The following is a 57,536-nucleotide window of genomic DNA, read 5'->3' on the forward strand; positions in this document are numbered from 1 at the left end:
CTGGGCCGAGCGGGCACGTACCACCGACTTCTGGATCAACAACGGGTCCACGAGCGGTGGCAACGGCGCCCCGCAGGACTTCGCGGTGCTCAAGGTGCGTCCGGAGGAGAAGAGCAACACCCGGAGCCTTGAGGAGGCCGTCGGCGGCGCCGTCGAGGCGGACTTCGACACTCCCGGTGTGAAGAACATCCCGAGCCTGACCGCCCGTGGCTATCCCGCGGCTCCGCCGTACAGCGGCGAGACGATGTACGCCTGCAAGGACAAGCCGAGCCGACTCTCCCTGGACCCACAGCAGCCCACGATGTACCGCGTCGGCTGCACCATGACCGGTGGTTCCTCCGGTGGCCCGTGGCTGAGCGCGGACGGCGAGAAACTGCTGTCCGTCACCTCGATCGGCCCACTCGACCACACCTGGCTCGCGGGGCCCGCCCTGGACAAGAAGGCCAAGGCCGTCTTCGACGCCGTGAGCAACCAGGGCTGAACGGGGCACACTGAGAATGTCATTCACGACCAGGACGGGCCGCCAGCGCCCCGTACTCGCCGCGACGGCCCTCGTCGCCGCTCTCCTCGTCACCGCCACCGCCTGCACCGGAGGTGACGAGGAGAAGGACTCGGGCAAGTCCGACCCGAGCGCTTCCGAGCAGCCGGGCGCGAAGGAGGACTCCCTCGCGGAGCAGATCCCGGAAGAGCTGATCAAGGACCTCGACAAGTGGAAGCAGGGAGGCTGGAAGGACTGGGACAAGGACAAGTGGCTGCGTGAGGCCAAGGAGTTCGCCAACCCCTACCTTCCGGACCACTGGAAGTCGGACCGGATCGAGAAGGCGCAGGGCAACGACAACACGGTGCCGGCGAACATCGAGACGACCGCCGACGCCACCGACAAGGCGCCGAGCAAGGTGTCGGCCGAGCCCGTCGACACTCCGTACTCCGAGAACGCGGCACCCGCCGGCAAGATCTTCATGGAGACCCCGGACGGTCCCATGGTCTGTTCCGGAACCGTGGTGAAGGACCCGCGTAATCCGGGCAAGTCCAACCTGGTGGCCACCGCCGGACACTGCGTCCACGGCGGCAAGGGCAAGGGCTGGTTCCGCAACATCATGTTCGTGCCCGCCTACAACAACTCCGGGTTGTCCGCGGCGGACGTCAACGGTGCGGCACGGAGCGACGTCCATCCGTACAACGACTGGTGGGTGGAGTGGATTCAGACCACCAACTACTGGATGAACGAGGGCAGCGAGAACGGCGGTGGCGGCGCCCAGCAGGACTTCGCCGTGATGAAGGTCCGCTCGGACCCGAACACCGGCAAGTCCCTCGAGGAAACGGTGGGGACCGCCGTGAAGATCAACTTCAACGCCCCGTCCACCGACGGATTCGCCAGCATGAGTTCGTACGGCTACCCCGCTGAGTCGCCCTACAAGGGCGCACGGATGTTCCAGTGCGCCGACAAGCCGGGCCGCTTCACGCTGGACCCGTCGCAGCCCTCGATGTACCGCATCGGCTGCACGATGACCGGTGGCATGTCCGGGGGCGGCATGTTCGCCGCGGGACAGGACGGCAAGGCACAGCTGATCTCGGTCAACTCCCTCATCGACCGTCCGGATGTGAGTTACGCCGCGGGCCCACGACTGGGGAAGGCGGCCAAGGGCGTCTTCGAGGCGATCAGCGAGAAGTACGCGAGCAGCAACTGAGCGTTGCGCACCGTCCGCGGTCTACGCACGCGGAGGAGGGGTCCGTACTGCCGGTGTCACCGGGAGTACGGACCCCGCTCGCTGTTCGGGTGTCCCGCGGGCCCGCACCCCTCGGGTCGGCGGGCCCGGGGTGCGGTGTGCATCAGGGCTGTGCGGAGGGCGCGTACGTGCCCAACTCGGCGGCCAACTCCTCGTGCACCCGCGCCTTGAGCAGGGTGCCCTCCGCGGTGTGCTCCTCGGACAGCACCTCGCCCTCGGTGTACACACGGGAAACCAGCGCGCCCTGGGTGTAGGGCAGCAGGACCTCCGTCTCCACCGAAGGGCGCGGCAACTCCTCGTCCAACAGCGCCCGCAGCTCGGCCACCCCCTGGCCCGTACGGGCGGAGACGACGAGCGCGTGCTTCTCCTGTCGCAGCAGCCGCTGCAGGACGAGTGGATCGGCCGCGTCGGCCTTGTTGACCACCACGATCTCGGGCACCTCGGCGGCGCCCACGTCCCGGATCACCGCCCGCACCGAAGCCAGTTGCTCCTCGGGAGCCGGGTGTGATCCGTCCACCACGTGCAGGACCAGATCGGCGTCACCGACCTCCTCCATGGTCGAGCGGAACGCCTCGACGAGGTGGTGTGGGAGGTGGCGCACGAACCCCACCGTGTCCGCGAGCGTGTACGCCCGGCCACTCGGGGTCTCCGCCTTGCGCACCGTCGGGTCGAGGGTGGCGAACAGCGAGTTCTCCACCAGCACTCCAGCCCCGGTCAGCCGGTTGAGCAACGACGACTTGCCGGCGTTGGTGTAGCCGGCGATGGCTACCGACGGCACCTTGTGCCGTTTGCGGTCCTGTCGCTGGACATCGCGGCTGGTCTTCATCTCCGCGATCTGCCGGCGCATCTTCGCCATCTTCTCGCGGATACGCCTACGGTCGGTCTCGATCTTCGTCTCACCGGGACCACGGGTGGCCATCCCGCCTCCCGCGGAGCCGGAACCACCACCGCCCATCTGTCGGGAGAGCGACTGGCCCCAACCACGCAGCCTCGGCAGCATGTACTGCATCTGTGCCAGCGCGACCTGGGCCTTGCCCTCACGCGACTTGGCGTGCTGCGCGAAGATGTCGAGGATCAGCGCGGTCCGGTCGACAACCTTCACCTTGACGACGTCCTCAAGGTGAATCAGCTGGCCCGGGGTGAGTTCACCGTCGCAGACGACGGTGTCGGCACCGGCCTCCAGGACCAGGTCTCGGAGCTCCTCCGCCTTGCCGGAACCGATGTACGTGGCCGGGTCCGGCTTGTCCCGGCGCTGCACGACGCCTTCGAGCACCTGGGCACCCGCCGTCTCCGCGAGCGCCGCCAGCTCCGCCAGGGAGTTGTCGGCGTCCTCGGCCGTGCCTGAGGTCCAGACCCCGACGAGCACCACGCGCTCCAGCCGGAGCTGGCGATACTCGACCTCGGTGACATCCTCCAGCTCGGTGGACAGGCCGACCACCCGGCGAAGCGCCGCTCGGTCGGTGCGGTCGTGTTGTTCGCCGTCGCGCTGACCGTCGGTGTCGTCACCCCAAGCAACGTCCTCTTCCATCAGGGCGTCAGCTCGGCGGGTCGACCCGGCGATGCGCTGGCCGGCATGCGGAAGGGAAGAAGAGAAGGTCAATGGCTTCCTTACGTAGCGGGAGCGGGTGCGAGACCCCTATGCCAGCCGAAACGCTCACGGCACCCGGATGATTCCCCACGAAGGGCGGCAGCAGACGGGCCCGGCTTGCCCAAATCGTGACACGTCACATGCCGCACGTCACCGCATTTACGCCCCTGGCAGCGCCCGGCCATCTGCCAGGCCGCTGGGCCGCCCAGCCGTCCCCGGCGGCCGAGCGGCGGCTCAGCCACCCGCCGGAAGACGTCGACCGGCGCGGCTGACGTCGTACACCCCGGGCACCCGCCGCATCGCGCGCATCAGCGCGGGAAGCCGGGTCGCGTCCGGCAGCCGCAGGGTGTAGGTGTGGCGCACCCGCTGCTCGCGTGGCGGCTCCACGTCCGCCGACACGACCGCGGCGCCCTGCACCGCGATAGTCTCGGTGAGATCGGCGAGCAGTTGGGGGCGCCCGAACGCCTCCGCGAGCAGCGTGACCTGGCAGCCCGTGGCGTGCCGCAGCCAGCGCACGGACACGGTGGAACCGCCCGCGGCGGCCATGCTGCCGGCGGTGTGGCAACTGTCCCGGTGCACCGTGACCGTGCCGCCGTGCACCTCGAAGCCGGTGACCGCGTCGGGCGGCACGGGCGTGCAGCAGTTGGCCAACCGTACGGCCGTGTCCGGACTCCCGACGACCTCGGAGACTGCGGCGTCGGCCTCTGTGCCGGCCGGCTCGCCGGAGGGCTCGCCCGGCGCGGTGCTGTCCGCACCGAGAGCGGCTGGCTGTGCGCTAACCGTGACCAACTCCTCCGAGGCGTCCGGAGGATTCGGTGGACCCGTATCCTCCGGTGCGCCCGTACGGTCCGCCGCGCTGTCGGGGGCTCGTACCACGGCGGCCGCGGACCCGGGCCGGGCACCGGATGGAACGTCGGCGGCCCGGGTCTCCGGGTCGGACAGCGCGGTGGCCGCCACCGGCTCGGCATCGGAGGGCCCCGGGTGGGCGGCCAGCCACTGGCGGATCGCCAGCCGGGCCGCGGGCGTACGCGCGTGGTCAAGCCACTCCGGCGCTGGCGCGTACGTGGCGGCGGCGCTCGCCGGAGCCAAAAACAGCTGGACCGCGTCGGCGTCCCGCAACACGGTGTTCAGCGCCGTCAATCGTCCATTGACACGGACACCGATGCACCGGTGCGCGGCCGTACCGTGCCGGGCGTAGGCGGCGTCGACGCAGCTGGCCCCAGCCGGCAGCGACAGGACGCCGCTGGACTCCCGAGCGGCGTCCTCACCGCCGTCCGGGCAGTAGACGGTGATCTCCCGATCCTCCGCGAGTTCCTCCCGCAGCTCGCTCCAGAACGTGTCCGGGTCGGAGGCGTGGCTCTGCCACTCCAGCAATCGGGACAGCCAGCCCGGACGCGTGGAGTCCGCGACCGGCTCGTCGGTCCGTTCGCCCGTGCCGACACCCACGGCAGACCCGTCACCCGGCGGTCGCGGGGTCGCCGCGGGCTGGGTGGCGTCCGGGTCACCGAGGGCGATCACGCCTGCCTCGGCGATCCGGTGCATGCGTCCGGTACGGATCAGCACCTCGGCGACCTGGCCCGACGCGTCCGCGAAGGCGGTGTGCAGCGACTGGTACAGGTTGAACTTGGGAGCCGCCACGAAGTCCTTGAACTCCGACATCACCGGCACGAAGCAGGTGTGCAGCTCCCCCAGCGCCGCGTAACAGTCGGCGTCCTCGGAAACCAGGATCATCAGGCGGCCGTAGTCACACGGACCCAGCTCGCCCCGCTTGCGCAGAAGCCGGTGCACGGAGAGCACATGGCGCGGGCGGATGAGCACTTGGGCGTCGATCTGGGCCTCGCGCAGTATGGACCGCACGTGCGCTGCGACCTGGGTGAGCGGGTCCGCGCCCTGCCGGTGGGTGTCGACAAGCTCCTGGGCCCGTGCGTGCTCGGACGGCAACAGGATGCCGAAGACGAGGTCCTCCAGCTCCCGCTTCAGGGCCTGCACCCCGAGCCGTTCCGCGAGCGGGATGAGGACGTCGCTCGTCACCTTCGCGATCCGGACCTGTTTCTCCGGGCGCATCACGGAGAGAGTACGCATGTTGTGCAGTCGGTCCGCCAGCTTGATCGCCATGACCCGGACGTCGCTGCCGGTGGCCAGGAGCATCTTGCGAAAGGTCTCCGACTCGGCGGCCTCACCGTAGTCCACCTTCTCCAACTTCGTGACGCCGTCCACCAGGTGCGCCACCTCGGCCCCGAACTCCTCGCGCACCTGGGCCAACGTCACCTCGGTGTCCTCGACGGTGTCGTGCAACAGGGAAGCGGTGAGGGTGGTTTGCTCCGCGCCCAGTTGGGCCAGGATCAGGGTGACCGCCAGCGGATGCGTGATGTAGGGCTCGCCACTCTTGCGCCGTTGCCCACGGTGCGAGGACTCGGCGAGGAGGTATCCCCTGCGCAGCGCGTCCACGTCCGCTCCCGGATGATGGGCACGGTGCGCCTGTACGACATGCTCGATGGCGTCGGGGACCCCACTCCGTGGCGCGGGTCCGAGCAGAGCAACGCGACTGAGCCTGCGAAGGCTTCGCACCGCACCCATTGGCACCTCCCGCAACTGGACACCCCGGGGCCCGGATGCCGTTCCCGAGTCCGTGAATGCTACACAGCCCCGTATCGACTGCTCAGCCTGTGGCAGCCGAGGAGCGTCGGATCACCCAATCGAGCGACGCGGTAATCCGCCATCGCCGTCCGAAAGGCTGGCACCCGGCGCTTCCCGCCTGTCCTCAGAATCCGAACTGGCCTGCGTTCAGGCTACCTTCGGCCACGATGACGGCGGGACCCGTCATCACGATACGACCGTCCGCCTCCTCAGCGATAACCAGCCGGCCACCCGGCACATCGACCGTGTACGTGACTCCCGAACCATCCAGGGCTGGGTCAGCGCCGTCCCTACGAGCCGCGGCGACCATCGCCGCACAGGCCCCCGTGCCGCACGAACGCGTCTCTCCGGCACCCCGCTCGTGCACCCGCAGGGCGATGTGCCGTTCGCCCCGCCTGACGACGAACTCGACGTTCACGCCGTCAGGGAAGGTGGTGACCGGAGCGACCGCCGGGGCGGTACGCAGCGCGCCGGCGTCCGCGAGTTCGTCGACGAAGACGACGGCGTGCGGGTTCCCCAGGTCCAGCGCGTACGCCGGCCAGGAGCGATCCCCGACGGTGACCGTGACGGCACCGTCCAGCTGCTTCGCCCGCCCCATGTCCACCGTCACCGCGCCATCCGCCGCCCGCCCCGCGGCGTCGCCGCCGGACGCGCTGGCGCGCACGTGCCGCACTCCGGCCCGGGTCGCGACGGCGAGGTCACCGGCGGGGACGAGTCCGGAGCGGACCAGGTGGTACGCGAAGACCCGTAGGCCGTTCCCGCACATCTCGGCGAGACTGCCGTCGCCGTTGCGGTAGTCCATGAACCACTCGGCCTCGGACGCCATCTCCCGTGCCTCCGGATGGGCGGCGGAGCGTACGACGCGCAGCAGACCGTCACCCCCGACACCCGCCCGCCGATCGCAGAGCCGGGCCACCGTCTCCGTGGAGAGGCGGAGCTCGCCAGCGGGATCCGGGAGGATCACGAAGTCGTTCTCGGTGCCGTGTCCCTTGAGGAAGGCCACGGGATGCGTGCTGACCACGCCGTCGATCGTACGACAGTCCTGGTACGTCCGTGCCCGTCACCCGCGTCGCACCGCGGACCGCGAGCCACCCCGCGGGAGGCGGCCGCGGGTCGCACACGTCTCGGCTCAGTTGAGCCGCGCGACCCGCCACACCGCGAGCGCGGCGGTCGTACCGACGACGAGCGCGTAGAGCAGAGCGACCCGCCAGTCCGCTCGCTGTCCGGAGCCTGGCTCCGGCAGCCCGGGCCAGGTGTGCCCCACCCGCCGGGCGGCCATGACGCCCCAGCCGGCGGCGCAGCAGGAGATCAACAGTCCGAGCATCGCCACGACCGCGCCCGACCTACCGCCTGGCTCGAAGGCCAACGGAAAGGCGAACATCAGCGAGCCCAGCGCTCCCAGCGCGACGATCGGCGCCAGCTGCCACAGCCGCATCCGACGCTGCGGTCGGAGTTCCTGCGGTTCCTCGGCGGGCGGCTCCGCGACGGACTCGTCGCCGTCCTCCGCTCCTCGGCCGCCGCCGCGCGTCCCGGAGTCACCCGCGGACACCACGGCCTCGGACGGACCGCGCCCGTCACCATAAGCATCGGCACGCCTACTCTCCGGTACGGAGTCCACTCTGGACTCCTCGCTGTCACGAGGGCCGGCCTCCATCGCCACACGCCCTCCCAACTCCGGCTGCTTGGCTCGAACGATGGTTGATGATGGCACGTCCGAACTGCCCGGGCGGCCGCTCGGGGCGTCCCGATGCCATCACGTGATCAGGCTGTAACCGGTCGTTCGAGCAACGACAGCGCGCGGTCGGTGAGTTCCGTTCGGTCATCGGCCGACCCTGCGAGCCAGTGCACCCGCGGATCGCGCCGAAACCAGGAATCCTGCCGGCGCGCGAACCTCTTGGTGGCGCGAACGGTCTCCTGCCGCGCTTCCGCTTCGGTGCACTCGCCGGCGAGCGCCGCGAGTATCTGCTGGTACCCCAGGGCCCGGGACGCCGTACGGCCCTCACGCAGGCCCTCCGCCTCCAACTGCCGCACCTCGTGAACGAGCCCTTCCCGCCACATCCGGTCGACCCGCGCGGCGATCCTCTCGTCCAACTCCGGTCGCGCCACGTCAAGACCGATCTGCACCGTGTCGTAGACCGACTCGTGCCCGGGGAGGTTAGCGGTGAAGGGCCGCCCGGTGATCTCGATCACCTCCAGGGCCCGTACGATGCGGCGGCCGTTGCTGCGGAGGATCGCGCGCGCGGCCTCCGGGTCGGCCTCGGCCAGCCGAGCGTGCAGTGCGTCGGACCCCTGCTCCAGCAACTCCTGGTCCAGCCGCTCGCGTACGGCCGGATCGGTACCGGGAAAGTCCAGGGCGTCGACGGCACCGCGCAGGTACAGCCCCGAACCACCGACCAGCACAGGGACACGCCCCCGTGCCAACAGTCGGTCGATATGGGCCCTGGCCAGGCGCTGGTACTCGGCGACACTGGCGGTGACCGTCACGTCCCAGATGTCCAGCAGCTGATGTGGCACGCCTTGACGCTCCCGAGGCGTCAGCTTTGCCGTGCCGATGTCCATACCCCGGTAGAGCTGCATGGAGTCGGCGTTGATGACCTCGCCGCCGAGCCGCCGAGCGAGCTCGACGCCCAAGTCCGACTTGCCGGACGCGGTGGGGCCGACGACGGCGATGACGGGAGCGGCAGAGTCGAGGGAAGTCGGACTTTTCACGGAGACGATTCTCGCAAATACCGACCGCCCCAAGGGCGGCCGGTCAACGAACCGATTCGCCCCGCCACCCCGGGTGAGCCGGCCCTCGACCGCTCCGCACTGCGCATAATGCGCCCCACTCACGTATGGTTTGAAGGTGTACAGGCGTTTCCGCCATATATGACCTAATCGTCAGTTTCATCGGGATTTCCGCGGAGGCGCGGGAGACCACCTGGCGAACGGCGGCGGAGTCGGCCGAGGAGATGGTCCAGGTTCGGCGAGCCAGCCGAGCGGCCGGACCCCGAGCCCGCACCGAGAGCTGAGCCTCGGCACCGGCGGGCCGGGGGCGCCCCCACAGACGCCACAACGGAAGGTCACCGCCATGGGTTTCATGGACAAGGTCAAGGGCATGCTCGGCCAGCACAGCGAGAAGGTCGGCCAGGGCGTGGACAAGGGCGCAGAGACGCTCGACCGCAAGACCGGCGGCAAGTACTCGGACAAGATCCAGTCCGGCACCGACAAAACCAAGGACAAGGTGGACCGGATGGGCGACCAGAACCGTGGCGACCAGAACCGTGGCGGCGAAAGCCGCGGCGGCGAAGGTACCGGCGGCGAAAGCCGTGGCGGCGACGCAGCCTGAGGTGCTGCGCCCCGCCGCTCCCCGTCCCGTCGGCCGTGGCCGCGGACCTGGCGGTTCGCCGGCCCGGCCGGCGACCTCACCGTACGCAGCGAGTGAGCCCGGGTCAGGATCGCGGCCCGGTGACGGGTGTCAGGACCAGCTGGCGACCAGGTAACCGACGCCGTACGGCGCGTCCTCGTAGAGCATCCTGCCGGTGAGCCCGGCCCCCTCCGCCGCCCCCGCGAGCACCTGCCAGCTGGAGCGGCCGGCCGCGTGCAGGTCGTACGCCAACTCCTCGTCCAGTTCTCCGAGGAGGGCCGGGTCCGCGCTGCCCAATGCGCGGGCTGCCGCCGTGTCGAAGGCCAGCGCGCGTTCGTCGAAGTACCCGGGGGCCTTCAACGTACGACAGGCGCTGCCGTCCCCCAGGACGAGCAGGGCCACCCTGGAGGCGGACCCGGCGAGTTCACGCCCCGCCTCCAGGCAACGATCGCGACACAGCGCCTCGCCGACCCCCAGCCCCTCGACGGGGGCCGCTGTCCAGGCCGTACGCTCCAGCAACCAGCCACCCACCGCGAGAGCGGGTGGCAGCGGGCGCGCGCTGCCCAGGGTCTCGTCCGCGAGGCCCAGGGTCGCGTACGCCGGACCCAGTGTCACGTCCAGATCCACGCCGTACGGCCGGAAGGAACCGGGGGCTCCCTGCGGATGCCGGCCACGCTCCGCTTGGTCGGCCGGCCCGACGAGCACCAGCCGGTCGGGGCGCGCCGCCGCCAGCACGGCGATCGCGTCGTAGCAGGCGGTTCGCGCGTCGTCCATCTCCCCGGCCGCCCCCGCAGCGACCTGCGGTACGAGCAGAGGCGGGCACGGGCAGACAGCTGCGGCGACAAGCATGGCGCGCAGCTTAGCGCCGGAGACCGGCCCGGCCCACGGCCACCCCGCACGCCGCGCGGGAAGGCGTCATCCGCCGGCCGAAGCCGCCCGAACCCGACGTGCTCAGCAGGTTCCGCAACCTCCGCTCGCGGCGGGCTGCGGTTCCGGCGCGCCGATGGTCGGCAGCCCCAACAACACTCCGCCACCAGCGGATTCCGCCGTCGGCGCGGCGTTCCGCAACTCCCAGGCGTCCCCGGCGCGGGTGCGCCGCACCGAGTGGGCTGGCCCCTCCGCCAGCAGGTGGTGCGGAGCCGCGTAGGTGATCTCCACCGTGACCAGGTCCCCGGGGCGTACGGGGCGCTCCGTGGGCAGGCTCCGCGCCCCTTCGCTCTCCTCCCGCACGCTCGGCACGAAGTGCACCAGCCGGTTGTCCGGAGCTCGCCCGGACAGGCGCCCCGTGGAGCTGTCCTTACGCCCCTCCCCCTCAGCGACCATGACTTCCAGGACCCGCCCGGTCTGCTTCTGGTTCTCTTCCCAGGAGATCCGCTCCTGGAGCGCCACCAGCCGTTCGTACCGCTCCTGCACGACCGCCTTCGGAAGCTGTCCCGCCATCTCGGCCGCGGGGGTCCCGGGCCGCTTGCTGTACTGGAAGGTGAAGGCCTGCGCGAACCGGGCCTCCCGCACCACGTGCAGGGTCTCCTCGAAGTCCGCCTCGGTCTCACCGGGAAAGCCCACGATGATGTCGGTCGAGATCGCCGCGTCCGGCATCGCCGCCCGCACCTTCTCGATGATGCCGAGGTAGCGCTCCTGCCGGTACGAGCGGCGCATCGCCTTCAACACCCGTGAAGATCCCGACTGCAGGGGCATGTGGAGTTGCGGCATGACGTTCGGCGTCTCGGCCATCGCGGCGATCACGTCGTCGGTGAAGTCCCGCGGGTGGGGCGAGGTGAAGCGAACCCGCTCAAGCCCCTCGATCCGCCCGCAGGCACGCAGCAGCTTGCTGAACGCCTCCCGGTCGCCGATCTCGCTGCCGTAGGCGTTGACGTTCTGCCCGAGCAGGGTGATCTCGCTGACACCCTCGTCGACCAACGCCTCCACCTCGGCGAGGATGTCACCGGGGCGACGGTCCTTCTCCTTGCCGCGCAGCTGCGGGACGATGCAGAAGGTGCAGGTGTTGTTGCAGCCGACCGATACGGACACCCAGGCGGCGTACGGACTGTCCCGCCGTGCCGGCAGTGTGGAGGGGAACGCCTCCAGCGACTCGGCGATCTCGACCTGAGCCTCCCGCTCCACTCGCGCGCGCTCCAGCAGCACCGGCAGCTTGCCGACGTTGTGCGTGCCGAACACCACATCCACCCAGGGCGCCTTGCGCACGATGGTGTCGCGGTCCTTCTGGGCCAGGCAGCCGCCCACCGCGATCTGCATCCCGGGGTCGGCGGCCTTCCGTGGGGCGAGTTGGCCGAGGTTGCCGTACAACCGGTTGTCGGCGTTCTCCCGGACCGCGCAGGTGTTGAACACCACGACGTCGGCCGGCTCCGCGTCCTCCTCGGCCGCCCGCACGTAGCCCGCGTCCTCGAGCAGGCCGGCCATGCGTTCGCTGTCGTGCACGTTCATCTGGCAGCCGAACGTACGGATTTCGTAGCGTCGGCCGCGGTCGTCTCGATCAAGGGTGTCCCGCGCGGTCATGGCACCAGGGTAGAGGGTTCGCCGCCCTGCCCGCGGAAGTCGGCATCCTCCCACAACTCGTCACCGCGCGGCTGCCGGTGTCTGGTCTGCACCGGGAACGGCTTACCCGTTCCCGGTCACCGCTCGCCAAAGGTGCAGCTACACTCCCGCAGCATGCGTAACGCCACCCCCACAAGCAATGCGCAGAAATTGCACATTCGACGACCGGACACCGACGCGCGCGTCCCCCACGGAATATCGACGCGCTATGCGGCGGTTCTCGCTGATTCCCCGGAACTCGTCCTTGGCAATCGCCCTGCGACCGTCAACCGGCATCTCGTACGCCCGGTCGCCGGCCCGACGCGGTCCCCCCTCAGCAGCAGAGCTCCAGCGCCGATCCCGGGTCACTCGACCGCGGCGCCGAGGTGAGCGGGCGCCCGGCAAAGGGCCGTCACCGGCTGTCACGGAATCCGCGGGGACACTGGCTCCTGCTGGCCGTCGTCGTCCCCGTGATGTTCGCGGCGCTGCTCTTCGAGGGCTGGACCAAGCACGAGGTGGACGCCGCGACGAGTCCGCCGGACTGCACGGCTCCGGCCCCTCGGGAGGTACGGGACGGCGGCCCGGTGCTGCGTGACGACGGCGGAGGACTGACCACCGCCTCGATGCCGAAACGCACCGTCGCGCTCACCTACGACGGCGGCCCCGACCCCGAGTGGACCCCACGCCTGCTCGACCTGTTGGACCGGCACGACGCGCGAGCCACCTTCTTCCTGTCCGGCGCCCAGGCGGCCCGGCACCCGGAGTTGGTCCAGCGGATACGCGCGGAGGGGCACGAGATCGGGTCCCACACCTACACCGGTGGCGACCTGGCCTCGGCCTCCGAAATGCGTTCCCGGCTCGAACTGTCCCTGACGCGAACCGCGCTGGCCGGCACCGTGGGCGTACACACCAAATTGTTGCGAATGCCACAGACGACGACGCCCGACACGTTGTGCGGCGCCAAATGGAAAGCCGCACAACGTGTCCTCGATCAGGGCTATCTACTTGTCGCCGCCGACCCGCAGTCCCGGAAACCGGCGAAAGGCGCGATCCGGCAATACAGCCAGACGAGTCTCGCGTACAAGGAGACCAAACGGCTGTTGAACAACGAGAACATCAGCGAGTTCACCACTGTGACGGCGGGCATCGGCACGCCGTCCACCAACACCCCCACCTCGCACGTGGAACGCTGGAAGGGGACGGCCCTGCTGTGGGCCCAGAAGCTCGGTCACGCCTTCGCCGGAAGCATGATCTGGGTGCTGGCGCTCGCGGGCGCCCTGGGGCTGTCCCGACTGTTGTTCCTCGTGCTGTTCGCTCGCGCGCACGTACGGCGGCTGGAGCGCTTCCGTCCCGGTGCGCCCTGGCTGCGGGAGGTCAACCAGCCGATCACCGTCCTGATACCGGCCTTCAACGAGGAGGCCGGTATCGAGTCCACCATCCGCTCCCTGCTCGGCTCCCAGCACGTACGCCTACAGATCATCGTGATCGACGACGGCTCCACGGACCGGACCAGCCAACTCGCGGCTGCCGTACGGGACCCCCGGGTGACGGTCGTACGGCAGCCGAACTCCGGCAAGGCGGCGGCCCTCAACACCGGGTTGGCGCACGCCCAGCACGACCTGGTGGTCATGGTGGACGCGGACACCGTCTTCGATCCGGAGGCGATGTACCGACTCATCCAGCCGCTCGCGCACCCCGCCGTAGGCGCGGTGTCTGGCAACACGAAAGTCGGCAACCGCCGTCGGCTGCTGGGCAGGTGGCAGCACCTGGAGTACGTCTTCGGGTTCAACCTGGACCGGCGGATGTTCGAGGTCCTGGAGTGCATGCCCACGGTCCCGGGGGCCATCGGCGCCTTCCGCAGGGACGCGCTCATGGGCATCGGCGGCGTCAGCGAGGACACCCTCGCGGAGGACACCGACCTCACCATGGCGCTGTGGCGGGCGGGCTGGCGGGTGGTGTACGAGGAGTCCGCGATCGCCTGGACGGAGGTCCCTGGTTCGCTGCGGCAACTGTGGCGGCAACGCTACCGCTGGTGCTTCGGCACGCTCCAGGCGATGTGGAAACACCGGCGGGCCATGCTCGAGGTGGGGCCGGCCGGTCGCTTCGGCCGTCGCGGCCTCACGTATCTCGCGGTCTTCCAGGTGGCGCTGCCCCTGCTGGCCCCGATCATCGACCTGTTCGCCATCTACGGCACCCTCTTCCAGGACCCGATGCGCTCCCTGACCGTCTGGTTGGCCTTCCTGGCCGCCCAACTGGTCTGCGCCGGATACGCGTTGCGTCTGGACGGGGAACGGCTCCGTTCCCTGTGGGTCATGCCCGCCCAGCTGATCGTCTATCGGCAGCTGATGTATCTGGTGGTGATCCAGTCGATCGTCACCGCGCTGCTCGGCACTCGGTTGCGCTGGCACCGGATGCACAGGTCCGGCACGGCGGCCCAGGAGATCGGTCAGCCCGTGCCTCTGGCGGAGCTCAGCGAGACGGCACCACCCCCACCACCACCCCCACAGCACACCAATGTCCCCCCACCACTGATCGGCGGTCGGAGTGAACGGCAACAACTGGCACCCTGGCCCGACGGGGCCAGGAGCCATACCGGGGCATGACGGGCAGTACGGGTACCCGCCGGGCCCGGATTCCGGTTGGGCGCCGTACGGGCCCGGTTCGGAGCCGTACGGACCCGGCGGGGCGGCGTACCACCCCGAGCCCACGCCGTACGGACCCGGCGGGACGCCGTACCACCCCGAGCCCACGCCGTACGGACCCGGCGGGACGCCGTACCACCCCGAGCCCACGCCGTACGGACCCGGCGGGACGCCGTACCACCCCGAGCCCACGCCGTACGGACCCGGCGGGACGCCGTACCACCCCGAGCCCACGCCGTACGGACCCGGCGGGACGCCGTACCACCCCGAGCCCACGCCGTACGGACCCGGCGGGACGCCGTACCACCCCGAGCCCACGCCGTACGGACCCGGCGGGACGCCGTACCACCCCGAGCCCACGCCGTACGGACCCGGCGGGACGCCGTACCACCCCGAGCCCACGCCGTACGGACCCGGCGGGACGCCGTACCACCCCGAGCCCACGCCGTACGGACCCGGCGGGACGCCGTACCACCCCGAGCCCACGCCGTACGGACCCGGCGGGACGCCGTACCACCCCGAGCCCACGCCGTACGGACCCGGCGGGACGCCGTACCACCCCGAGCCCACGCCGTACGGACCCGGCGGGACGCCGTACCACCCCGAGCCCACGCCGTACGGACCCGCTGGGACGCCGTACCACCCCGAGCCCACGCCGTACGGACCCGGCGGGACGCCGTACCACCCCGAGCCCACTCCGTACGGACCCCCTCAGCCAGACCCCGTCGTCCCCACGGAGGCACGGCCCGTACCGAGGCAGGAACGCCTGCCGTCACGCGACGGCGACGGCGGTTACCGGCCGGCCGGCCGGCCGTTGCGGCCTCGGCCCAGCCGTCGCCGGCGGATCGCGCGCTGGCTGGCGTTCCTGACCTGTCTGCTGCTGCTCACTCCGGCCGGCACGTACGTCTGGGCGGACACCGAACTCGACCGGTCCGTCGATCTCGGTGGCCTCCCGGACCGCCCGCCACGCGGCGAGGGGCGCAACTTCCTCATCGTGGGCTCGGACAGCCGCACCGGGCTCTCCGAGGAGGAACAGGAGAACCTGCACACCGGCGGGGGCGAGGGCGGCCGGACGGACTCGATGATCCTGCTGCACACCGGAGCCAACGGTACGACGATGACGAGCCTGCCCCGGGACTCATGGGTGACCCTGCCCGAGTTCACCCGTCCGGAGACCGGCAGGCATCATCCGGCCGCGAAGAACAAGCTCAACGTGTCGTACTCCTGGGGTGGCCCGGAGATGCTGGTGCGCACCGTCGAACTCAACACCGGCCTCCGGATCGACAACTACGCGGAGATAGGCTTCGGCGGCTTCGTGGACGTCGTCAACTCCGTCGGCGGCGTGGAGATGTGCCTGAAACGGGACGTGCGGGACAGGAAGTCGGGCCTCGATCTCCCGAAGGGCTGCAGCCAACTGGACGGGGCCGAGGCTCTCGCGTTCGTCCGGCAGCGGCATCAGGAGGCCAACGGCGACCTCGGGCGGACGAGGAACCAGCAGAAGTTCCTCGCGGCCCTCGCCGAGAGGGCGGCCACTCCCGACGTCGCGCTCAACCCGCTCAAGGCGTATCCGACCGTGAACGCGGCGCTGGACACGCTTGTCGTGGACGAGGACATGAGTCTGGTGGACCTGACGGCGCTCTTCCGAGCCGTGCAGAGCGTCGCCTCGGGCGACGGGAAGCAGATCAACGTCCCCGTCTCGGACCCGTACCACCACACGCCCAAGGGCAGTACGGTGAAATGGGACCGGCGCAAGGCCCAGAAGTTGTTCACCCAGCTGCGCAACGACGAAAAGGTGACCTTCTCCGGAAACTGACCCACTGGCCGCTGACTCACTGACCCGCCGATACCGGTGGCCCCGATACCGGTGACCGGCCCGAGCCGTCCGACGAGCGGGTCGACCACACAGCTGACAGGATCGCACCGTGCTCCGCCCCGCGAAACCACGCCGGCTACCCGAGCTGCCGCGCAGACAGCTCCTGCGCGCTGCCGGGGTGGGCGGCGGTCTCGCGGTCGGGCTACCGCTGTACTGGCTGTGGCAGCGGGACAGTCCGACGCCCAGCGGTGACCTCACCTTCGCCACCGGGGTGACCAGCGGGGTGTACGCCCGGTACGGCACCCTGCTCCGTAGGCGGCTCGCCAGGGACGCACCGGAACTGGACATGCGGCTGGCCCCCAGTCAGGGCTCGGTGCACAACATCGACCTGCTGACGTCCGGTGACGCCGACTTCACCCTCGCGCAGTCGGACGCGGCGGCGGCGTACCTGAACGCCGACGGCCCGCACGCCGACCGGCTCTCGGCCTGTGCACGGCTCTACGACGACTACCTCCAACTGGTAGTCCCCGCCGACTCGTCCGTCCGCCGCCTGACGGACCTGGCCGGTCTGCGGGTGGGGATCGGCGAGCGGCGTTCCGGGGTGAGCCTCGTGGCGGGACGGTTGTTCAAGGCCGCCGGCATGGACCGGGATCGGGACATCCGGGCGCGGGACGTCGGCATCGATCGGATGCCGGACCAGCTGGCCCATGGCGAACTGGACGCGTTCCTGTGGGCCGGTGGGCTGCCCACCACCGCCATCGAACAACTCGCCACCCGCACCCCCATCCGGCTCGTCCAACTCGGCGACCTCGTGCCGGAGCTGCGGAAGATGCAGCCGGAGACCCGCCACTACCGGGCGGCGGTGATGCCCGCGGACGCGTACCCGGCCATCCAACAGGGCGAGCCGGTCAACACGCTCGCGGTGGCGAACCTGCTGGTCACCACGGATCGTACGGACCCGATGACGGCGGAGGCACTGACCCGCTCGCTGATCAACAGCCGGGACGAGATCGGGAACCAGGTGCACGCCGCGCAGAAGGTGGACCTGCGTACGGCCATCTACACCGATCCACTTCCCCTGCACGAGGGAGCTCGCCGCTACTACCGCGAGGTAAAGCCCTGAGCGTCCCCGCTCACGCTCCGGCTCTCCTGGCGGTTCCGGCCCCCGCCTGCGCTCCGGCCCCGCACCGAAGCCCAGGCGGCTACGTTCGTGGGGAAGACGCTCGGTCGACCCTGGTGATACGGATAACCAGTGAGGTTCACCGCCCCACCGAAGGAGCCGTCGAGATGCACGACGACCACCGCATCATCGAGGACCGGTTGCGCCGCGTGCTGGAGGAGCGGGTACGCCCCGCGGTCCACACCACGCCCGTCCCGCTGACCGTGGAACGCTGGGACGCGCCCGGGGAACCGGTGCCCGTCGCCGAGGGCCTCGAGGCTCCGTACGAACCGGCCTCCGGGAACGACGAGTGGGGGCCGGCCTGGCGGACGACGTGGTTCCGGGTCTCCGGCACCGTCCCCGCGGAATGGTCCGGTCGCACCGTGGAGGCGGTCCTCGACCTGGGCTTCGACCGCGACATGCCCGGCTTCCAGTGCGAGGGGCTGGTCTACCGGCGCGGTGGCACGGCGGTGAAGGCCCTCAACCCCCGCAACGACTGGATACGGGTGACCGACACCGCGTCCGGCGGCGAAGTGGTGGAGTTGTACGTCGAGGCCGCCGCCAACCCGATCGTCAACACTCCGCAGACCCCGACCTACGAGGGGGACGTGGTCACCGCCAGCGACCGTCCGCTCTACCGGCTGCGCCGGATGGACCTGGCCGTCTTCGAGACCCAGGTGTGGGAGCTGGTGCAGGACCTTGAGGTCGCGGACGGGCTGATGCGGGAACTCCCGTTGTCCGACGCCCGACGCTGGGAGCTGCTGCGCGCGATCGAACGGGCCCTGGACGCGCTCGACCTCGCGGACGTCCCCGGTACGGCCCAACACGCACGCGGCGCCCTGGCCGGCGTGCTCGCGGTGCCCGCCCGCCCCTCCGCGCACCGGATCAGTGCCGTGGGACACGCCCACATCGACTCCGCCTGGCTGTGGCCACTGCGCGAGACGGTGCGGAAGGTGGCGCGTACGACGGCCAACATGCTGGCGCTGATGGCGGAGCACCCGGAGTTCGTGTTCGCCATGTCGCAGGCACAGCAGCTCGCCTGGCTCAAGGACTACCACCCGGAACTCTGGGAGGGCGTGAAGAAGAAGGTCGCCGAGGGGCAGTTCGTGCCGGTCGGTGGCATGTGGGTGGAGTCGGACACGAACATGGTCGGTGGCGAGGCCATGGCCCGGCAGTTCCTGTACGGCAAGAAGTTCTTCCTGGACGAGTTCGGAATCGACACCAAGGAGGTGTGGCTGCCGGACTCGTTCGGCTACACCGCGGCCATGCCGCAGATCGTCGACCTGGCCGGGGCCGACTGGTTCCTGACCCAGAAGATCTCCTGGAGCCAGACCAACAAATTCCCGCACCACACCTTCTGGTGGGAGGGCATCGACGGCACGCGGGTCTTCACGCACTTCCCGCCCGTCGACACCTACAACTCCGAACTCAGCGGCGCGGAGATGGCCCACGCGGCCCGCAACTACCAGGAGAAGGGCGCCGCCTCCCGCTCCCTCGCGCCGTTCGGACACGGGGACGGTGGTGGTGGCGCCACCCGCGAGATGCTCGCCCGGGCGGCGCGGCTGAAGGACCTGGAGGGGTCACCCCGGGTCGCCGTCGAGAAGCCCGAGGCCTTCTTCGAGAAGGCGCACCGGGAGTACCCGCACGCCCCCGTATGGGCGGGAGAGCTGTATCTGGAACTGCACCGCGGCACCTACACCTCGCAGGCCAAGACGAAGCAGGGCAACCGGCACAGCGAGTCGCTGCTGCGGGAGGCGGAGCTGTGGGCGGCCACCGCGACGCTGCGAGGGACCGGCCAGCCGTATCCGTACGAGCGGTTGGAGGCGCTGTGGAAGACGGTACTGCTGCACCAGTTCCACGACATCCTGCCCGGCTCCTCCATCGCGTGGGTGCACCGGGAGGCCCGGGACACCTACGAGCGGGTACGCGCCGAACTGACCGGGATCATCGAACGATCCCAGCGTGCGCTGGCCGGCGAGGGGACGACCGAGGTCGTCTTCAACGGCGCGCCGCACGCCCGCGACGGCGTCCCGGCTGGGGGCGCGGCCGAGCGTACGGACGCGGGCACACCCGTGACCGTACGTGCACGTGACGGCGGTGGCTGGGTGCTGGACAACGGCCTGGTCGGCGTGGAGATCGACGGGCGCGGCCTGGTGGTCGCGGCCCGGGACGCCGACGGCCGGGACGCGGTGGCGCCGGGCCAGCCGGCGAACCTCCTACAGGTGCACCCCGACTTCCCCAACCACTGGGACGCCTGGGACGTCGACGCGTTCTACCGGAACAGCGTGACCGACCTGACGGAGGCGGACGACGTACGGCTCGAGGCCGCCGACCCGGGTGCGGTCACCGTGCGCGCCGCTCGGACCTTCGGCGCGTCGACGGTCGTCCAGTCGCTCACACTGCGCGCCGGCGCCCGCTGCCTGGAGCTCGAGACCGAGGTGGACTGGCGGGAGACGGAGAAGTTCCTCAAGGCGGCGTTCCCGCTGGACGTGAAGACGGACCGGTCCGCGGCGGAGACCCAGTTCGGGCACGTCTTCCGGCCCACCCACACCAACACCTCGTGGGACGCGGCGAAGTTCGAGATCTGCGCGCACCGCTGGCTGCACGTGGGCGAGCCGGACTGGGGCGTGGCCGTGGTCAACGACTCGACGTACGGCCACGACGTCACCCGTGACATCCGCGCGGAAGACGGCGGCCAGACCACCACGGTGCGGCTCTCCCTGCTGCGTGCTCCACGTTACCCGGACCCGGAAACCGACCAGGGTGCCCACCGTCTGCGGTACGCGCTGGTGCCGGGGGCCACCGTCGGTGACGCCGTACGCGCCGGCCACTGGATCAACCTGCCCGCGCGCGTCGTGCGGGGCAGCGGGGCACCGGTGGCGCCCCTGGTGACCACCGGCGGCGACCAGGTCGTGGTGGAGGCGGTCAAGCTGGCCGAGGACCGTGGCGGAGACCTGGTGGTGCGGCTGTACGAGTCGCACGGCAGCCGGGCGCGTACGACGGTGACGGCGGGGTTCCCGTTGTCCACGGCGGTGGTCACGGACCTTCTGGAGCGCCCCCTGGAACGGCCGGAGCGGTCGGCCGCGGTGCTGACGGGGCCGAGCGCGGAGGGCGTGCTGGAGGTGGCGCTGCGGCCGTTCCAGATCCTGACGCTGCGCCTCACGCCGACGGACGCCGGCGCCCGAGGGGACTGAGCCCACGCGGTGTGCCGCACGCAGGCTGCGGGAAGCGCCCCGCCCGCGCGGAGGCGTGCGGCACACTGACGAACGACCGATTACCGTTCCGTTGCCCGGCGCTGGGGCGCTGAGCGCTCGGGCGCTCAGTGGTCGTCACGGGAGGCCGGCAGGTCCGACTCGTCCCGGGGCAGCGTGATCAGCACGCGCAGCCCGCCGTCCGGCTCGTTGGGCGCGAAGTCCAGTGTCGCGTCACCCGCCGCGAGGAGCGCACGGGTGATGGACAGGCCGAGCCCGGAACCGGAGACGTTCTGGTGTCGGCTGCTGCGCCAGAAGCGGTCACCGACCCGGGCCAGTTCTTCCTGGTCCACGCCCGGCCCGTTGTCCGTGACCTCGAGCACCACGTGGCGACCGTGCACGCTGGCGGAGAGGGTGACGACCTTTCCCGAGGGGGAGAACTTGACCGCGTTGTCGACCACCGCGTCCAGCGCGCTCGACAGAGCCACGGGATCCGCCCAGCCGGTCACGGCCTTGGGGCCGGTGAGCACCAGCTCGACCCCGTCCCGACGGGCGACGGGATGCCAGGCCGCCACCCGCTCGGCGGCGAGTTCGGCGACATCGGTCAGCTGCGGGTCGGCCGGACTGTGCTCGGCGAGCGCGAGGGCCAGCAGGTCGTCCAGCACGCGTGCCAGGCGCTTGCCCTCCGCCCGTACCGACTCGAACTCCGCGTGCTCCTCCGGCAGCTCCAGACCCAGCAACTCGATCCGCAACAGCAGAGCGGAGAGTGGGTTGCGCAGCTGGTGCGAGGCGTCCGCGAGGAACGCGCGCTGCTGTTCCAGCACCTGCTCGACGTGGCCGGCCATGTGATTGAAGGAGGCGGCCAGGTGCCGGAGTTCCGGTGGCCCGCCCGAGGCCGCAACCCGGGAGGTGAACTCGCCGGTGGCGATCTCGTGCGCCGCCCGGTCCAGCGTGCCCACGGGCCGCAGCACCCAGCGGGTGAGCAGGTACGCCGCCCCCACCGCGACCAGCAGCGCCGCGGCCTCTCCCCCGACGATCGGCAGCCAGCCGTGCAGGACGCGGGAACGCAGCTGGCCGGTGGGCGAGTCGGTGTAGACCACGGCCGCCACGTCGCCGTCCCTGATCACGGGCGAGGCGACGGCGATCCGCCGTCGCTGCCAGGGCCACACCTGCTCCGGATCGTGGCTACGCCGCCCGGCCAGCGCCTCCTGGAACGCCGCCTTGCCCGCTCCCGTCTCCGGCACCCGCCATCCCTTCGGCGCGGTGGCCATGGCCTGGCCGTCCCGGTAGAACACCCCGGCGCGAATCCCGTACAGGTCGTGGTACCGGCGCAGCTCCCGGCGCAGCGTGGTCAATCGGTCACCCGGCTCGGCGCGCGCGGCCACGAACTGTGCCAGCGAGGCGAACCGGGCCGTGTCGTCGATCCGGTCCACCACGACGTCCTGCTGCTTGGCGGCAGCCTGGCTGGCCGCCAGCGGGAGCCCCAGCGCCACCAGCACCCCGGCGAAGAGCAGGATCAGCAGCGGCAGCAGACGAGCGCGCACGAGTACGTCCCGGCCGAATCACTCGGCGGGCACGACGAGCCGGTAGCCGACTCCCCGCACGGTCTCGATCAGGGCGGGTATGCCGAGCTTCGAGCGCAGCGAGGCGACATGCACCTCGAGCGTACGACCGGTGCCCGTCCAACTCGTGCGCCACACCTCGCTGATGATCTGCTCCCGGCGGAAGACCACACCGGGCCGCTGAGCGAGCATGGCGAGCAGATCGAACTCCTTACGCGTGAGGGCCACCTCCGTGCCGGCCACGGAGACCCGACGAGTGGGCAGCTCGATCCGTGCGGTGCCCAACCGCAGCACCGTACCGGAATCGGTGTCGCCGCCCGGCGCCGCGGTGTCCTCGGGCACGGTACGGCGGCTCACCGCGTGGATGCGAGCCAGCAGCTCCCCGGTGTCGTACGGCTTCACGACGTAGTCGTCCGCGCCCAGGTTCAGACCGTGGATGCGGGAGCGTACGTCGGCACGGGCGGTGACCATGATCACGGGAGTGCTGGTCAGCCCGCGGATCCGCCCGCATATCTCGAAGCCGTCCTGCCCCGGCAGGCCGAGGTCGAGCAGCACCACGCCGAACGCCGGGCAGTCACCCTCAGCGGGCAACAGCTGCCGTAGCGCGGCCTCGCCGTCGCGTACGTGCACGGTGTCGAAGCCGTGCCGACCCAGCACGGCGGAGAGTGCGGCGGCGACCCGCTCGTCGTCCTCGACCAGCAACAGTCTCACTCGCCCACACCTCCGGCTCTTCCTCAGCACTCGCACGTGTCCGTCTGTGCCCACTCCCCGTGACGTACCACTCGGTACGCCGATACGCCTGTCCGGCCGTCCGGCTGTCCGGCTGTCCCGGCGGCACTCGACAACGCTGAGCTGCATCCACCCGGATTCGCGCAGGTGGCGTCAAGGCTCCTCAGCCATCCTGCGGCTTCCGTTATTGAGCCGGTACGCCGCTGTGGCGCGGGGCGTGCGTGGAGCTACGTACCGTGCCGGACAGCGACCGTATCGTTATGCTCAATTTCCGCTCAGATGTAATGACGCTCACGGTGAACGCTCACTAAGGTCCTCGCAACCGACGAGGACGGAGCTACAGGCCGATGAGCAATGTATCGGTGACCAAGGACGCCGGAGGCCCCGAATCGGCACCGAGTGATCTGGTCGTCCTGAACAACGTCAACAAGCACTTCGGTGCGCTGCACGTGCTCCAGGACATCGACCTGACCATCGCGAGCGGCGAGGTGGTCGTGGTCATCGGGCCCTCCGGGTCCGGGAAGTCGACGCTGTGCCGCACCATCAACCGGCTGGAGACCATCGACTCCGGTCACATCGCGATCGACGAGAAGCCGTTGCCCGAGGAGGGCAAGGAGTTGGCGCAGCTGCGCGCGGACGTCGGCATGGTGTTCCAGTCCTTCAACCTCTTCGCGCACAAGACGGTTCTCGAGAACGTGATGCTGGGCCAGTTGAAGGTACGCCGCACCCCGAAGCAGGAGGCACAGGACAAGGCACAGGCACTACTGGATCGGGTCGGGGTCGCCAACCAGGCGCACAAGTACCCGGCGCAACTCTCCGGTGGCCAGCAGCAGCGCGTCGCCATCGCACGGGCGCTGGCGATGGACCCCAAGGTGATGCTGTTCGACGAGCCCACCTCCGCGCTGGACCCCGAGATGATCAACGAGGTGCTCGAGGTCATGCAGCAACTGGCGCGCGACGGGATGACGATGGTCGTCGTCACCCACGAGATGGGCTTCGCGCGCTCCGCTGCCAACCGGGTGGTCTTCATGTCCGACGGCCGGATCGTCGAGGAGGCCGCCCCGGAGCAGTTCTTCAACAACCCGCGCAGCGACCGCGCCAAGGACTTCCTCTCGAAGATCCTCCAGCACTGAGTCACACAGCGGTCTCCAGTTCACCGATCGTAGGGATACTCCTCATGAACAAGCGTCAGGCCGGTATCGCGGCCACCGCCCTCGCTCTCGCGCTGACCGCCACCGCGTGTGGCGGTGGCTCCGGAGACAGCGACGAACTGACCATCGGCATCAAGTTCGACCAGCCCGGCCTGGGACTCAAGACGCCGGACGGGAAGTACAAGGGCTTCGATGTCGACGTCGCCAAGTACGTCGCCAAGGAGTTGGGCTACAAGAACAAGGACATCACCTTCAAGGAAGCCCCGAGCGCCGACCGGGAGAACCTTCTGGTGAACGGCGACGTGGACTTCATCGCCGCCACGTACTCCATCACGCCGGAGCGTAAGGAGAAGGTCGACTTTGCGGGCCCGTACCTGATGGCGCATCAGGACCTGCTGGTGCGGAAGGGCGACAACTCCATCGACAGCGAGAAGGACCTGAACAAGAGCAGCCTGAAGCTCTGCTCGGTCACCGGATCGACGTCCGCGCAGAATGTCAAGAAGAAGTTCGCGTCGAAGGCGGACCTGCAGGAGTACGGCGGCTACTCGGAGTGCCTGACGGGCCTCCAGAACAAGGCCGTGGACGCCTTGACCACGGACGACTCGATCCTGGCCGGATTCGCCTCGCAGGAGGAGCACCAGGGCAAGTTCAAGCTCACCGGTCTCAACCTCAGTGACGAGCCGTACGGCATCGGCATCAAGAAGGGTGACACCGAACTCCAGGGAAAGATCAACAAGGCGCTGAAGAAGATGGTCAAGGACGGCTCCTGGGAGAAGTTCGCCGAGAAGCACTTCGGACCGTCCGGTTACGAGTACGGCGAGGCGCCGAAGATCACGGAAACCAGCTGACAGCTGACGGCCGGGTGGTGTGCCGTCGGAAATGACGGCACACCACGCCATCCAACGAAGCGAGAGCGCGGGAGAACGTGTTCGACTTTCTTGAAGACTACGACGTGTGGGAAGCGTTCTGGGTGACGATCCAGCTCACCCTCTATTCGGCGATAGGCTCCCTCATATGGGGCACCGTCCTGGCCGCGATGCGGGTCAGTCCGGTGCCGGTGATGCGCGCTTTCGGCACCCTCTACATCAACACCGTGCGGAACACTCCGCTCACGGTCATCATCGTGGCCACCTCGCTGGGCCTCTACCAGACGATGGGCATCGAACTAGGCGGCGGAGACTCCAAGGAGATCGGATTCCGGCTGGCAGTACTCGGACTCATCGCGTACCACGCCAGCTTCGTATGCGAGTCACTCCGCTCCGGAATCAACACCGTCCCGGTCGGCCAGGCCGAGGCCGCCCGAGCACTGGGCCTCAACTTCCTCCAAGTACTGACTCTCATCGTCCTGCCGCAGGCGTTTCGTTCGGTGGTCGCTCCACTCGCCAACGTACTGATCGCCCTCACCAAGAACACCACCGTGGCCTCGGCCATCGGGGTATCCGAGGCGGCACTTCTGATGAAGGAGATGATCGAGATCGAAAGTGACGTCATCTTCCTGGTGTTCGCCATCTTCGCCCTCGGGTTCGTTCTCCTCACTCTCCCCGTCGGCATGCTGCTCGGCTGGGTCAGCAAGCGCGTGGCGGTGAAACGATGAGTGACCTGACCGTTCTTTACGACGTCCCGGGGCCACGCGCGAGGATACGCAACTGGTTCTACACCGCACTGTTCCTCGCGCTGCTGCTCCTGCTCGGCTGGTGGGTGCTTTCCGCCATGGCCGAGAAGAACCAGCTCACCGAGGACAAATGGAGTCCGTTCATCACGGACTCCCGGGTGTGGACCACCTATCTCCTGCCCGGACTGCTCAACACCCTCAAGGCGGCTGGCCTTTCCATCGGCATCGCTCTGCCACTCGGCGCGGTACTGGGTATCGCCCGGCTCTCCGAGCACCGGTGGGTCAGCATTCCGGCCGGCACGGTGGTGGAGTTCTTCCGCGCCATTCCGGTGCTGCTGATGATGGTGTTCGCCAACACCCTGTACGCGCAGTTCACCACCATCGAGTCGGAGGTCCGGCCGCTGTACGCGGTGGTGACAGGCCTGGTGCTGTACAACAGCAGCGTTATCGCCGAGATCGTCCGCTCCGGCATCCTGTCCCTGCCCCTGGGCCAGACGGACGCGGCCAAGGCGATCGGCATGCGCAAGTGGCAGACGATGGTGTTCGTGCTGCTGCCGCAAGCCGTCACCGCCATGCTTCCCGCCCTGGTCAGCCAGCTCGTGGTGATCGTCAAAGACACCGCGCTCGGTGGTGCCATGCTCGGCTTCGGCGAACTCCTCAGTCAGGTCCGGGAGATCACGGCCAACTACGGTGCGAACACCATCGCCACCTTCACCGTGGTGGCGTTGCTCTTCGTCCTGCTGAACTTCGTGCTCACCAGTTTCGCCAACTGGTTGGAGGCACGCGTCCGGCGTGGCAAGAAGGCCACCGGAGCGGTGGTGCACGCGGGAGTGACCGACACCGTCGAAATCGAGGAAACTCCCAGCAAGAACTGACCGTTATTCGCTGGTATGCCCTGCCTGTCCTCCCGTCGCTTGACGAGGGGGCAGGCAGTGGGTTGCATACAAGCTGTGATCGTGCATCGGGCTCATTCCGCGCTACCCGCCAACTCTCCAGTGGACACAGCGAAGTGCGAGGTCCGCACGCCGTGGACCCGGTGATCGTGATCGGGGCGGGCCCGGTGGGCCTCGCCCTGGCGCTTGCCCTGGCCCGGTACGCCGTGCCGTCCGTGGTACTCGACTCCTCGGACGGTACGGTGCACCGACGGGCCGCCCGTACCTGCCTCCTGCGCCCGGACACGGCGGCGCTGTTGCCCCGACTCGGCGGTTCTTCCCTCCGCGGGTGGCGTACCGAGCGGCGGAGCCAGTGCGTGCGACGCGTTGAGCTGGCCGACGAGGCCGCCCCACTGCACGTCACGCAACACGACCTGATGGACGCGCTGCACGCGGCCCTGGACGCCGAGGGCCTGACCCGGGTAGTGCCGCACAGTCGGCTGCGGAGCCTGGAGCAGGACGCGGAGGGCGTCACGGCGCACCTGCGATACGCCGAGCCTTCTGGGCCCACTGGGGCCGCCGAGCCCCCTGGTACTGCGCCTCCTCCGGTCGCCGAGTGGCGTGGCAGCTACCTGGTGGGCTGTGACGGCGCCCGCTCCATGGTCCGCAAGTGTCTGGGCATACGTTTCACTGGCCGAACGTCCGTGGAGCGACATGCGGTGGCGACCGTACGCACACGCCTGCCCTGGTCCGAAGAGGCGCTCCTGCATCGCGAGCCGGGGGGCGTGACCGGTGAGGTGCGGGCGCTGCCCTTGCCCGGCCAGCGGTGGCGGCTGGACTGGCTGCTCCCGCCCCGAGGCGAACTCGTCACTCCGGAACGCCTGGTGAGCCTCACCCAGGAGACACTCTCGGCCTGGTGGCAAGGGGACGAATCCGCAACGCCACCCGCCTACGAGTTGCTGGATACGGGCGTGCACACCGCACATCAGCGGCTCGCCAGGCGCTGGCGGCACAAGCGGGCGTTTCTGGCCGGGGACGCGGCACACCTGGTGGGCGCGCTGGGCGTGCAGGGAACCGACGAGGGGCTGCGGGACGCCACCAACCTGGCGTGGAAGTTGGCCCTCGCCTGGCACCACCAGCACACCGAGAGCGCGGACACGCTGCTTGACAGCTACGAGTCGGAGCGACGCGCGGCGGTCGGCGCCCGCCTGCGGGCCGTGGACCAGACGCTGCCCCTCGTGCGCCGTGGGGACGGCGTCAGGTCCCTGCTGCCAGGCAAAGGAGCACGTACTCAACTCGGGCTCCTCCTGGACAGTCACCTGGGCCGTGGGCTGCTCGGCGCACCTCCGGGCTACGGCCGTTCCCCGCTGACCCCTCAACGCGCCATGCGCAGCGTCGTGCCGGTGGAGACTCCGCAGGGCGGTGTGGTCCAGGATGTCCCGGTAACCAACCTGCGAGGGGAAGGGTGTCGGCTGTGGCAGCACCTGGGGCGGCAGCGTGGCGCCCTTACCGCATTGCTCGTGGCTCCTGGCACCGGAGTCTGGGAGAGTCGCCACTGGCTCTCGGCCGGCTTGATGCCCGCTCTCGCGAGAGCCGTCAGCACCCTGCCGCTGCGCACCGAACTACTGGTCACGGAGAACTATCCCGGAGCCGCCGCGCACACCGTGTTGTTGATCCGCCCCGACGGCCATCTGGTGACTGCTCTCCCCGGGACCCAGGAGGCGGATCTACAGGCTTGCGTTGAGTTTCTGTGGCGTGGCGCCTCGGATCAGGGCCAAGACGCTTCGGAAGCACGTTCCCTTCCCTGACCCGTCACCACGGTCTGCGTCGCGAGGGCTTGGACTCGTCCGCCGGACTGCTTGGGAAGCAGTCCGCTTTCGCTACCTCAAGTCAGACGCCGTTCTCCGGCAGATGCCGCTCCAGCGCTTCGAGGTCATCCCCCTCCGCGGCCAACGCCTCCCGCACCACTCGCAAAGCGAGTCCTTCCGAGTAACCCTTGCGAGCGAGCGTCGCAACGAGTCGGCGTATCCGCTTGCTGCTCTCGACTCCGCGAGTGCCAGGCAACTTCCGCTCCACGAGAGTCCGGGCGGTGGACTCCTCCTGGTCGGAGTCCACCTGCTCGATAGCCCCTTCGATCAGCGTGCTGTCCACTCCACGACTTCGCAGCTCACGGCTCAGGGCAGGGCGAGCGAGCCCACGACTGTGATGCCGGGACTCGACCCAGGCGTATGCGAACGCCGCGTCGTCGATCAGTCCTGCCTCTTCGCACTCGCCCAGCACCTCCTCCGTCACCTCGTCCGGGATATCCCGCTTGCGCAGGGTTTCCGCAAGCTGACTGCGGGTGCGTGGAGCGCTGGTCAGAAGCCGCAGACAGAGCGCCCGTGCCCGCTCCACGGGATCTCGTGGCTGGCGCGGTGGCTCCGCCCCGGCCCTCGACGTGACGGAGCCACCGCTGTCTGCAAGGCCGTCTTCGGCCCGTTCCGTTACCTCCGGCCAATCACTACGCCGCGTCACGCGTCAGCTCTTGCTGGCAGCGGACTTGGTCGTCTTGGCCTTCGCCGCTGGCGTGGCAGGAGCAGCCTTGTCGTTGGGCGAAGCGGCCTCTTCAGGGCCGTTCGTAGCCGCCTTTTCCGCGCCGGACTGTCGCGCTGTGGAGTCCTCCTGGGCCGCTCCGATCCCCAGCTTCTCCTTGATCTTCTTCTCGATCTCATTGGCCAGGTCAGGGTTGTCCCGCAGGAAGTTTCGGGAGTTCTCCTTTCCTTGGCCCAGCTGATCGCCTCCGTAGGTGTACCAAGCACCGGACTTGCGGATGAAGCCGTGCTCCACGCCCATGTCGATGAGGCCACCCTCCCGGCTGATGCCCTGGCCATAGAGAATGTCGAACTCGGCCTGCTTGAAGGGCGGAGCGACCTTGTTTTTCACCACCTTCACCCTTGTTCGGTTGCCGACCGCCTCCGTGCCGTCCTTGAGCGTTTCGATACGGCGAATGTCCAAACGCACCGAGGAGTAGAACTTCAGTGCCTTCCCGCCGGTCGTGGTCTCCGGCGAGCCGAACATCACGCCGACCTTCTCGCGGAGCTGGTTGATGAAGATCGCGGTGGTCTTGGAGTGACTGAGCGCCCCGGTGATCTTCCGTAGTGCCTGGCTCATCAGTCGTGCCTGCAGGCCAACATGGGAGTCACCCATCTCGCCCTCGATCTCCGCGCGCGGCACAAGAGCGGCGACGGAGTCCACGACGATCACGTCTAGGGCCCCTGACCGGATCAACATGTCGGTGATCTCGAGCGCCTGCTCGCCGTTGTCCGGCTGGGAGAGAATCAGCGAGTCGACATCCACCCCGAGCTTCTTGGCGTACTCCGGGTCCAGTGCGTGCTCGGCGTCCACGAACGCCACCGTGCCGCCCTTCTTCTGCGCGTTCGCCACGGCGTGCAGTGTCAGCGTCGTCTTGCCGGAGGATTCCGGGCCGAACACCTCCACGACCCTGCCCCGCGGCAATCCGCCCACACCGAGTGCCACATCCAGCGCCGTCGAACCTGTGGACACCACCTCGATCGCTTCGTTCGGCCGCTCTCCCAGGCGCATGACCGCGCCCTTGCCGAATTGCCGTTCAATCTGTGCGAGCGCGGCGTCCAGCGCCTTCTCACGGTCGGTTCCTGCCATGGGTGCCACCCGGTTGCTTGCTTGAGTCGATCGCTTCACGTCCATGACGCTAGCGCCTGCCACTGACAATCAGCCCGAGCATGCTCTCCGTACGCCCGGCACCACCATATGAATGGATGTTCGATTTTTGTGTCAAGCGACCACCAGGGCCTGTGGATAACTGAGAAAACATCTGCTCACGCTGGGGGTCGGCGTTCTCGAAGCCACCCGCGCCGCTGGGATCGGGCTCCGGACGCCCTGGGGTCCGTCACCTCGTAGCGCTTCACGTACACCCCGAGGAAGCCCTGCAGCGTGGCCGTCGCGGGCACCGCGATGAGCGCGCCCACCGCGCCCATCAGGGCGATGCCAGCCACCACCGATCCGAAGGCGACAGCCGGGTGGATGTCGACGGTGACCGCGGTGATCCTCGGTTGCAGCAGATAGTTCTCGAACTGCTGGTAAAGCAGCACGAAAACGGTCAACCAGCACGCCGCCCACGGGTCCACCGTGCACGCGAGCAGTACGGGCAGCGCTCCCGCCAGGTACGTACCCACGGTGGGCACGAACTGCGACACCACCCCCACCCAGAGTGCGAGCACCGGAGCGTAGGGAACTCGGAGGAGTTCCAGGGCGACGTAGTGACACAGCCCGGAGACCAGCGCCATCAGACCGCGGGAGTACAGGTAACCGCCCGTCTTGGCCACCGCGATCTCCCAGGCTCGCAGTACCTCGGCCTGACGTGCGGGCGGCAGGACGGAGCAGAGCGCACGGCGCAGCCGCGGGCCGTCCGCGACGAAATAGAAGGCGAACAGCAGGACGGACAACAGCTGGAAGACGCCGCCCAGCAGGGCGACGGACATCCCCAGAACATTCCCCGCGGTGTCCTGTGCGTACTCCCGCAACCATTCCGAGCGGAGCATCTCCCGCTGTACGCCGGAAGCGCTCAGATCGGTGTGAAAGGTGGTGTTGGTCCAGCCCACGAGATCGTTAACGTAGGACGGCAACCGTCCCGCCAGGGTGGTGAGTTCGCCCGCCAGTACGGAACCGAGCGCGGCGACGAACCCGGCGAAGCCCGCCAGCGCTCCGAGGAAGACCAGGCCGGTGGCCAGTCCACGCCGCAGGCCACAACCCACCAGCCGGTCCACCGCAGGCTCCATGGCAAGCGCAAGGAAGAACGCGATCAGCACGCTCAGCGCCAGGCCCACGAGCCGGTCGAAGGCCCATCCGGCAAGCTGGAAACAGCCCAGCAGCGCCAAGGTCGTGACGACGGCCCTGGGCAGCCAGGAGGGCATTCCGCTGGCCTGGCCCGCGGGCCCTGCCAACGGCGGTGTGGAGTCCAGGGCCTCGTCCGTGAGGGCCCTGTTCGAGGCGGCTGACACGGACAGAGTGTCCCTTATATGAGCATAAGAGCCCAGGAGCGGCTCACCGCTTCTCCGCCGGAACCTCCATCGCCTCACACACCACGCGCCACACCTCCTTGGCCGACCAGCCCGCCGCGAGCGCCTCGTGCACCGTACGACCGCCGAGCGCCGACATCACGTGGTCCCTGGCGAACGAATCCGCGTACGCCTCGCCGAAGTGCCCTGCCATCCGTTGCCAGAAAACCGTCAACCGCATGCGTCTCAGTATCCCGCGCGCACCAGGTCGTCCGGACCAGGGTCCCAGGTCACAGCAAGGCCCGCGCACCCGCCGTCGCCAGCACGGCCACCGCCACCACCACCAGGAACGGCGCCCGCAGAAGCAAGGCGACCGCCGCCGCGGCGAGGCCCGCCGCACGCGCGTCCAGCACGATCCGGGTGCCCTCGCTGAGGGTCTGTTGCGCGGTGAGAGCCGCCAGCAGCGCGACCGGCAACAGCGCGGACAGCCGCCTCACCATCGGCCGCTCCAAGACCCCGGAGGGTACGGACAGCCCGAGCAGCTTGATCAGGTAGCACCCGACCGCGGTAGCCCCGATCGCTATCCACAGAGCCGTCGAACTCACCGCTCCTCCTCCCTCCCGCACGCCGCCCGGTCGGCCGCGTCGGCCGCGTCGGGTTCGACCGTCCACGGCCGGACGGCTGCCCCGTTGGCGCCCGACCCGGCCACCGGTGCCCCTCCGGTTCGGGCACGCTGGCACAGCAGCACCACCGGTGCCGCCAGCGCGGCGATCAGCACCGGGACGCCGCCCGGTAGCACCGGCACGAGTACGAGGCCCAACAGCACCGCGAGCACGGCCGTGGCACGCTCCTGCCCAGTCCGCAGCATCGGTGCCAGCAAGGCCAGGAACACGGCGGGGCCGGCCGCGTCGAGGCCCCACGCCGCCGTGTCACCCAGCGCGGACGCGCCCGCCACGCCGAGCAGCGTGCTGAGGTTCCACAGCACGTACAACGTGGCCCCGGTGACGAAGAAGCCGATCCGCGCCCTTCGCCGATCCCGCTGGGCGAACGTGACCACACTCGTCTCGTCGATCACCCACTGGGCGGCGAGCGGTCGCAGCGGGGCCGGCAGTTGCAGGAGCGACGACAGCCGCAGGCCGTAGAAGGCGTTTCGCACGCCGAGGAAGAGGGCCCCCGCGGCAGCGGCGAGCGGGGTGCCGCCCGCGGCCACCGCCCCAACCAACGCGAACTGCGACGCTCCCGTGAACACCAGCAGGCTCAGTGCGCAGCTCTGTAGCATGCTGAGCCCGGCACCGGCGGCGGTCACCCCGAAGGCGAAGCCGGACAGCCCGACCGCGACGCCCACCCCGAGAGCGTCACGTACGACCGCTCGGTCCGCTCTACGACGCTCCGTCACCGTCTCCTCCGGCCGGCCGGAAGGCAGCGGCACAGCCATATGCGCGGCCTCGCCGCCGCCGGCGAGGTTCGTATCTGCCATGCCGCCAAGACTACGAACGGCCACCCGTTCAGTTCTTGTACATTATTGCGCCCCTGTGGTCACCCCGTCCTCCCGTCCCGCCCGACGGTCGTCCCCGCCCTGTAGAACCCGCTCCCGCTGGTACGCCCCGGGCGGGACGCCGACGATCCTGCGGAAGTGCCGGCTCAGATGGGACTGGTCGGTGAAGCCCAGCGCTGGCGCGACCTCGCCGGGCGGCGTACCGGATTCCAGCAACCTTCTCGCGCGACGTACCCGCGCATCCGTCAACCAAGCGTGCGGCGGCATGCCGTAGCGCTCCCGAAAGGCTCGCAGCAGCGAGAAGGAGCTGGTGCCGAGGTCCGCCGCGAGTCCCCGCAGGGTGGGCGGGTCCGCCATCCGCTCCTCCAGCGTCGCGCGCACGTGTTCCGCGTTGCGCGCCCCCGCCGTACGCACCACGCGCCGTGGGAGTGGTCCGCCGTGCCGCCACAGCAGCCGGGCGACGGCCACCCGCAGCAGGCTGTCGGCGGCCAGGGCGTTACCCTCTTCGGCCGCCCGGTGGACGCCCGCGATGAGCCGGGCCGACTCGACGTCGTCGACCAGCGTCTCGGTGAAGCCGACAGTGCCGCGCAGCCCCACGGACTCCGCGGCGATCTCGGACACGGTCTCCGCTTCGGGGTAGAGCGTGGCGTAGGCCCAGCCTTCGGGGGTGCCGGCACGAGCGGTGTGCGGCACCTCCGGGTTGATCATCACCACCTGTCCCGCGACGGTCCGTTCCGTGCCGTGGGGGAGTCCGACCTCCTCCACTCCCGCCGTGACCGCTCCGAAGACGTAGCCGCTGTGGGTGTGTCGGGGAAACGTCTGGCTGACGTAGCGCGCACGCAGCAGATCGAGCCCGGGCAAGGGCTCGTACCGCCAGTGACGTGCCCATTCATCCTCGGCCATGGCTCCATTGTGCGCCGTTGTCAGTGGCGGGGTGCACGATGGGCGCATGTCCGAGAACCCCGGAGCCGGCACAGCGGTGCTGGATCTCTTCTCCCCCGCGACCCGCGGTTGGTTCACGGGTGCGTTCGCCGCGCCCACAGCCGCGCAGGAGGGCGCGTGGCGAGCCCTGGCCGAGGAATCGGACGCGTTGGTCGTCGCTCCCACCGGCTCCGGGAAGACGCTCGCGGCGTTCCTCGCTTCGCTGGACCGGCTGGCCGCCGTTCCTCCGCCGGCCGACCCGCTCAAGCGCTGCCGGGTGTTGTACGTCTCCCCGCTCAAGGCGCTCGCCGTGGATATCGAGCGGAATCTGCGCAGCCCCCTCACCGGCATCCGGCAGGAGTCCGTACGGTTGGGTCTGCCGGAGCCGGACATCCGGGTCGGCATCCGCTCCGGGGACACCACGGCCACGGAGCGCCGAGCCATCGCGCGACGCCCACCGGACATCCTGATCACCACCCCGGAATCGCTGTTCCTCATGCTGACCTCCGCCTCCCGGGAAGCGCTGTCCGGGGTCGAGACGGTGATCGTGGACGAGGTGCACGCCGTGGCGGGCACCAAGCGGGGCGCGCATCTGGCCCTGTCGCTGGAGCGGTTGGACGCGCTCCTCGCCGGCCCGGCTCGGCGGATCGGACTGTCCGCGACGGTCCGCCCGGTCGACGAGGTCGCCCGCTTCCTCTCCCCGCGACGCCAGGCGACCGTCGTGCAGCCACCCGCAGGCAAGGAGTTCGATCTCTCGGTGGTGGTGCCAGTGGAGGACATGGGCGAGTTGAGCGGCGCCCCCGCACCAGGCACGGACGCCGCCGGCGATCGCCCCTCCATCTGGCCGTCGGTGGAGGAGCGGATCACGGATCTCATCCAGGAGCACCGCTCCACGATCGTCTTCGCCAACTCCCGGCGACTGGCCGAACGGCTCTGCAACCGGCTGAACGAGATCGCCTACGAGCGGGCGACCGGCGAGCCGTTGCCCGAGCACCACTCGCCCGCCGAGCTGATGGCCGAGGCCGGAGCGGCGGCCGGCGCGCCCCCCGTTCTAGCCCGGGCGCACCATGGCTCGGTTGCCAAGGAGCAGCGAGCACAGGTCGAGGAGGACCTCAAGGCCGGGCGGCTGCCCTCCGTCGTGGCGACCTCCAGTCTGGAGTTGGGCATCGACATGGGCGCGGTCGACCTGGTCATCCAGGTCGAGTCGCCGCCTTCGGTGGCTTCCGGCCTTCAGCGGGTCGGCAGGGCCGGTCACCAGGTCGGGGCGCTGTCCGCGGGCGTGGTCTTCCCGAAGTACCGAGGCGACCTGGTGCAGGCGGCCGTGGTCACGGAACGGATGCGGGAAGGCGCGATCGAGGCGCTCCGCGTTCCCTCCAACCCACTGGACGTCCTCGCCCAGCAGCTGGTCGCCATGACAGCCATGGACACCTGGGACGTGGACGAGCTGCTGGGGCTCGTGCGCCGGGCCGCGCCGTTCTCCGCGCTCCCGGACTCGGCGTACACCTCGGTGTTGGACATGCTCGCGGGCCGTTATCCCTCGGACGCCTTCGCCGAGTTGCGTCCGCGGGTGGTGTGGGACCGGGTGGCGCACACGGTCAGCGCCCGGCCCGGCGCCCAACGGCTCGCGGTCACCTCCGGCGGCACGATCCCCGACCGCGGACTCTACGGCGTCTTCCTCGCCGGCGCCGATCCGCGGAAGGGCGGCGGGCGAGTCGGAGAGCTGGACGAGGAGATGGTGTACGAGTCCCGGGTCGGTGACGTGTTCACCCTGGGCACCACCTCCTGGCGGATCGAGGACATCACCAGGGACCGTGTCCTGGTGTCGCCCGCTCCCGGAGTGCCGGGCAAGCTGCCGTTCTGGAAGGGCGACCAACTGGGCCGACCCCTCGAGCTGGGCCGTGCGCTCGGCGGGTTCCTGCGCGAGATCGGCGGACTGGCGCCTGAGGAGGCGCAGGGCCGGCTCGCCGCCGCCGGCCTCGACGAGTCGGCCGCGCGTAACGTCCTGACCTACCTCGCGGAGCAGCGCGCGGCCTGCGGCCACGTTCCAGACGACCGCACGATCGTGGTGGAGCGTTTCCGCGACGAACTGGGCGACTGGCGCGTCGTCGTCCACTCCCCCTTCGGCGCGCAGGTGCACGCGCCGTGGGCACTGGCCGTCGGCGCCCGGTTGACCGAGCGGTACGGCCTGGACGCACAGATCATGCACGCGGACGACGGCCTGGTGTTGCGTCTGCCGGACTCCGACCTGTTGGGGCTGGATCTGCCCGAGGAGAGACCCGGTGGCGATCGGTCGTACGACGCCGACCAGGCCCCGGTGGGCGTCGCGGACGTGCTGCTGGACAAGGGCGAGGTCGACCAGGTCGTCACCGACCAGGTCGGCGGTTCCGCGCTGTTCGCCGCGCGCTTCCGGGAGTGCGCCGCCCGAGCCCTGCTGCTGCCACGCCGCGATCCGGGAAAGCGCACGCCGCTGTGGCAGCAGCGCCAGCGAGCCTCCCAGCTCCTGCAGGTGGCGAGCGAGTTCGGGTCGTTCCCGATCGTCCTGGAGGCCGTCCGGGAGTGTCTCCAGGACGTCTTCGACGTGCCAGGGCTGACCGAGCTGATGGCGGACGTCGAGGCCCGCCGGGTCCGCGTGCTCGAAGTGACCACGGCGGAGCCCTCCCCCTTCGCCCGGTCCCTGCTGTTCGGGTATGTGGCGCAGTATCTGTACGAGGGCGACTCGCCCCTCGCGGAACGCCGCGCCGCCGCGCTCTCCCTGGATTCCCGGCTGTTGGCCGAGCTCCTCGGGCAGGCGGAGTTGCGGGAGCTGCTGGACACGGACGTACTGACCTCCCTGGAGCGGGAGTTGCAGTGGCTCGGTAAGGAGCGCCGGATCAGAGGCGCCGAGGGCGTGGCGGACGTGCTGCGCCTGTTGGGACCACTGACGGACGAGGAGCTGACGGAGCGCGACGCCTCCCCGGAGTGGGCCGAGGAGCTGCGGAGGACGCGCCGTGCGATCCGGGTCCGGATCGCCGCTCGGGACCACTGGGCGGCGATCGAGGACGCCGGCCGGCTCCGGGACGCGCTGGGGGCCGCACTGCCGGTGGGGGTGCCGGAGGCCTTCACGGAACCGGTGCGGGACCCGCTCGGCGACCTGCTGGCTCGATTCGCCCGTACGCACGGCCCGTTCACCTCCGCGGAGGCCGCCGACCGCTTCGGTGTCGGCGAGGCGGTCGCGGACGGCGTCCTGCATCGGCTCGCCGCCGACGGCCACCTGGTGCAGGGGGAGTTCCACCCCGCTGGAGTCGGCCAGGAGTGGTGCGACGCCACCGTGCTGCGCCGTCTCCGACGTCGCTCGCTGGCCGCTCTCCGCGCCGAGCTGGAGCCGGCGCCACCGACCGCCTTGGCGGCCTTCCTGCCCTCCTGGCAGCACCTGGGCACGGGCAGTCTGCACGGCATCGACGGTCTGCTGCGCGCGATCGAGCAGCTCCAGGGAGCTCCCGTACCAGCCTCCGCGCTGGAGAAGCTCGTCCTGCCCGGGCGCGTGCGGGGGTACGCTCCCGCGCTCTTGGACGAGCTGACCGTGGCGGGCGAGGTCGTGTGGGCCGGAGCGGGCGCACTCTCCGGGAAGGACGGTTGGATCTCGCTGTATCCCGCCGACACGGCGCCCCTGCTGTTGCCGTCCCCTCTCCCGCTGGAGGTGTCTCCCCTGCACCAAGCGGTGCTGGACGCGCTGCACGGCGGGTACGGCCTGTTCTTCCGACAGATCGCCGACCAGGTTCGCGCGACTCACCCGGAGGTGACCGAAGCGCGACTCGTCGAGGTGATCTGGGAGTTGGCGTGGTCCGGCCAGCTCACGAACGACACGGTGGCGCCCCTGCGGGCGTTTCTTGGCTCCGGGCGCACCTCGGGCTCGACCGCGCATCGGGCCAAGCGTGCCGTGCCACGTGGCCGGTACGGCTCGCTGACGGGCAGCACCCGTCCCACCACCGCGCGGAACGGTCCTCCCACCGTGGCCGGCCGGTGGTCGCTGCTTCCCGCGCCGGCGCAGGACCCCACGCACCGCGCGCACGCACTCGCACGGACACTCCTGGACCGGCATGGTGTGGTCACCCGTGGCGCGGTGCAAGCCGAAGGAGTGGCGGGGGGATTCTCCGCGGCCTATCGGGTGTTGGCCGCGTTCGAGGAGAGTGGTCAGGCCCGACGGGGGTACGTCGTCGAGGGGCTCGGGGCCGCTCAGTTCGCCATGGACGGCGCCGTCGACAGGTTGCGTGCCACACGTCAGGCACGGGAGCGCGAGGCGTCGACCGTGCCCGGCCAGCACCATGACCCCTCCTCAGGCGTCCTGGTCATGGCTGCCGCTGATCCGGCGAACGCCTACGGTGCCGCGCTGCCCTGGCCCGAGCCACCCGTCGGCGCCGGGCACAAACCCGGGCGGAAGGCGGGTTCGTTGGTGGTCCTGCTGGACGGGCGGCTGGTGTTCTACCTGGAGCGTGGTGGTCGTACGTTGCTCGCGTGGTCCGGCTCCGCGGAGCCGGGTCAGGAGCAGGATGACGAGCGAGGCTTCCGCGCGGCGGCCGAAGGGTTGGTCCGCGCGGCGCAGGCCGGGACCCTCGACACCCTCACCATCGAACGGATCAACGGTGAACCGGCGCTCACGGCGTCACTCGCCGTGTTCCTGGAGGCGGCGGGCTTCCACGCCACACCACGAGGTTGGCGTGTCCGCGCTTGACCCCGACAGCGTCAGCCGACGCGTCGGCCCGGCCCGCGTGCAAATACCACGTCGGCCAACACGGTTGGGCGATCGCACCGGCGCCCCGCCGGCGCCGGGTGCAGGAGCGCACCACGGTTCCGCGAGCGCTGCCGCACCATGGGCCCATGCCTGAGGGAGACACTGTCTGGCGGACCGCACACGAACTCCACCGCGCGTTGTCCGGTGTAACACTCGTCCGCGCAGAACTGCGGGTGCCCGAGCTGGCCACCACGGAACTGACCGGTTGCCTCGTGCGGGAGGTCGTGCCACGCGGCAAGCACCTGCTGGCCCGATTGGACAACGACCGCACCCTGCACTCTCATCTCGGCATGGACGGCGCCTGGCGCGTGCGTGCCGTGGGCCAGCGGCCGGCGGGCGGCCCCGCTCATGAGCTACGGGCGATCCTGGGGACCCGTACCCGGACCGCGTACGGTTACCGGCTGCGGCGACTCGAACTGCTCCCCACCGCATGGGAGGACCGAGCCGTGGGCCATCTCGGACCGGATCTGCTGAGCACCTGCTTCGACGCTCATGAGGCCACCCGCCGGTTGTGCTCGGACCCCTCCAGAGCGCTCGGCGAGGCCCTCCTGGATCAGCGGAACGTAGCCGGTATCGGCAACGTGTACCGTTCGGAACTGTGCTTCCTCGCGCGCCTGCGGCCGGACGCCGCCGTCGGTGACCTCGCCGATCCGGCTTCGCTGCTCGCCCTCGCACGAAGGCTGTTGGCAAGCAATCGGAACCAACTCGCACGGTCCACCACCGGCGAGCGTCAACGTGGGCGCATGCTCTGGGTGTACGGCCGTGCGCACCGGCCCTGCCTCCGCTGCGGGACCCCCATCCAGACCGGCCAACTCGGCCCCGCGCCGGAGCGCCGTGTGGCCTACTGGTGCCCCCGATGCCAACCGAAGTCGTAATCTTGGCTGACCGGGGGCGGAACCATGCGCCAGCGCTCAGGCTGCGACGACATCCACTGCCTCGGCCGGCGCCTTGATGGTGACTCTCTCCTCCGGGACGCCGGTGACCGAGGTCACGGAGGTCATGTGCTCGATGGGATTGAGCACCGATCGCATCGGCGCCGGCACGGTGTCGCTGGCCGCGGACTCCGCGAGCTCGGCGAGCGCGAGTTCGTCCCCCACCTCACGCATGACTTCCGACATACGGACGTCCAATGCCTCACAAATCGATGACAACAGCTCGGAGGAGGCTTCCTTCTGGCCTCTTTCCACCTCGGACAGGTAACCAAGCGAAACCCGTGCGGACGAAGAGACTTCGCGTAGGGTCCGGCCCTGGCGTTGGCGCTGCCGACGCAGCACGTCACCCAACAGGCGACGGAGCAGAATCATCGGTGCTCCTCCCTCTAGTACGCGCGACGTCATCTGCGTGCCCCGAACTGCGCGGCCCCACACTGACTGATCATGCGGCTCACCAAGGGGCTGGGCCTAGGCCCGTCATCCTTCATACCCCACCGTACCCTCTCCCGCGCAGGCAGCGCGGGGAGCGATCTCGTGTTCACTCAGGGCTGCAAACATCCATCCTCCCCTTGGTGTTCCCGATCCTCCCCGCTCAGTTGTCGACCAATTCGTGCCACAAGAGTCGAAGACCCGCCAGTACCGTGTCCGCCCTGATCCGCTCGCGGCTCCCGGTCAACCGCAGCTCGCCCAACCCCTCCGTACCCCACGGGGCGGCGACGGCCACGAAGACCGTGCCCACCGGCTGGCCGTCCTGTGGCTCCGGGCCGGCCACCCCGGTGGTCGAGAGGCCCCAGTCAGCGCTCAGCGCGCGGCGCACGCCCCGTGCCATGGCGTGTGCCACCTCGGCATCCACCGCGCCACGCGCCTCCAGCAGGGTCTGCTCCACTCCCAGGACATCGTGCTTCAACTCGGTGGAGTAGGCCGTGACGGAGCCACGAAAGGCGCGGGACGCGCCTGGCACCTCCGTCATACGAGCCGCCACCAGCCCGCCCGTCAGCGACTCCGCGACCGCCACGGTCTGTCCACGCTCGACCAGCCGCCCCAGAATCCGCCCGGCGAGGTCCGCGTCCGCGCCGGCGGGTTCATCGCTCACGCGACTCCTCCAGAGCCGCTCGTCCGGATCGGCGCAGGGCGACCGCCTGACGTACGTAGTCCAGGCCGGTACCGACGGTCAGGAGCACCGCGAGCCCCATGACCCACCAGCGCAGGGAAGCCAGTGGCCCGGTCAGCGCGAGGACGTACATACCCACTGCCACGCCCTGCGCCAGGGTCTTGAGCTTCCCTCCCCGACTGGCCGGGATCACGCCGTGCTTGATCACCCAGAAGCGCATCGCCGTGATGCCCAACTCCCGCACCAGGATGACGGCGGTCACCCACCACGGAAGGTCGCCGAGCACCGACAGGCAGATGAGCGCCGCGCTCATGATCGCTTTGTCCGCGATCGGGTCGGCGAGCTTCCCGAAGTCGGTCACGAGGTCATAGCGTCGCGCAAGCTCACCGTCGAACAGGTCCGTGATCATCGCCACGGTGAAGGCCGCCCAGGCGAACGCGCGCCACACCGGGTCGTGCCCGCCACCCGCGAGCATCAAGAAGACGAAGGCCGGAACCAGCAGCAGTCGCGCCATGGTGAGGAGGTTGGCGACGTTCCACAGGCTGACATGGCGTGCGGTGGACGCTGCGTTCGGCCTGGGCACCGAACCACCACCAGTTGTGGAGGCCGGCACTCCGGTCATCTGCCCGCCTCCTCACTCTCGCTCGGGAGCGCCCGCGCGATCAGGTCCACGCCGTCGGTAGCCACCACCTTCGCCTCGAGAATACGTCCGACCACCGACATCTCAGGCGTCGCACCGTCCAGCAGCACCTGGCCGTCCGTCTCGGGCGCCTGGTGCACGGCACGGCCCGCGGGCAGGGCCGACTCGTCCGCTCCCCCAGGCTGTCCGTCGCCCGCCGACTCGACGAGGACCCGCACACTGTCGCCGATCCGTTCCTCGGCCCGCTGCGCGGTCAGTTCCTCGGCCAGCCGGGAAACCCTCTCGAGACGCTCGGCGACTTCCTCGGGAGCGTTCTTGTCCTCGTAGCCGCAGGCCTCCGTGCCGTCCTCGTCGGAATACCCGAACACGCCGATGGCGTCCAATCGTGCGGCTCCGAGGAAGCGCTCCAGCTCGGCGACATCCGCCCGGCTCTCCCCCGGGAAGCCGACGATGAAATTCGAGCGCACGCCCGCCTGCGGTGCCTTCGCCCGGATGTCCGCCAGCAGTTGCAGGAAGCTGTCCGTATCCCCGAAACGCCGCATGGCACGCAGCACCCCCGGAGCGGAATGCTGGAACGAGAGATCGAAGTAGGGCGCGACCTTGTCCGTACCGGTGAGCACGTCGATCAGGCCCGGGCGCAGCTCAGCCGGTTGAAGGTAACTGACCCGCACGCGTTCGATGCCCGTCACCGATGCCAGTTCCGGCAGCAGCGACTCCAGAAGTCGTACGTCTCCGAGGTCCTTGCCGTACGAGGTGTTGTTCTCGGAGACCAGCATGATCTCCCGGACCCCCTGATCGGCGAGCCACCGGGTCTCGTTCAGCACATCCGCCGGGCGGCGCGAGATGAACGAGCCGCGGAACGAGGGAATGGCGCAGAAGGAACACCGCCGGTCACAACCCGACGCGAGCTTCACCGACGCGACCGGACCGCCGTGGACACGCCGACGCAGGGGTGGCCGCGGCCCGGACGCGGGAGCAACGCCCACCGGCAGGTCGACCGGGCCAGCCGGCGCTTCGTACGCTTCGGCTCCCGTCCCGTTCGTGTCGCTCGCCATGTGCTCGCCGTGCCCGGGCAGCGCCACCGACGCGCCCGCGTCCTGTCGCGCGGCCGGGCTGAGCGGCAGAAGCCGGCGGCGATCACGTGGCGTGTGGGGCGCGTGTATCCCGCCCGAGACGATGGTCTGGAGACGGTCGGAGATCTGTGCGTAGTCGTCGAACCCCAGCACACCGTCGGCTTCCGGCAGCGCCTCGGCCAGCTCCTTGCCGTATCGTTCCGCCATGCAACCGACGGCGACGACCGCCTGAGTTCTCCCGTGATCCTTCAGGTCGTTGGCTTCCAGCAAGGCGTCGACGGAGTCCTTCTTGGCCGCTTCGACGAAGCCACACGTATTGACGACGGCGACGTCCGCGTCGGCGGCATCCTCGACAAGGTCCCAGCCGTCCGCCGACAAGCGGCCGGCGAGTTCTTCGGAGTCCACCTCGTTACGGGCACAGCCCAGCGTGACAAGGGCGACAGTGCGGGGTTCGGGCATGCGCTCAGCCTACGCGTTCCCCCGACGCTCTCTCCTCATCAGGGTTTCTTCACATCCGGGTCTGGCTCTCAGCCCTGTTCCGGATCACCCCGGGTGTAGCTGACCCGCTCGACCTTGCCTTCCTCGCCGAGGCTGTCGACCTCCTTGCCGTTGACCCAGAGTTTCACCGCACCGGCGTTGCCCAGCACGAGATCCAGCCGTTTGTCATCGGTGAACGTCTTGGTGGCACCTTCCTTGAGCGGGCCCTCGAAAAGCACCTTGCCGCTGTGGTCCTCCGCCGAGACCCAGCTGTTCCCCTCCTCCGCCACCATGCGCACGGTGACCTTGTCACCCGGTACGCCGGCCACAGCGCTCTCGGACGGCTCGGGCTTGGGATCGGCCGGACGGCTCGGCTCCGGCTTGTCGGGCTTGTCGCGTCCGGGAGAGTCCGAGGTGGCGTCCCCGGCGACCGGGGTGTCCGAACCCTGGCCGCCATCACTGACCAACGTGAACCCGACGAAGCCCACCACCACGACGATCGCGGCCACCATCGCCGCGGTCCAGTTCGGCCGACGCGGCTCCGGCGCGGTCCGCTCGGCCTCGAACAGAGCCGCCGCCGGGGTCGGCTCCGGGCGCCCGCCGTGCTCCTCGTCGAACTGCTTCACCAGTTCGTCGCCGTCCAGGCCAACGGCGCGCGCGAGCGTACGAAGATGTCCGCGGGCATAGACATCGCCGCCGCATCGGGAGAAGTCATCGTCCTCGATCCCGCGCACGATGGGTACGCGCACGCGGGTTGACGCACTGACCTCGTCGATGGTCAGTCGAGCATCGGTCCGGGCCTGCTTGAGGGCTCGACCGACCGAGGGCCGGTCCTCTTCGGGGGAGTTGCCGACGGGCACGAGGTCGCCTTTCGAGCGTGTAGCCACCTGCTGGACATTCAGTCTAGGGGGGTTGCAGATCGGGAGGGCAAGCGGACGGACACGGCTTGTCCGCCATCAGGAGGCCGTACCGCCTGACTGTGGGACACGCCAGTGTCGCCCCACTTACGTTGACGCATCAGCGGCGGAAACGGTTGCCTGACTCACTCTTTCGAATGAGTCTCCCCACGGATCACACCGAGTACGCCGTCCAGTTCATCAGGTTTGACCAGAACGTCCCGCGCCTTGGAGCCCTCACTGGGGCCGACTACGCCACGTGACTCCATGAGGTCCATCAGCCGACCGGCTTTGGCGAAGCCAACCCGCAGCTTGCGTTGAAGCATGGAGGTGGAACCGAACTGCGTGGAGACCACCAGTTCCGCAGCCTGACAGAGCAGGTCGAGATCATCGCCGATTTCCTCGTCGATCTCCTTCTTACGGCCCTGTCCGACCGTCACGTCGTCGCGGAAGACGGGGGCCATCTGTGCCTTGCAGTGCTCGACGACCGCGCCGATCTCCTCCTCGGTGACGAAGGCTCCCTGCATACGCACAGGCTTGTTCGCCCCCATCGGGAGGAACAGCCCGTCGCCCTTACCGATGAGCTTCTCCGCGCCCGGCTGGTCCAGGATGACCCGACTGTCGGCCAGCGAGGACGTGGCGAAGGCGAGCCGGGACGGCACGTTGGCCTTGATCAGCCCGGTCACGACGTCCACCGAGGGCCGCTGGGTGGCCAGCACCAGATGGATGCCGGCGGCCCGGGCCAACTGGGTGATCCGTACGATCGCGTCCTCCACGTCGCGCGGCGCGACCATCATCAGGTCCGCCAGCTCGTCCACGATGACCAGGAGGTACGGGTACGGGCTTAGCTCTCGCTCGCTGCCCTCCGGCGCGGTGGCCTTGCCGCTGCGGACGGCTGCGTTGAAGTCGTCGATATGGCGGTACCCGTAGGCAGCGAGATCGTCGTATCGCAGATCCATCTCGCGCACGACCCACTGCAACGCCTCGGCGGCCTTCTTGGGGTTCGTGATGATGGGCGTGATCAGGTGTGGAATGCCCTCATAAGCGGTCAACTCGACCCGCTTGGGGTCCACGAGCACCAACCGTACGTCCTCCGGCGTGGCCCGAACCATCACCGAGGTGATCAAGCAGTTGATGCACGACGACTTGCCGGCCCCGGTGGCGCCGGCGACCAGGACGTGCGGCATCTTCGCGAGGTCGTGCGAGACGTAACCACCCTCGACGTCCTTGCCGAGCCCGACCAACAGCGGACGGGCGTCCTCGCTCGCCTCAGCGGAACGCAACACGTCGCCGAGGTTGACCATCTCGCGGTCGGTGTTCGGGATCTCGATGCCAACGGCCGACTTTCCGGGGATCGGGCTGATGATGCGGATGTCGGGGCTGGCGACGGCGTAGGCGATGTTCTTCGCCAGAGCCGTGATCTTCTCCACCTTCACCGCGGGCCCCAACTCGACCTCGTAACGGGTCACAGTGGGCCCACGGGTGAAGCCGGTCACCGCGGCGTCGACCTTGAACTCACTGAAGACCTGCGTCAGGGACGCCACCACCTGGTCATTGACAGTGCTTCGGGCCTTGCCGGGCCCTCCCAGGGCGAGCACGTCGAGACCCGGAAGGGCGTACGTGATGTCGCCGGAGAGCTGCAACTGCTCCGCACGTGACGGTAGCGCCTCGGTGGCGGACGGCGCCGTCTGTTTGGTCAGGTCCGGCACGGCGCCGTCCCTGCCTTCCTCCCGGCGCGCCCCAGGCACGGCGGTACCTCCGCCGGACTGCGTGCCTGCACGCTGCCGGCGTTCGGTCGACAGGCCCGTACTCAGGTCAGCCACCAGCGGCGACGGCTGCACTCCGTGCAGCACGGCTCCGTCCAAAGCGGCCGCCGCGGCGGCCGCCACGTCCACGGCGTCCGAGGACGTGTCCGGCTGTTGCGAAGCGGACTCGACGGTAGCGGAACTGACACGGCGTTTGCGCTTCCGGCGTCTCTCCAGCGCCTCCCGCTCGGCCGTGGTCGAGTCCTCAGCCGGTGACCCGGCACGGCTCGTCGCCTCTTCCGCTACCTCGTCCGCATCCGCCTCGTCCTCCGCCGGCGCCAGCAAGCCGAGCCGCACACATCCCGCGCGCAGCCGCTGCGGGATGGAGTTGACCGGAGTCGCCGTGACGACCAACAGACCGAACAGCGTGAGGAGTACGAGCAGGGGCACGGCGAGCATCGAGCCGACGGTGAAGACCAGCGGCGAGGCGACGCCCCAACCGATGAGCCCCCCGGCATCCCGTATGGGCCCCGCGCCGTCTCCGCGTGCCGGGGCACCACAGGCCATGTGGACCAGCCCCAGCACTCCTGCCACCAGGGCCGACAGTCCGATGACTATCCGGCCGTTCGCCTCGGGCTTCTCCGGATGGCGAATCAGACGGATGGTCATCCCCGCCAGGAGCACGGGAACCAGCAGGTCCAACCGCCCGAAGGCCCCAGTGACGAGCGTCTCCACCAACTCGCCTACCGGGCCCCGAAGATTGGACCAGGTGCCGGCCGCGACGATGAGGGCCAGCGCCAACAGCAGGAGCGCGATGCCGTCCTTGCGGTGCGCGGGATCAAGCCCGCGTGCGCCCTGCCCTATCCCCCGGAACATGGCGCCCAGGGCGTGCGCCACGCCGAGCCAGCATGCGCGTACCAGGCGATACACCCCGCCGGTGGGCGACGGGGCCGGTGCGGGAGCGGCCTTCTTCGCTGGCTTGGCAGCCGAAGTCGCCTTCTTCGCCGGGGCCTTTTTGGCCGCGGCCTTCTTGGCTGGCGCTTTCTTGGCGGCCTTGCCGGGCGTACGTGAGGCCATGGGGCTGAGGTTACCGAAGTTGCCGACAGGGAGCACGGACGAACGAGGGGCTCACAGGACCCCGGGACGGTGGTGACGCCCCCTCAGGGAGCGCCATGTCCCGCCCGGCACCGCTACACCGTGCTGCCGGCGGAACCCGGCCCGAGAGCGTCCAGGGCCTTCCTGAGGCCAGTGAGCTTGCGCTCGAGATGGGCTGCGGTGGCGACGGCTGCCGCGTCCGAGGAGCCGCCCAACTGCTTCGACAACGCCTCAGCCTGCTCCTCAACCGCCGCGAGACGGGCGGAGAGTTCGGCGAGCAATCCGGTCTGCTCCGGCTCCTCGGCGGTCTCCGCCTCTTCCGCGCTGCCCTCCAACTGGAGTCTCAGCAACGAGGCTTGCTCCCTGAGCTGGACGTTCTTCATGTAGAGCTCGACGAAGACGGAGACCTTGGCGCGCAGCACCCACGGATCGAAGGGCTTGGAGATGTAATCGACGGCTCCCGCCGCATACCCACGGAAGGTGTGATGAGGTCCGTGGTTGATCGCGGTGAGGAAGATGATCGGGATGTCCCGGGTGCGTTCCCGGCGCTTGATGTGCGCCGCCGTCTCGAACCCGTCCATCCCGGGCATCTGAACGTCCAGCAGAATGACCGCGAAGTCGTCCGTCAACAGCGCCTTGAGCGCTTCCTCCCCGGACGATGCCCGCACCAGTGTCTGATCGAGCGCTGAGAGGATAGCCTCCAGCGCCAACAGATTCTCCGGCCGGTCATCGACCAGGAGGATCTTGGCCTTCTGCACCATGGCCCGTCCTCCTCGCCCCGGCAGCCTTTCGGACGCCGCGCCTGGCAGCGACTCCGGTACACCGCCGCCCGTCCTTGTGCCGGTCATGGTAGCGGCATACAGCGCCCCGCCACACCCTGTCACCGTGTTGTCACTGTGCACGTCTCAGAAACGCACCGGAGGAACGGAAGGTTCCCGGTTACCCACATTTCCAACGTTAACGACCACAGCGTGTCAACGACATGTGTCCCCTCACCGTGTCACATCAACGCGACTCCATCCACTGGCCCATGACAATCAGCAGGTGGTCCGTGTCCACCGGCTTCGTGACGTAGTCGGAGGCTCCGGACTCGATGCTCTTCTCCCGGTCACCCTGCATCGCCTTCGCGGTCAGCGCGATGATGGGCAACCCCTCGAACTGCGGCATCCTACGAATCGCGGCGGTCGTGGCATAGCCGTCCATTTCCGGCATCATGATGTCCATCAACACCACCGCGGCATCGTCGTTCTGCTCCAGAACCTCGATGCCCTCCCGACCGTTCTCGGCATACAGCACCTGCAGACCACTCTGTTCCAGGACGCTGGTCAACGCGAAGACGTTGCGGATGTCGTCGTCGACGATCAGCACCTTCTCCCCGTTGAAACGCGCCGAAGGGCCTGGGCGCACCAAGTCCTGGCCATTCGTACGCCACGACTCCTCAGCCTTCGTCTCGCGTCCCGCGACATCCGTGGCCTCTCCGCCCCCGCGCTGTCCCTCAGCAGGCTCCGCACGATCCATCCCCGGCCTCGCCTGCCTCCTACGACGCTGGGCGAGGGAAGCCGCCGCCCGCTTGGCATCGCTCTCCGGTGCCGTGTCCGTCTCCCCCTGGGCGATGTCCCGCTGCTGGGCGGCGCCAGCCCCATCACCAGCGTCAGCGGCCCCAGCGGTCTCGTCGGCCATAGCAGCCCCAGCGGAGTCAGTGAACGAGCCCCCCGTCGTGTCCTCCGAGGCGTCGTCAACCGCGTGATGCTCCTCCCCCTGGGTCGTACGGGCCTCCGGCGGCGCCGCCGCGAGCGCCAGCGAACCGGTGCTGACCTGTGCGTAACCCTGCGGAGGAAGCTCCACCGGCTGCAACGGTAGGTAGAGGGTGAACGTCGAGCCCCGGCCGGCCTCGCTGGCGGCGTCGATCTCACCGCCCAGGAGCCGGGCGATCTCCCGGCTGATGGACAACCCGAGCCCCGTGCCACCGTACTTCCGGCTGGTCGTACCGTCAGCCTGCTTGAACGCCTCGAAGATCACCAGCATCTTGCTCGCCGCGATCCCGATACCGGTGTCCGTCACCGAGAACGCCACCAGGTCGGCGTCGGCGTCGCGGATGGAGCCGTGCTCGAGCATCAACTGCCTGATCCCGTCCGGCACCTCGTCAGCCGCCGCACGGATCACGAGTTCGACGGCTCCGGAATCGGTGAACTTGACGGCGTTCGAGAGCAAGTTACGCAGCACCTGCAGCAGCCGCTGTTCGTCCGTGTGCAGAGTGGCCGGCAGCTCTGGAGAGACCCGGACCGAGAAGTCCAGACCCTTCTCCGCGGTCAGGGGCCGGAAAGTCGCCTCGACGTAGTCCACGAGCTGGACGAGCGCGATACGGGTCGGGCTGACGTCCATCTTTCCCGCCTCGACCTTCGACAGGTCGAGGATGTCGTTGATGAGCTGGAGCAGGTCGGAACCGGCTCCGTGGATGGTCTCGGAGAACTCCACCTGCTTCGGAGAGAGGTTGCCCTCCGCGTTGTCCGCGAGGAGCTTGGCCAGAATCAGCAAGGAGTTCAGCGGGGTGCGCAACTCGTGCGACATGTTCGCGAGGAACTCCGACTTGTAACGCATCGACACCGAGAGCTGTTCCGCACGCTCCTCGAGCACCTGTCGGGCTTCCTCGATCTCCCGGTTCTTGATCTCGATGTCGCTGTTGGTCTGGGCCAGTTGCTCGGCCTTCTCCTCCAGCTGCGCGTTCGACTCCTGCAGCGCCTTCTGCCGACTCTCCAGCTCCGCGGAGCGCTCCTGGAGCTGTTCGGTCAGCTCCTGGGACTGCGCCAAAAGCACCTCCGTCTTGGTGTTGACGCTGATGGTGTTGACACTGGTCGCGATGACCTCCGCGATCCGGTTCAGGAAGTCCTTCTGGATCTGCGTGAACGGCTGGAAGGAGGCCAGCTCGACGACACCGAGCACCACCCCTTCGAAGATCACCGGCAGCACGATGACATGAGCCGGTGGCGCCTCGCCGAGCCCGGAGGAGATCTTGAGATAACCGGGCGGAGCGTTCTCCACCAGGATGGTGCGCTTCTCGTCGGCAGCCGTCCCCACGAGGGCCTCGCCAGGGCCGAACGTGGTGGGCATGCTCCCGGTCTCGTAGCCGTAACTGCCCACCATCCGCAGCTCGTACGACACGTCCTCCTCCGCGCCGGAGGAGCCCGTGCCGATCTCCCCGGCACCGATGCCGTCCGTACCGCCGCCCACGGGAACCGCCACGAAGAAGGCACCGTGCTGCGCCGCCACCACCGGAGTCAACTCGCTCATGATCAGGCGGGCCACGTCCTTGAGATCGCGGTGCCCCTGCATGCGCGCGGAGATCCGGGCCAGATTGCCCTTCAGCCAGTCCTGCTCCTTGTTGGCCAGGGTGGTCTCGCGCAGGTTGGTGATCATCGTGTTGATGTAGCCCTGCAGCTTCAGGATCTCGCCGGACGCGTCCACATCGATGCGCACGTTGTGGTCCCCACGGGTCACCGCGGTGGCGACCTGGGAGATGTTGCGCACCTGACGGGTGAGGTTACCCGCCATCTCGTTCACCGAGTCGGTCAGGTCCTGCCACGTCCCGGCCACGTCGCGTACCCGCGCCTGGCCGCCCAACTGGCCCTCCGTACCCACCTCCCGGGCCACCCGCGTCACCTGCTCAGCGAACGAGGACAACTGGTCGACCATCGTGTTGATCGTGGTCTTCAGTTCGAGGATCTCGCCGTTCGCCTCGATGTCGATCTTCTTCGTCAGGTCACCCTTGGCGATGGCGGTCGTCACCATGGCGATGTTGCGCACCTGACCGGTCAGGTTCGACGCCATGGAGTTCACCGAGTCCGTCAGGTCCTTCCAGGTCCCAGCCACCCCCGAGACCCTGGCCTGGCCGCCCAGCTGGCCCTCCGTACCCACCTCGCGGGCGACCCGCGTCACCTCCTCGGCGAACGCGGAGAGGGTTGTCACCATCGTGTTCACGGTGTCGGCCAGCTGCGCGACCTCGCCACTGGCCTCGACGGTGACCTTCTTCGTCAGATCGCCGTTGGCGACCGCGCCGGCGACCTGCGAGATGTTGCGCACCTGGCCGGTGAGGTTGTTGGCCATCAGATTGACGTTGTCCGTGAGGTCCTTCCAGATCCCGGACACGTCCCGTACGCGCGCCTGGCCGCCCAGCTGGCCCTCCGTACCCACCTCGCGGGCAACCCGCGTCACCTGCTCCGCGAACAGGGACAGCTGGTCCACCATGGTGTTGACGGTGGTCACCAGGGCCAGGATCTCGCCCTTGGCGTCGACGGTGATCTTCTTGGACAGGTCTCCCTGGGCGACGGCCGTGGTGACCTCCGCGATGTTCCGCACCTGAGACGTCAGGTTGTTCGCCATGAAGTTCACGGACTGGGTGAGGTCCTTCCAGGTACCGGAAACCCCCTTCACCTCGGCCTGGCCACCGAGGATGCCCTCCGTACCGACCTCCCGGGCCACCCGGGTCACCTGCTCGGCGAACGACGAGAGCTGACCCACCATCGTGTTGATCGTCGTCTTCAGCTCAAGGATCTCACCACGGGCGTCCACATCGATCTTCTGCGACAGATCACCCCGCGCCACCGCGGTGGCGACCTGGGAGATGTTGCGCACCTGGGCGGTGAGGTTGCCCGCCATGCCGTTCACCGAGTCGGTCAGATCCCGCCAGACCCCCGCCACACCGGGCACCTGCGCCTGACCGCCGAGCCGGCCCTCCGTACCGACCTCCCGGGCCACCCGGGTCACCTGGTCGGCGAAGGAGGAGAGCTGGTCCACCATCGTGTTGATCGTCGTCTTCAGCTCAAGGATCTCACCACGGGCGTCGACCTCGATCTTCTGCGACAGGTCACCTCGCGCGACCGCCGTCGTCACCTGGGCGATCTGTCGTACCTGCGAGGTGAGGTTGCTGCCCATGGAGTTGACGGAGTCGGTGAGGTCCTTCCACGTCCCCGAGACCCCCTCCACCCGGGCTTGACCACCGAGCCTTCCCTCGGTGCCGACATCGCGCGCCATCCGGGTGACCTGTTCGGCGAACGCGGAGAGTTGGTCGACCATCGTGTTGACGGTGTTCTTCAACTGGAACATCTCGCCCGAGACATCCACGGTGACNCTCGATCTTCTGCGACAGGTCACCTCGCGCGACCGCCGTCGTCACCTGGGCGATCTGTCGTACCTGCGAGGTGAGGTTGCTGCCCATGGAGTTGACGGAGTCGGTGAGGTCCTTCCACGTCCCCGAGACCCCCTCCACCCGGGCTTGACCACCGAGCCTTCCCTCGGTGCCGACATCGCGCGCCATCCGGGTGACCTGTTCGGCGAACGCGGAGAGTTGGTCGACCATCGTGTTGACGGTGTTCTTCAACTGGAACATCTCGCCCGAGACATCCACGGTGACCTTCTGCGAGAGATCGCCGTTCGCCACCGCCGTGGTCACCTGAGCGATATTACGTACCTGACCCGTGAGGTTACGGAAGGCCGTGTTCACCGAGTCCGTGAGGTCCTTCCAGGTCCCGGCGGCACCCGGCACCCGGGCCTGTCCGCCGAGTTCGCCCTCCACTCCGATCTCACGCGCGACCCTGGTCACCTCGTCGCCGAACGAACGCAGCTGGTCGACCATCGTGTTGACGGTGTTCTTCAACTCCTGCATCTCGCCCGAGACATCCACGGTGACCTTCTGCGAGAGGTCGCCGTTCGCCACCGAGGTGGTCACTTGAGCGATGTCCCGCACCTGCGCGGTCAAGTTGCGGAACGCGCTGTTGACCGAGTCCGTGAGGTCCTTCCAGATCCCGGCCGCGCCCGGCACCTGCGCCTGCCCGCCGAGCACCCCCTCCGTGCCGACCTCACTCGCCGCGCGGGTCACCTCGTCGGCGAACGTACGCAGCGTCTCGGTCATCGCGTTGATCGTCTCGGCGAGCTGCGCCACCTCCCCCCGTGCGCTCACCGTGATCTTCTGGGACAGGTCGCCGTTCGCCACCGCGGTGGTCACCTGGGCGATCTCCCGCACCTGCGAGGTGAGGTTTCCCGCCATCAGGTTGACCGAGTCGGTGAGGTCCTTCCACACTCCGGCCACGCCCTGCACCTGGGCTTGACCACCGAGCTCGCCCTCCGTACCGACCTCCCGGGCCACCCGGGTGACCTCCGACTGGAACGAGGAGAGCTGGTCGACCATCGTGTTGACGGTGTTCTTCAACTCGAGCATCTCGCCGGCCACATCCACCTGGACCTTGCGCGAGAGGTCGCCCTTCGCCACCGCGGTGGTCACCAGCGCGATGTCCCGCACCTGTGCCGTCAGCCGGGAAGCCATCGTGTTGACGGACTCGGTCAGGTCCTTCCAGGAGCCGGACATGCCCCGAACCCGGGCCTGACCGCCGAGCTTGCCCTCCGTACCGACCTCGCTGGCCACCCGTGTCACCTCGTCGGTGAACGCGGAAAGCTGATCGACCAGCCCGTTGACCGTACGGCCGACCTTCAGGAACTCGCCACGCAGCGGATGCGCGGCGCCCTCGGGCCCCTGCGCCCGCAGGTCCATCCGCTGCTCCAGGTCACCGTCCGCCACCGCGGACAACACCCGACCGACCTCGGAGACGGGTCGGACCAGGTCGTCCACCAGTGCGTTCGACCCATCGATCGCCGCCGCCCAGGAGCCCTCACAGGCGCCCGTCTCCAATCGCTCCGTGAGCTTCCCGTCCCTGCCCACCACGCGGCGTACCCGGGACAGCTCGCTGCTGAGATGCAGATTGCGGTCCGCGACCTCGTTGAACACCGCGGCGATCTCAGCCATCGGGCCATCACCGGTCACGGTGAGCCGCTTGCGGAAATTGCCGTCCCGCATCGAAACCAAAGCGGTCAGCAACCGGTTGACGGCCGCCGCGTCAACCTCGATCGTCCCGCTCTTCCGGGAGCGTCCGCCCTTCGTGCGCGTGTTCGTGCTACGCGCCGCTGCGCCAGACTCCACCGTGTCCCTCCCGCAGGGTCGACCGTCCTACCTGGGCTTTACTTCACGCCTTCCCAGTGTTTCACCCAACCGGAAGCAGGCGATAACAGTTCGGCAGCATGGCATACCACGACCTTCTCCCGGTCCGTCGGGGAAAACACCGCGACCGCCGCCCGCGCGCACCGGGAACGTAAGTAACCTGGCTGCCGGCTGTCCATTCGCCCCGGTATCGGCCGGGAGGGCGGCGCTGCGGAGACGACGGCAACGGAGGGGCGCCGGGAATGCCAGAGAAGAGTGCCGAGCGCGAGAAGGCGGCGGCAGTCGGCGCCCAACGCACATCAGCGGACACGGGCAGTGAGCAATCACCGATGGGGAGACCATTGATCACCGCACGAGCCACGGCCACCTTCCGACCGGTGGGCCGCTCGGTTGCGTCGGCCCGTGGCTTCGTACGGGACACCCTGCAGGGCTGGGGCCTGGGTGACATCGTGGATGACGCCGTGGTGCTCACCAGCGAGCTGGTCACCAACGCGGTCGTGCACGCCGGCACCTCCGCCGAGGTGCTGTGCCTGCGCGGCACGGAGGGCGTGCGGGTTGAGGTCGTCGACCGCTACCCGGAGCGCGAACTGCCCGTGCACGACATCTCGGCACCGCCCGGCGGGCTGGACCGGGAGGGCGGCCGGGGGCTGATGCTCTGCTCGGCACTCGCCTCCCGCTGGGGCGTCGACTACACGGCGGCCGACAAGCGCGTCTGGTTCCACCTCGATCTGCCCGAACGGGTCGTGGGCACTCGTACCGCCGGGCCCGCCCTGCCGGACACCGCGTTGCCGGTCAGTAACACGCGCGTACGGGTCGCGGTCCTGCAGGTGGACGCCTCCGGCACCGTGTCCGCCTGGAATCCCGACGCGGAGGAGCTGTTCGGCTACTCAGCGGAGGACGTCCTCGGCAAGCCGCTGTCCGACCTGGCCGCCTGGCCGCACACCCCCGGCACCGGCACCGGTCTCACGGACGCTCTGCGGCTCTCCCGCTGGGAGGGCTCCTACGGGCTACGCGACCACGAGGGCCGTACCGTCCCCGTCTACGCCTCTCATCTTCGGGTGCGGGACAGCGCCGGCGAGCCCTCCACCGTCTGCCTGCTCGTCCCCGACCACGAGCGCGCCGTGCTCCAAACCCCGCAGCGGGTGCCCTCCACCGATCCGGGCGGCGGTCAGGACGGGCAGGAGCACCCCGCACAGGACCCCTTCGAGGTTTTCATCGGCTCCCCCGCACCGGACGATCTGGACGGGCTCCTGCAGCGTACGGTCGAACGCGCACGGGACATGCTGGACGGGGACGCCGCGTACGTCCTCCTCGCCACCGACGACGAGACGGAACTCGAGGTCCGGGCATCCACCGGTCTGCCCTCCGCCCGGCAGCGCTTCGCGCGGGTGCCCGTGGAGGCGGGCAGCGGACGCTACGGCAGCGCGCGGATGCCGTCCGTGCACGAGGACCTGACGATCGCACCCGGCGCGGTCCCGCTACTGGCCGGTACGGGCATGCGCTCGGTCGTGACCGTGCCGTTGAAGGTGGAGGGACGCCTCACCGGCTCCCTCGGCGTCGCCACCGAAGAGCCCGGGCGCTACACCAACGAGGAGGCGCTGCGCCTCCAGTTCGCCGCGGACCGCATCGCGCTCGCCGTCGAGCGGGCACGGCTGACCGAGTTGGAGCGACTGCGCCGTGGCTCGCTCTCCTTCCTCGTGGAAGCCTCCGACCTGCTCGCCGGCACGCTGGACCGGAACCAGACACTCGCGCTGATGGCGCAGATGACCGTACCCACCCTGGCCAGTTGGTGCGCCGTCTACACCGTCGCCGACCAGGGATCGGAGCCGGCCCTCTCGTACGTCCTGCACGAGGACGAGGACCGGATCGACAGCCTCAAGGCGCTGTTGGCGAAGGTGGAGGCGCCTGATCCGGTTCCGGCGCCTGGCGCACGCGTATGGAACGCGCCCACCGAGGAGGCGCACTCGGCCGCCTTGCGTACCTCGCTGCGGCACGTCACCCTCGGCGAGGACGAACACCGGCTGTCCTCTACTTCGGGCCTGGCCACCGCCGCGGCCGTGGGCGGCGAGACCGTGGTGCTGCCGCTTGTCGCCCGTAACCGGGTGATCGGACTGTTGGTCCTGGGCAAGCCCACCGATGAGCGGTTTCGCCAGGAGATCCTGGAACTCGCCGAAGACCTGTCACGGCGGGCGGCGTTGGCGCTGGACAACGCGCGACTCTACTCCGAGCGCACCGCGATCAGTCAGTCCCTGCAGCGAAGCCTCCTGCCTCCGAAACTGCCGACGGTGCCGGGGGTCGAGGTCGAGGTGATCTACCGTGCCGCGGGCGAGGGCAACGAGGTGGGCGGCGACTTCTACGATCTGTTCGAGATCCGCGAAGGGGTCTACGGCTTCGCCATCGGCGACGTGTGTGGCACCGGGCCGGAGGCCGCCGCGGTGACCGGACTCGCCCGACACGCCCTGCGGTTGCTGGCGCGGGAGGGCTTCAGCGGTCCGGCCGTCCTGGAACGCCTCAATGCCGCGATCCTTGACGAGGGGGAGGAGCGCAGCCGCTTCCTTACCCTCCTCTACGGCGAACTGTGGCCCCAACAGGATGGCGGGGCGGAACTCAAGGTGGTGTGCGCGGGCCATCCGCTGCCGTTGCGGCTCCGCCCCGACGGTGTCGTCGCACCGGCCGCGGAACCTCAACCACTGCTCGGTGTGATGGACGACCTTGAGCTGTACGAGCAGCGGGTCGTCCTCGCGCCGGGGGATGTTCTGCTGTGCGTCACCGACGGCGTGACGGAGCGGCGCGAGGGCACACGCATGCTCGGTGACGAAGGGCTAGCCACAGCGCTCTGCAATTCCACCGGACTCAACGCCGGTGCCGTGGCGGCCCGCATCATGCGTACGGTGGAGCGCTTCGCCAGCGACGCACCTTCCGACGACATGGCCATCCTGGCCATGCGCGTGCCGAGTGACAGTGCCCGTCCAGCGGTTGACTGATCAGCAGGCGGGTTCCAGCAGCAAACCGCCCAGGGCGTTACAGGCGGAGGCCATCCGCTGCAGATCCCGCCTCGTCATCGTCCCGTCCACCGGCAAGGCAAGGCACTCGTCAGCGGCACGTTCCGCGTGGGGCAGTCGGGAAAGCGAGCGATACCCGGGCGTCCAGTGCAGCGGATTCCGCACGGGCACCCAGCATCGGATTCCGCGAGTCCGCAACGCTTGCTTGAAGGCGTCGCGATCGGGACGGCCGTTTCCCGGGACGCGCACCACGTATGTGTCGTAGTTGTGCTCCTCCCGCCTCGCCGCCGGAACTTCCACACCTGTCAGTCGGGAGTTGAGATACGCCGCGTGTTGGCGCCGGCGCCGGTCATCGAGCGATACCGGCCCCTCCCGCGTCACGCCGCACTCGACGATCTCCAAGGCATGTCGCTGCGTGACCTGGCGCAGGCCAAGGAGGTCCGGCGGGTGTCCGAAGAGGTGTAGGGCTGCGATGGCCACCGTCCTGGGCGTGAGCACGTCCAGGACGGCGTTCGGCGCTATGCACAGACTCCGTGGATCGATGTCGGCCGGTACCGGACGAGCCCCGGCCGAACGGACGGCCTCCGCCACGTCGTGGCCACCGTAGGCGGGGACCAGCACTTCGGCGTCAGGTCTGGTGGAAAGCCTGGTGAACTGTGTCGACCCCATGTCAAGCATGATTGCCGCGCCGCGTGAACTCCGGGTGACGAACAAAACAAGGGCCGCAGTCCCCGTCACCAAGACGAGGGGACCGCGGCCCTTGTGAAGAATTGTTCGGCGGTGTCCTACTCTCCCACACACTCCCGCATGCAGTACCATC

At 69.3% G+C, this 57,536-nt stretch carries 39 protein-coding genes and 1 pseudogene (1 of these 40 cut by a window edge); 15 read left to right on the top strand and 25 right to left on the bottom strand.

Features of this window, described 5'->3' with window-relative positions; all coding sequences use genetic code 11:
• On the top strand, positions 1-481 hold the 3' portion of the coding sequence (locus AN216_RS07090; protein ID WP_070195728.1) for a trypsin-like serine peptidase. The gene continues 707 nt to the left of window position 1, outside the view; the window shows 481 of its 1,188 coding nt (coding positions 708-1,188); the start codon falls outside the window, past its left edge; it ends in the stop codon at positions 479-481.
• A 16-nt stretch (positions 482-497) separates the two neighbouring features.
• The gene (locus AN216_RS07095) at positions 498-1,688 is read left to right on the top strand and encodes a trypsin-like serine peptidase (protein ID WP_070195729.1); all 1,191 of its coding nucleotides are present in this window, start codon (positions 498-500) and stop codon (positions 1,686-1,688) included.
• A gap of 142 nt (positions 1,689-1,830) precedes the next feature.
• On the opposite strand, the gene hflX is transcribed toward AN216_RS07095, so the two are convergent.
• The 5 genes from hflX to miaA form a co-directional block, all read right to left on the bottom strand.
• The gene (hflX, locus tag AN216_RS07100) at positions 1,831-3,327 is read right to left on the bottom strand and encodes a GTPase HflX (protein ID WP_070195730.1); all 1,497 of its coding nucleotides are present in this window, start codon (positions 3,325-3,327) and stop codon (positions 1,831-1,833) included.
• A gap of 222 nt (positions 3,328-3,549) precedes the next feature.
• Positions 3,550-5,892, bottom strand: a complete 2,343-nt coding sequence (locus tag AN216_RS07105; protein WP_079166341.1) for a RelA/SpoT family protein — start codon at positions 5,890-5,892, stop codon at positions 3,550-3,552.
• Positions 5,893-6,076: 184 nt separating this feature from the next.
• Positions 6,077-6,973 carry a diaminopimelate epimerase gene (dapF, locus tag AN216_RS07110; RefSeq protein ID WP_070195731.1) on the bottom strand — a complete coding sequence of 299 codons (897 nt, stop codon included), beginning with the start codon at positions 6,971-6,973 and terminating at the stop codon, positions 6,077-6,079.
• Between the two features lie 108 nt (positions 6,974-7,081).
• Positions 7,082-7,606, bottom strand: a complete 525-nt coding sequence (locus tag AN216_RS07115; RefSeq protein ID WP_244502358.1) for a hypothetical protein — start codon at positions 7,604-7,606, stop codon at positions 7,082-7,084.
• 107 nt (positions 7,607-7,713) lie between these two features.
• On the bottom strand, positions 7,714-8,661 hold the full coding sequence (miaA, locus tag AN216_RS07120; RefSeq protein WP_070195733.1) for a tRNA (adenosine(37)-N6)-dimethylallyltransferase MiaA: 948 nt from the start codon (positions 8,659-8,661) through the stop codon (positions 7,714-7,716).
• A 361-nt stretch (positions 8,662-9,022) separates the two neighbouring features.
• Here miaA and AN216_RS07125 point away from each other — a divergent pair, with 361 nt between their 5' ends.
• Positions 9,023-9,280 carry an antitoxin gene (locus tag AN216_RS07125; protein ID WP_070195734.1) on the top strand — a complete coding sequence of 86 codons (258 nt, stop codon included), beginning with the start codon at positions 9,023-9,025 and terminating at the stop codon, positions 9,278-9,280.
• Positions 9,281-9,409: 129 nt separating this feature from the next.
• On the opposite strand, the gene AN216_RS07130 is transcribed toward AN216_RS07125, so the two are convergent.
• Positions 9,410-10,147: a class III extradiol dioxygenase subunit B-like domain-containing protein gene (locus AN216_RS07130; protein WP_070195735.1), complete on the bottom strand. Its 738-nt coding sequence runs from the start codon at positions 10,145-10,147 to the stop codon at positions 9,410-9,412.
• 102 nt (positions 10,148-10,249) lie between these two features.
• Positions 10,250-11,812, bottom strand: a complete 1,563-nt coding sequence (gene miaB / locus AN216_RS07135) for a tRNA (N6-isopentenyl adenosine(37)-C2)-methylthiotransferase MiaB (protein ID WP_070195736.1) — start codon at positions 11,810-11,812, stop codon at positions 10,250-10,252.
• A gap of 491 nt (positions 11,813-12,303) precedes the next feature.
• Between miaB and AN216_RS07140 the strand changes: the two genes are divergently transcribed.
• The 4 genes from AN216_RS07140 (at position 12,304) to AN216_RS07155 (ending at position 20,638) form a co-directional block, all read left to right on the top strand.
• Positions 12,304-14,433, top strand: a complete 2,130-nt coding sequence (locus AN216_RS07140) for a bifunctional polysaccharide deacetylase/glycosyltransferase family 2 protein (RefSeq protein WP_079166343.1) — start codon at positions 12,304-12,306, stop codon at positions 14,431-14,433.
• A gap of 853 nt (positions 14,434-15,286) precedes the next feature.
• The gene (locus tag AN216_RS30030) at positions 15,287-16,285 is read left to right on the top strand and encodes an LCP family protein (RefSeq protein ID WP_338059232.1); all 999 of its coding nucleotides are present in this window, start codon (positions 15,287-15,289) and stop codon (positions 16,283-16,285) included.
• A gap of 109 nt (positions 16,286-16,394) precedes the next feature.
• Complete coding sequence (locus tag AN216_RS07150) at positions 16,395-17,408, top strand: TAXI family TRAP transporter solute-binding subunit (protein ID WP_070195737.1); 1,014 nt, start codon at positions 16,395-16,397, stop codon at positions 17,406-17,408.
• Positions 17,409-17,572: 164 nt separating this feature from the next.
• Positions 17,573-20,638 (top strand): alpha-mannosidase, encoded by a 3,066-nt coding sequence (locus AN216_RS07155; RefSeq protein ID WP_070195738.1) that lies wholly within the window; start codon positions 17,573-17,575, stop codon positions 20,636-20,638.
• A gap of 125 nt (positions 20,639-20,763) precedes the next feature.
• On the opposite strand, the gene AN216_RS07160 is transcribed toward AN216_RS07155, so the two are convergent.
• Positions 20,764-22,179: a sensor histidine kinase gene (locus tag AN216_RS07160; RefSeq protein ID WP_070195739.1), complete on the bottom strand. Its 1,416-nt coding sequence runs from the start codon at positions 22,177-22,179 to the stop codon at positions 20,764-20,766.
• Positions 22,180-22,197: 18 nt separating this feature from the next.
• Positions 22,198-22,908, bottom strand: coding sequence for a response regulator transcription factor (locus AN216_RS07165; RefSeq protein ID WP_070195740.1), 711 nt, complete (start codon positions 22,906-22,908; stop codon positions 22,198-22,200).
• 365 nt (positions 22,909-23,273) lie between these two features.
• On the opposite strand from AN216_RS07165, the gene AN216_RS07170 reads away from it, so the two are divergent.
• The 5 genes from AN216_RS07170 to AN216_RS07190 all read left to right on the top strand — a co-directional run bounded on the left by AN216_RS07170 (position 23,274) and on the right by AN216_RS07190 (position 28,369).
• A complete protein-coding gene (locus tag AN216_RS07170; RefSeq protein ID WP_070195741.1) occupies positions 23,274-24,059 on the top strand; it encodes an amino acid ABC transporter ATP-binding protein in 786 nt (261 codons plus the stop codon).
• 44 nt (positions 24,060-24,103) lie between these two features.
• Positions 24,104-24,925, top strand: a complete 822-nt coding sequence (locus tag AN216_RS07175; protein ID WP_070195742.1) for a glutamate ABC transporter substrate-binding protein — start codon at positions 24,104-24,106, stop codon at positions 24,923-24,925.
• A gap of 77 nt (positions 24,926-25,002) precedes the next feature.
• Positions 25,003-25,671 (top strand): amino acid ABC transporter permease, encoded by a 669-nt coding sequence (locus tag AN216_RS07180; RefSeq protein WP_070195743.1) that lies wholly within the window; start codon positions 25,003-25,005, stop codon positions 25,669-25,671.
• Positions 25,668-26,564, top strand: a complete 897-nt coding sequence (locus tag AN216_RS07185; RefSeq protein ID WP_070195744.1) for an amino acid ABC transporter permease — start codon at positions 25,668-25,670, stop codon at positions 26,562-26,564. The genes AN216_RS07180 and AN216_RS07185 overlap by 4 nt, the downstream gene beginning before the upstream one ends.
• A 152-nt stretch (positions 26,565-26,716) precedes the next feature.
• Positions 26,717-28,369: an FAD-dependent monooxygenase gene (locus AN216_RS07190; RefSeq protein ID WP_070195745.1), complete on the top strand. Its 1,653-nt coding sequence runs from the start codon at positions 26,717-26,719 to the stop codon at positions 28,367-28,369.
• 82 nt (positions 28,370-28,451) lie between these two features.
• On the opposite strand, the gene recX is transcribed toward AN216_RS07190, so the two are convergent.
• From recX to AN216_RS07225, 7 genes are all read right to left on the bottom strand, one after another.
• Entirely contained in the window at positions 28,452-29,075 is a 624-nt protein-coding gene (recX, locus tag AN216_RS07195) for a recombination regulator RecX (RefSeq protein ID WP_079166344.1), read from the bottom strand.
• 3 nt (positions 29,076-29,078) lie between these two features.
• On the bottom strand, positions 29,079-30,221 hold the full coding sequence (gene recA, locus AN216_RS07200; RefSeq protein WP_070195747.1) for a recombinase RecA: 1,143 nt from the start codon (positions 30,219-30,221) through the stop codon (positions 29,079-29,081).
• A gap of 176 nt (positions 30,222-30,397) precedes the next feature.
• Positions 30,398-31,579, bottom strand: a complete 1,182-nt coding sequence (locus tag AN216_RS07205; RefSeq protein ID WP_420855693.1) for an AI-2E family transporter — start codon at positions 31,577-31,579, stop codon at positions 30,398-30,400.
• Between the two features lie 43 nt (positions 31,580-31,622).
• Positions 31,623-31,817, bottom strand: coding sequence for a DUF3046 domain-containing protein (locus AN216_RS07210; RefSeq protein WP_070195748.1), 195 nt, complete (start codon positions 31,815-31,817; stop codon positions 31,623-31,625).
• A 49-nt stretch (positions 31,818-31,866) separates the two neighbouring features.
• Entirely contained in the window at positions 31,867-32,181 is a 315-nt protein-coding gene (locus tag AN216_RS07215; RefSeq protein ID WP_070195749.1) for an AzlD domain-containing protein, read from the bottom strand.
• On the bottom strand, positions 32,178-33,011 hold the full coding sequence (locus AN216_RS07220) for an AzlC family ABC transporter permease (RefSeq protein WP_079166345.1): 834 nt from the start codon (positions 33,009-33,011) through the stop codon (positions 32,178-32,180). Before AN216_RS07220 ends, AN216_RS07215 begins: the two co-directional genes overlap by 4 nt.
• A gap of 84 nt (positions 33,012-33,095) precedes the next feature.
• Entirely contained in the window at positions 33,096-33,974 is an 879-nt protein-coding gene (locus AN216_RS07225; protein ID WP_070195750.1) for an AraC family transcriptional regulator, read from the bottom strand.
• A gap of 46 nt (positions 33,975-34,020) precedes the next feature.
• Between AN216_RS07225 and AN216_RS07230 the strand changes: the two genes are divergently transcribed.
• On the top strand, positions 34,021-38,700 hold the full coding sequence (locus AN216_RS07230) for an ATP-dependent helicase (protein ID WP_070195751.1): 4,680 nt from the start codon (positions 34,021-34,023) through the stop codon (positions 38,698-38,700).
• A gap of 146 nt (positions 38,701-38,846) precedes the next feature.
• Positions 38,847-39,635, top strand: a complete 789-nt coding sequence (locus tag AN216_RS07235; protein ID WP_070195752.1) for a DNA-formamidopyrimidine glycosylase family protein — start codon at positions 38,847-38,849, stop codon at positions 39,633-39,635.
• A 36-nt stretch (positions 39,636-39,671) separates the two neighbouring features.
• Here the strand turns inward: AN216_RS07235 and AN216_RS07240 are convergent, their stop codons facing one another.
• The 8 genes and pseudogenes from AN216_RS07240 to AN216_RS07275 all read right to left on the bottom strand — a co-directional run bounded on the left by AN216_RS07240 (position 39,672) and on the right by AN216_RS07275 (position 53,696).
• The gene (locus tag AN216_RS07240) at positions 39,672-40,064 is read right to left on the bottom strand and encodes a helix-turn-helix domain-containing protein (RefSeq protein ID WP_070195753.1); all 393 of its coding nucleotides are present in this window, start codon (positions 40,062-40,064) and stop codon (positions 39,672-39,674) included.
• 220 nt (positions 40,065-40,284) lie between these two features.
• A complete protein-coding gene (locus tag AN216_RS07245; protein ID WP_070195754.1) occupies positions 40,285-40,785 on the bottom strand; it encodes a CinA family protein in 501 nt (166 codons plus the stop codon).
• Entirely contained in the window at positions 40,775-41,425 is a 651-nt protein-coding gene (gene pgsA / locus AN216_RS07250; RefSeq protein WP_070195755.1) for a CDP-diacylglycerol--glycerol-3-phosphate 3-phosphatidyltransferase, read from the bottom strand. Before pgsA ends, AN216_RS07245 begins: the two co-directional genes overlap by 11 nt.
• Complete coding sequence (gene rimO, locus AN216_RS07255) at positions 41,422-42,975, bottom strand: 30S ribosomal protein S12 methylthiotransferase RimO (protein ID WP_070195756.1); 1,554 nt, start codon at positions 42,973-42,975, stop codon at positions 41,422-41,424. Before rimO ends, pgsA begins: the two co-directional genes overlap by 4 nt.
• Before the next feature lie 68 nt (positions 42,976-43,043).
• The gene (locus AN216_RS07260; RefSeq protein WP_070195757.1) at positions 43,044-43,853 is read right to left on the bottom strand and encodes a helix-turn-helix domain-containing protein; all 810 of its coding nucleotides are present in this window, start codon (positions 43,851-43,853) and stop codon (positions 43,044-43,046) included.
• Positions 43,854-44,035: 182 nt separating this feature from the next.
• A complete protein-coding gene (locus AN216_RS07265; protein ID WP_070195758.1) occupies positions 44,036-46,711 on the bottom strand; it encodes a DNA translocase FtsK in 2,676 nt (891 codons plus the stop codon).
• A gap of 113 nt (positions 46,712-46,824) precedes the next feature.
• Complete coding sequence (locus AN216_RS07270; protein ID WP_070195759.1) at positions 46,825-47,490, bottom strand: response regulator; 666 nt, start codon at positions 47,488-47,490, stop codon at positions 46,825-46,827.
• Positions 47,491-47,734: 244 nt separating this feature from the next.
• Positions 47,735-53,696, bottom strand: a pseudogene (locus tag AN216_RS07275) (HAMP domain-containing protein).
• Between the two features lie 347 nt (positions 53,697-54,043).
• Between AN216_RS07275 and AN216_RS07280 the strand changes: the two are divergent.
• Complete coding sequence (locus AN216_RS07280) at positions 54,044-56,698, top strand: SpoIIE family protein phosphatase (protein WP_244502360.1); 2,655 nt, start codon at positions 54,044-54,046, stop codon at positions 56,696-56,698.
• Here the strand turns inward: AN216_RS07280 and AN216_RS07285 are convergent, their stop codons facing one another.
• A complete protein-coding gene (locus AN216_RS07285) occupies positions 56,699-57,535 on the bottom strand; it encodes a DegT/DnrJ/EryC1/StrS family aminotransferase (protein ID WP_079166347.1) in 837 nt (278 codons plus the stop codon).
• Position 57,536: the final 1 nt, after the last annotated feature.

Source organism: Streptomyces oceani (assembly GCF_001751245.1).
Lineage (GTDB): Bacteria > Actinomycetota > Actinomycetes > Streptomycetales > Streptomycetaceae > Streptomyces > Streptomyces oceani.

Coding starts and splice junctions, on each gene's coding strand:
- AN216_RS07095 (WP_070195729.1), top strand. CDS start 498: ATGTCATTCACGACCAGGACGGGCCGCCAGCGCCCCGTACTCGCCGCG.
- AN216_RS07105 (WP_079166341.1), bottom strand. CDS start 5,892: ATGGGTGCGGTGCGAAGCCTTCGCAGGCTCAGTCGCGTTGCTCTGCTC.
- AN216_RS07115 (WP_244502358.1), bottom strand. CDS start 7,606: ATGGAGGCCGGCCCTCGTGACAGCGAGGAGTCCAGAGTGGACTCCGTA.
- AN216_RS07125 (WP_070195734.1), top strand. CDS start 9,023: ATGGGTTTCATGGACAAGGTCAAGGGCATGCTCGGCCAGCACAGCGAG.
- AN216_RS07130 (WP_070195735.1), bottom strand. CDS start 10,147: ATGCTTGTCGCCGCAGCTGTCTGCCCGTGCCCGCCTCTGCTCGTACCG.
- miaB (WP_070195736.1), bottom strand. CDS start 11,812: ATGACCGCGCGGGACACCCTTGATCGAGACGACCGCGGCCGACGCTAC.
- AN216_RS07140 (WP_079166343.1), top strand. CDS start 12,304: ATGTTCGCGGCGCTGCTCTTCGAGGGCTGGACCAAGCACGAGGTGGAC.
- AN216_RS07155 (WP_070195738.1), top strand. CDS start 17,573: ATGCACGACGACCACCGCATCATCGAGGACCGGTTGCGCCGCGTGCTG.
- AN216_RS07170 (WP_070195741.1), top strand. CDS start 23,274: ATGAGCAATGTATCGGTGACCAAGGACGCCGGAGGCCCCGAATCGGCA.
- AN216_RS07175 (WP_070195742.1), top strand. CDS start 24,104: ATGAACAAGCGTCAGGCCGGTATCGCGGCCACCGCCCTCGCTCTCGCG.
- AN216_RS07185 (WP_070195744.1), top strand. CDS start 25,668: ATGAGTGACCTGACCGTTCTTTACGACGTCCCGGGGCCACGCGCGAGG.
- recA (WP_070195747.1), bottom strand. CDS start 30,221: ATGGCAGGAACCGACCGTGAGAAGGCGCTGGACGCCGCGCTCGCACAG.
- AN216_RS07210 (WP_070195748.1), bottom strand. CDS start 31,817: ATGCGGTTGACGGTTTTCTGGCAACGGATGGCAGGGCACTTCGGCGAG.
- AN216_RS07220 (WP_079166345.1), bottom strand. CDS start 33,011: ATGGCTGTGCCGCTGCCTTCCGGCCGGCCGGAGGAGACGGTGACGGAG.
- AN216_RS07225 (WP_070195750.1), bottom strand. CDS start 33,974: ATGGCCGAGGATGAATGGGCACGTCACTGGCGGTACGAGCCCTTGCCC.
- AN216_RS07230 (WP_070195751.1), top strand. CDS start 34,021: ATGTCCGAGAACCCCGGAGCCGGCACAGCGGTGCTGGATCTCTTCTCC.
- AN216_RS07235 (WP_070195752.1), top strand. CDS start 38,847: ATGCCTGAGGGAGACACTGTCTGGCGGACCGCACACGAACTCCACCGC.
- AN216_RS07240 (WP_070195753.1), bottom strand. CDS start 40,064: ATGATTCTGCTCCGTCGCCTGTTGGGTGACGTGCTGCGTCGGCAGCGC.
- pgsA (WP_070195755.1), bottom strand. CDS start 41,425: ATGACCGGAGTGCCGGCCTCCACAACTGGTGGTGGTTCGGTGCCCAGG.
- rimO (WP_070195756.1), bottom strand. CDS start 42,975: ATGCCCGAACCCCGCACTGTCGCCCTTGTCACGCTGGGCTGTGCCCGT.
- AN216_RS07265 (WP_070195758.1), bottom strand. CDS start 46,711: ATGGCCTCACGTACGCCCGGCAAGGCCGCCAAGAAAGCGCCAGCCAAG.
- AN216_RS07270 (WP_070195759.1), bottom strand. CDS start 47,490: ATGGTGCAGAAGGCCAAGATCCTCCTGGTCGATGACCGGCCGGAGAAT.
- AN216_RS07280 (WP_244502360.1), top strand. CDS start 54,044: ATGGGGAGACCATTGATCACCGCACGAGCCACGGCCACCTTCCGACCG.
- AN216_RS07285 (WP_079166347.1), bottom strand. CDS start 57,535: ATGGTACTGCATGCGGGAGTGTGTGGGAGAGTAGGACACCGCCGAACA.